This is a genomic window from Pseudomonas sp. UTLPPB19802, from assembly GCF_059730225.1.
Genome location: NZ_AP048545.1, coordinates 5,643,049 through 5,700,131, shown reverse-complemented (window position 1 = coordinate 5,700,131; position 57,083 = coordinate 5,643,049). Strand labels below are relative to the sequence as shown.

Genomic DNA, 57,083 nt, shown 5'->3' with positions numbered 1-57,083 from the left:
TTATCCAGGCCCCAGAATTTGTCACAAGCAGGCAGCACAGGTCTCCAAGCGGGACCTGCAGCCAACTGCCACATTGACCGCAAGGCGCTGCGGCGCAGGTCAGGCAAGCAATAGAGAGAGGGTGGGCGTAACGGTTATCGCTTACCCATTGGCGACATACAGGAAGATGGAATCAGCCATGAATATCGAATTGTCCGACGGCGTGGTCACGCTGCTGGTGCGTCACCGAATCAGGAAGGGGTGGGATCAGGCGTATGAGGCGTGGTTGCGCCAGATCATCGCCAAGGCGCGCAGTTATCCTGGGCACCTGGGGATTGACGTGGTCCGTGGGCACAGTGGCGGCCTGGCGTTGTTCACCTGTGTGTTGCGCTTTGCCAGCACCGAACAGTTGCAGGTCTGGCTGGATTCCGATGACCGTCGCGACCTGGTCGATCAGGCCCGTCCGTTGCTGGCTGATGGTGACCAGACGGAAATCAATGCAGATCGCGAATTCTGGTTCACGCCCCCGCCGGTGGACGCACCGACGCCGCCACCGCGCTGGAAGCAGGCCTGCGTGACATTCCTGGTGATCCTTCCGTTGACGTTCCTGGTCCCCATTCTGTGGAAACCGCTGTTCGCGTTGTGGCCCTGGCTGGGAGGGTATGTGCCGGCCAACGTGGTGATTACCCTGACCATCGTGTTGCTGGTGGTCTACGTGTTCATGCCACGGGTGACGCGTCTGTTCAGCCGGTGGCTGCAACCCCGGGCGGAGGCCGCCCCGGTTGCCGCTCATCTTGAAACCCGGCGATAGGAAAATCCGGCCCATAAAAAACCCGACACATGTGTCGGGTTTTTTCGTATCGGGGGGTATTACTTGCGACCGCCCAGTGCGCCGCCGGCTGCGCCACCCAGGCCTGCGCCGATCGCTGCGCCGGTGCTGCCGCCGAGCTTGTTGCCCAGCAGCGAGCCGCCTGCGGCCCCCAGGCCGCCACCGAGGGCTGCCTTGGTCTTCTTGCCTTTCTTGGCCGCTACGGCGCCACCTGCGGCACCGCCCAGGCCTGCACCGATCGCAGCGCCAGTGCTGCCACCCATCTGCTGGCCGACCACGTTACCCAGGACGCCACCCAAGCCACCTCCGACTGCTGCCTGGGTGCCGCCGGCAGCCATGGCGCCTTGGGCAAACAGGGCGCTGAGCGCCAGGACGGTAAGTGCTTTACGCATGTTGCGAACCTCGAAATGAATGGAGCGCCAATTGTCGCCGGGCAGCGACGCAGACGCAAACGCTGTCGAGGGGACGGACGGTTTATATTTTTTTGCCCTCGTGGAACTTTCCTGTTTCGCGAGGCGGGCCGAGTGGTTCGAAAATACCCTGATGAACTGTGGGTTAAATAGGCCGTTCATCGGGTTTTATATCGGCCGAAGGGTTACCTTCATATATCCGCCGAATAATTCCCAGATAACAAGTATGGTCTTGATGCAGGTTTTGACATTTATCGTGAACTACTTTGGTGCAAACTCCCTAACAGTCCCTCGGACGAGCGGCCACGGCGCCCCGCCTTACGTCGGAAAATGCCTATGTCCTGGAAAAAACTGTGGTTATTGAAGGGGTTAGGAATAAAATTATAATCAAAATATCTTGTTACGAATTTCCATCATCAGTTATTATTGCCCTGCGTTCACCTACCACGGTTTATGCATTCTTTAAGGCCCAAGCGTCCATCAGCCGCTTGGGCTTTTTTTTGCCTTGAATTTTTTCGAAAGCACGCGATATAAACCTTTTTGGAAGTAAGGTTTATATCGCGGTGACAAGTCTGCGGTAGGGTTTCGCTGTTTGGCGATACTCGGGCTGCAGTCCAGCACTATCGGTCAGGTAGTACTGATCACTTCGCGCACGCGATTGGCAAGATCATCCAGGGCAAACGGCTTGGTCATCACATGCATGCCGGCTGCCAGGTTGCCATCACCGATCACCGAGTGTTCGGCATAGCCGGTAACGAACAGGATCTTCAGTCCGGGCCGGGTTTGCCGGGCCAGTTCCGCCAGTTGCCGGCCGTTCATGCCGCCTGGCAGGCCGACATCGCTGACCAGCAGGTCAACCCGTATCGGCGACTGCAGTATCTTCAGGCCCCGGGACCCGTCGCTGGCCTCCAGCACCTTGTATCCATGCTCCTCGAGCAGATCGACCATGAGCATCCGCACCTGTGGCTCATCGTCGACCACCAACACTGTTTCGCCTGTCATGGCGGCCAGGGTTGGCGTGGCCGCCTGGATGCTCTCGCGCTCCTCTGCTTCGGCAAAGTGACGGGGCAGGTAGAGACGTACCTGGGTGCCGCTGCCCGGTTGTGAGCCGATGCGAACCTGTCCACCGGACTGCAGGGCGAAACCATAGACCATCGACAGGCCGAGGCCGGTCCCTGAGCCCAGTGGCTTGGTGGTGAAGAAGGGATCGAAGACCTTGCCGAGGATATCGGCCGACATGCCGCAACCGCTGTCGGCCACGCCCAGGTACACATAGCCGCCCGGAGGCAGTTCCAGGGCCAGGGCCGACGCCGAGTTGAGTGTGATGTTCGCGGTCTCGATGGCCAGGCTACCGCCGTCGGGCATCGCATCACGGGCGTTGATACACAGGTTGAGCAGCGAGTTCTCCAGCTGGTTCGGGTCCACCAGGGTGGTCCACAGGCGCTCGGACAGCTTCGACTCCAGCTTTATCGAGGGGCCGACCGTTCGCCGGATCAGGTCTTGCATTTCCTGGATCAGCAGGTTGACATTGGTTGCCCGCGAATCGAGGGTCTGCCGGCGGGAAAAGGCCAACAGCCGATGCGTCAAGGCGGTGGCTCGGCGCGATGCGATCAATGCGGCATTGATATAGCGCTCAAGGCTCTCCACGCGGCCCTGGTCGATACGGCTCTTGAGCATTTCCAGGCTGCCGCTGATGCCGGTCAGCAGATTGTTGAAGTCGTGGGCCAGGCCCCCGGTCAACTGCCCGACGGCTTCCATCTTCTGGCTCTGGCGCAGTTGTGACTCGGCCTTGGCCAGGGCCTGGGCCTGCTCCTTGTCGAGGGTGCAATCGCGGCCCACGGCGTTGATCACTTCATCGGACGGGCTGGAGGACCAGTTGATCCAGCGGTAGCCGCCCTGCTTGCAGCGGTAGCGGTTTTCGAAACGGCGAATGCTCTGGCCGGTCGCGGAATAGCGGGCGCGTTCGAGGGTCTGCTCGAGGTCTTCCGGATGAATCAGGTCGTAGAGGCTGGTGCCGAGCAGGTCGGCTTCGCACCAGCCCAGGGTCGTTTCCCATGCCGGGTTGATGGCAATGATCTGGCCATCGAAAGTACAGCGCAGCATGATGTCCGACGACAGTGTCCACAGTTGGTTGCGGTCGTCGGTACGGGACGCAACTTCCTGTTCCAGCGAGGCGTTCAGTTGCTTGAGGGCGATTTCGGCCTGGCGCCGTTCGGTAATGTCGTTGAAGAACACCGCGACCTTGTACGCCCCCGGGCTGCCGACACGAACCGCATGCACGGCATACCAGCGGCCGAGGGCCTGGGCCTGGTTTTCAAAACGTTGTTCGACCCCATTCAGGACCACGTTGCCGTAGATATCGAACCAGTGTTGTTCGTGGGCTGGAAGCATGTCCCGTACCCATCGGCCCCTGGCGTCGACGAGCCCGGTTTCGCGCTCGAACGCCGCATTCATGTCGAGAAAACGGTAGTCCACCGGCTTGCCGGCCGTATCGAACTTCATCTCGATGATGCAGAAGCCGGTATCGACAGCCTCGAACATGGTTCGGTAGTGCATGTCTTGCTCGACTGATGACTCGAGCGGTCCGGTTTCTGGTGCTTCCATGATTGCCCCGTGCATGAAAAAACTACCTGAATGGTATCAGGGTGCTGCCTTCTTTTTAGTATGGCTGTGCAGATGGGAAGAAGTTCGGGGGAGTTGGTTTTTGTCGGTTGATGACCGTCGCCCCGACGGTATGGACGCGGCCTGCAAGAGGAGGCCGCGCGTACCGCATAGTCTTCGCGTCAGTCGCCTTTCGAGTTCAGCTTGCGCAGCTCTTCGTAGGTGGCCGACTGGACGAACCAGAAGCCGGAGATGATGCACCACAGCAGCGTTCCACCGATCAGGCCGCCCAGGCCGGCGAAAAAGCTGCTGCCGAACATGGTGATCAGGCTCAGCAGCCAGATGAAGCCCAGGGCGATGTACAGAACGATGTTGTTGACACCAATGACGAAGTCTTTCATGGGATTCCTTTTCGGATGAAGTCCTATGGCCGCTCCCGGTGAGCGCCATGTCGGTCATCATATTTCCAATGGCCATTTGTCACCAGCCGTGATCGCTGGAAAATCGCCTGATGCGCTGTCGCCCACCCAGCGAGCGCTCGACGAGGCTGAAAGTGATTCAGGCATTGGCCATGGAAGGTCGTACAATGGCGCCTGTTTTTTATGGCCGTTGAAGTGAGGCAAGCCATCCATGGCTGAAATTCGTGACCTGTCGATTGTGCTGGACCGCATCGACCAGGCAATTATCGAGGTGTTGCGTCATGACGGGCGTATCACCTACCAGAAGCTCTCCGAACGTGTGCACCTGACACCCAGGCCGTGCCTGGAGCGGGTGCGCAAGCTGGAGCAGTTGGGGGTGATCCGCGGCTATGGCGCCATCCTCGACGAGAACAAGCTGTCGCCCGGCCTGTCGCTGTTGGTGCTGGTGGCGCTGTCCGGCCAGAGCGGGCGGGCGGCGCAGAAGGCCTTCGAGGCCAAGATCCGCGCCTGTCCCCAGGTGCTCGAGTGCCATTTGATCAGTGGTGCCTTCGACTACAGCCTGCGCATGCGTTGCCGGGACATGGAACACTATCGGGTGCTGACCGAAACCTGGCTCAACGATGAAGAACTGCATATCGACAAGCTGGTCAGCCACCCTGAGCTGGCGATGGTCAAGACCGCCATGGAGTGATCGTACCGCGGGCGATGGCCTGACGAGCGACAGATTGGCTCGAGGGGCCATTCGTGTGGCTCGCAAAACCACTAAACCTGTCATTTCTGACAGTTGTTTGGGGAAACCTCGATGGATTGAATAGCGGGCAGATCGCAACGGTTGCAAAAGCCGCAGGCGACGTCTCTTTCAAGGAGGATTGCCCTGATGATGCTACAGGCGTTGCGCGGTTGCCGGGTCAACCCGGCGGGGGAGCTCGACCCGGGTTTTGGCTGTCCGGGCAAGGCGCTGGTGGTGTTTCCCGGCAGCCTGTCGAGCCAGGCCAATGACGTACTGTTCTGCCCCGATGGCAAGATCCTCGTGGTCGCCCGGGTGGAGTTTCCCGAGGGCGTTTCCTTCGGCCTGGCCCGACTCAATATCGATGGCTCGATGGACACCTCGTTTGGCCAGGATGGCAGCCTGGTTGGCCGCTTCGAGGCCGGGGGCGAATCGACCGGCATCAGCCTGCGCCGGTTGCATGATGGGCGAATCCTGGTCTTTGGCCTGCATTACCCGGATGACCGGCGCACCTTGCCGGCCGTGGCGCGGTTCCTGGCGGACGGCCGCCCCGATCCGCGCTTTGGCACTCAGGGCGTGCAGTTGCTGCGCCTGCCCGGCGACCTGGCCGAAGGCCCCCGTGACCGCTGGCTGCCACCGGGACTGGCGGGTTTCGAGAGCTGCTTCGGCGCGATACAGCCGGACGGCAGGATCCTGCTGACCCTCAACCACAGTTACTCCTCTACCGATCATGTCGGTCTGCTGGTACGCCTGCTGCCGGACGGCGACCTTGATCACAGCTTCAATGGCCTGGGTTTCGTGATGGTGCGCCGGTTGCTGATGAACACCTGGCTCAACTGCATCCTGCTGCAGCCCGATGGCAAGATCCTGGTGGGCGGTTCGATCGACTTCCCACCCAGCGGTCTGGTGGCCCGCTACTTGCCGGATGGTCGGCTGGACCCGGCCTTTGGTCACGAAGGCTACCTGTCCGTGCGTTTTGCCGATGCCAGCTCGACGGTCACTCGCCTGGCTCGCGGTGCCCAGGGACAACTGTTCTGCGTGGGCAATCGTTTCGAGCCGCTGGGCAGTGCCTTGCAGGGCTTTACCGCCAGCGGTTGCGTCGACCGGCGTTTCAATCATGGCGCCGCGGTGCTGCTGGATATCGACGCTCCCGCCTGCCGGTGGGCTGCGGTTGCCGTCCAGCTGGACGGGGCAATTCTCGCGGCAGGTTCGACGGTGGCCGGGTTCGGCTCGGACCTGGCGCTGGCGCGCTATCTGCCGGATGGCCAGCTCGATCCCGAGTTCGCTGCGGGCAAGGGCTACGTGCGCACCCGTCTGGGCAAGAGCCTGGACACCGTCACCTCGCTGGCGGTGCAGGGGGACGGGCGTATCCTGGTTGCGGGGCATTCACAGCTCGGTGGTTTCCAGGCGGTGGTGATGCGGTATCTGGGTTGAGATGTCATCATCCGGGCAACGGGTGACCGTTCAGCTGCTATTTCATCATGGCTGTGCAGCGATGTCATATTGAATGCAGGTCCATTGCGGAGAGCTGCTCATGTGGCGATTCAGTTTGATGGTCGGAATGCTCTTGCTGGCAGGAGGTTGCTGGGCCGAAGAAGTCCTCTATCGCACGCAACAGGCTGTCGAGTTGGGCAGTGCCCGTACCGATATCCGCCTGCAATCGAAGTCCCCTGCGGCGGTCGATCTCTCCCGCCACAAAAGCGGCGAACCCCTGGTCCTGGTGTTGTCCGGGGTGTGGGCGAGCAAGGCACCTTCGGCAGGTTACCACCTCTATCTCAATGTACCTGCAGGATTACGGCCCCTGGTTTCGGACCCCGGTCATCTCGGCGAGGTGAGTTTCTATGGGGCTCCTGATCACTACAATCACGAGCATCCCAAGGAGGTTGCCTTCTTCCTTGATGACGCACTAGTGCGTTTAGGTGCCGCTGGGCGCCTGGCGGTTGCCCCTTCCCTGACGCTGGTTCCTGTCAGGCCTGACAGGCCAGGCGTGCAGGCCCGTATCGAAGAGGTTTCGATCGTCGCGATTCCTCGCTGACGTAAAAGTTCCACGGCATCTGGAGGAAATTTCACCCGCTGCTACGCTGAGGGTGCTGGCGATTTCGCATCAGCCAACTCGTGCGATTCAGGGAGTGAAGATGACTATCAGTCGAAGGACAGTGCTGCAGGCGGGAGTGATAGGTGGCGGTATGGCGTTGTTGCCGCTAGGAATGGTCAAGAAGGCCTGGGCCGCGCCGGCAAAGACCTTGGTACGCTACAACGTGCTCTCCCCCGAAGGGCAGAAGATGTTGAAAATCTACGCGGGTGCGGTGAAGAAGATGATGGCCAAGCCCGCGACCGATCCGCTGTCGTGGACCTTCCAGTGGTATATCCATGCAATTCCGGATGTCGATGCCGGGGATAAGTCCAAGGCGGTGGACAAGGTCTTCGGTAGTGCGGCTAGCCCGCAGAAGGCCCTGGCCCAGAGTGCCTGGTGGACCTGTGAGCCACATGCCAGCGGTAACAGCGATGCATTCCTGCCCTGGCATCGGATGTATGTGATGTATTTCGAGCAGATCATCCGTGAGGTTTCCGCAGAGCCGGAGTTCACGCTGCCGTTCTGGGATTACACAGGGCCCTCCAGTGCGGCGGGCAACAACTACAGCGTGATGCCCAAGGAGTTCCTGCTCAAGGACGATCCGGTCTTCGGCTCGCTCTACCGTCCTGACCGCAATCCCGGCTCCAACGCCGGCAAACCGGTGGTCGACTTTGGCAGTTCCCTTGACCTCGCTTGCATGAAGTGGCGCGACTACAGCAGCAAAACCGGCTTTTGTAGCAACATCGACAACAATCCGCACGGCAGCCTTCATGACGATGTAGGTAACGAAAAAGGCATGGGAGAGGTGCCTTGGGCTGCTAACGATCCGGTTTTCTGGATTCACCATGCCAACATTGATCGGATCTGGGCCAGTTGGGTCAAGAGTGGTGGCCAGAACCCCAACACCGGGAGCTACCTCAACCAGACCTGGACGTTCGCCGATGCGTCGGGGAAAGCGGTCAAGATCAAGACCGCCGACGTGCTCGACACGACGAAGCTGGCTTCTCCCTACATCTACTCGGAGTACGCCCAGCGGCCCAAGGGTAGCCTGCCATTTGCCACCGGCGAGAAAAAACTCCTGCTGCTGGCCCAGAGTGCGCCGCCTGCAACGGCCAAGGCCATCAGTCTTGGCAGCAAGCCCATCACTGTCACCTTGTCGGGAGGCGGGGCACCCGCGCCCGCAGCCAATGCGAGTAACTCTGCCGCTCATACTTTCAGCGCACAGGTGAAGGCTCTGCCGCCGGTTCAGGAATATGCCCTGTCATTCGAGGCAATTGCTGCCAGCGGAGCGCCAGGAAACGCCTATAACGTCTACCTGGGGCTACCGGAAGGAAAGGCACCGACTTCTGAATACCTTGTGGGTACGATCAGCATGTTTGGTGTTGGCGCGCACAAGGCACACCATGATGCCTCGAAAAGTGCCAGTTTCCTGGTGGGCGAACAGTTGCAGGTCCTGCTCAAGGCCGGGGAGGTCAAAGAAGCGCCTTCGGTGACGCTGGTTCCGGTGGGTGAGCCGGCTCCCGGGTCCGCACCGACCATTGGCAACATTTCCTTGTCGGCGATCTAGCCAGGAGGCCATACAGGCAGGCTTGGGAGGGTTGTACCTCGCGAGCCTGCCGGCGTTGTGGTCACTCCTGCAACTCCTCCCGGTTCCTGAACTGTTCCAGCGCCTCGGCGTTGGCCAGGGCATCGGTGTTCTTTACCGGCAACCCGTGCACCACGTTGCGCACCGCCAGTTCGACGATCTTGCCGCTCAGGGTCCGTGGAATGTCCGTCACCGCGACGATCTTCGCCGGAACATGACGTGGGGTGGTGTTGTCGCGGATCACCTGGCGAATCCGTTGCTGCAGTGCTTCGTCGAGCGCCACGCCTTCCTGCAGCCGCACGAACAGCACCACCCGCACATCGTTCTGCCATTGCTGGCCGATGGCGAGGCTTTCCACTACCGCCTCGACCTTTTCCACCTGCCGATAGATTTCCGCCGTACCGATGCGCACGCCGCCGGGGTTGAGCACGGCGTCGGAGCGACCGTGGATCATCAGGCCGCCGCCCTCAAGCTCCTCGGCATAGTCACCCTGGGCCCAGACACCTGGGAACAGGCTGAAATAGGAGGCCCTGAGTTTCTCCTGGCGGGGATCGTTCCACAGTCCGACCGGTATCGCCGGGAAGTGTCGGGTGCAGACCAACTCGCCTTTTTCGCCATGCACTGGCTGACCGTTGTCATCCCAGACCTCGACGGCCATGCCCAGGCTCTTGCACTGCATCTGGCCGCGGGTGACTGGAAGGGTCGGATTGCCGCTGACGAAGCAGGAGACGATATCGGTGCCGCCGGACATCGACGACAGGCACAGCTCGGCCTTGATCTCCCGGTAGACGTAGTCGTAGCTGTGGGGCGACAGCGGCGAGCCGGTGCAGAGAAGGGTCTTGAGGCGGTCCAGCCGGTGCGTCTGCCGTGGGCTGAGCCCGGCCTGTTCGAGGGCCGCGAGATATTTCGGGCTGGTGCCGAAGACGCTGATGTCCTCGTTGTCGATCAGGTCGAGCAGGCGTTGCGGGCCGGGGTGAAACGGCGAGCCGTCGTACAGCACCACCGTCGCGCCGACCGCCAGCGTCGAGACCAGCCAGTTCCACATCATCCAGCCGCAGGTGGTGTAGTAGAACAGGCAGTCGTCAGGCCCCAGGTCGACGTGCAGGCCATGTTCCTTGAGGTGCTGCAGCAACACGCCGCCGGTGCTGTGGACGATGCACTTGGGCACCCCGGTGGTGCCGCTGGAATAGAGGATGTACAGCGGCTGGGCAAAGGGTACCGGGACGAAATACGGCTCGCCGCCGGGCTGGTAGAAGTCTTGCCACAGGCTCACGTTTGCGCGGGTCCGGAAGTCTTCGGCACCGGCCTGGGGATGGGCGTAGGGCACCACCAGTAGTTGCCGAAGCGAGGGCAGATGTTCGAGGATTTCGTTGAGCTTGGCGCTCTGCTCCAGCTCCTTGCCGGCATAGCGGTAGCCGGCGCAGGCGATCAACACCTTGGGTTCGATCTGGCCGAAACGGTCGATGACGCCTTGGGTGCCGAAGTCCGGCGAGCAGCAGGACCAGATCGCGCCCAGGCTGGTGGTGGCGAGCATGCCTACCAGGGTTTGCCAGGTGTTTGGCATGCAGGCGGCGACCCGGTCGCCAACGCCGACGCCTGCCTCGCGCAGGCGCTGTTGCAGACCGGCGACATGGGCGGCCAGCTCGGCATGGGTAAGGGTTTCCCGTCGCCCGTCCTCGCTGACCGCGACCACGGCAAGGTGGTCGTCACGGCGGCGCAGCAGGTGTTCGGCGAAGTTCAGCGTCGCATCGGGGAACCAGTGGGCGCTGGGCATCTGTTGCTCTTCGACCAGCACACGGCTGGCCGGGGTGTGGAATTCGACATCGAAGAAATCGACGATCGCCTGCCAGAAGTCCTCGCGGCGTTCGATGCTGAAACGGTGCAGGGCCGGGTAGTCGGCGATCTGCAGGTCGTGACGGTGATTGACCAAGCGCCGGAAGGCTTCGATACGGGTTTTGCCGATGCGTTCTGCGCTGGGGCGCCACAGGACTTCTGACATGGGGTTCCCTTTCTTATTTTGTGTTTTTGGTGCGGGCCCTATTCGCGAGCAGGGCCCGCAGGGGCTCGACTATTGCGCCAACCACCCACCATCGATATTCCACGCCGCGCCGCGGACCTGGCTACCGGCCTCGCTACAGAGGAACAATACCAGTTCACCCAACTGCGGCGGGGTGACGAACTCCAGTGAAGGCTGCTTCTCCGCCAGCAGGTCATGCTGCGCCTGCTGCGGGTCGACGCCGCCGGCCGCACGGTCGTCGATCTGTTTCTGTACCAGTGGCGTCAGCACCCAGCCGGGGCAGATGGCGTTGCAGGTGACATTGCCGGTGGCGGTCTCCAGGCCGACCACCTTGGTCAGGCCGATCACGCCGTGCTTGGCTGCGACATAGGCTGCCTTGCCCACCGAACCGACCAGGCCATGCACCGAGGCGATGTTGACGATCCGCCCCCAGCCCTTGGCGCGCATGCCCGGCAGGGCCAGGCGGGTGCTGTGGAACACCGAGGACAGGTTGATCGCGATGATCGAGTCCCAGCGCTCCACCGGGAACTCGTCCACCGACGCCACATGCTGGATGCCGGCGTTGTTGACCAGGATGTCGACGCCGCCGAACTCCCGCTCGGCATAGGCGAACATCTCGGCGATCTGCGCCGGGTCGCTGACATCGGCCGGGTGATGACCGACCTTGCCGCCAAACTGGCGCACTTCGGCGAGCACGGCACTGGCGTCGCCGAAGCCGTTGAGGATCAGGTCGGCACCGGCCTTGGCCAGGCTCAGGGCGATACCCAGGCCGATGCCGCTGGTGGAGCCGGTGACCAGTGCGGTTTTTCCGTTGAGACTCATGTTCGATTCCTCAGACAATGCCGGTGGCGTAGAACGTGGCGATCACTACGAACACCGCCAGGGTCTTGATCAGCGTGATGCAGAAAATATCTTTATAGGCCTCGCGGTGGGTCAGCCCGGTCACGGCCAGAAGGGTGATCACCGCGCCGTTGTGTGGCAGGGTGTCCATGCCGCCACTGGCCATGGCGGCCACCCGGTGCAGCACTTCCAGTGGAATGTTGGCGGCGTGGGCGGCAGCGACGAAACTGTCGGCCATGGCGGCCAGGGCGATGCTCATTCCGCCCGAGGCGGAGCCGGTGATGCCGGCCAGCAGGGTCACGGTAATGGCTTCGTTGACCAGCGGGTTGGGGATGCTCTTGAGCCCTTCAGCCAGCACCAGGAAGCCAGGCAGCGAGGCGATCACCGCACCGAAACCGTATTCCGAGGCGGTGTTCATCGCCGCCAGCAGCGCGCCTGAAACGGCACTCTTGCTGCCTTCGGCGAGCTTGCTGCGAATCGCCCGGAAACCGAACAGCAACACCACCACGATGCCCACCAGCAGCGCCGCCTGGACTGCCCAGATGGCGGTGAGCTTGGCGACTTCGGTCTGTACCGGCGAGACCATGCCGGGCAGGCTGAGGGTGTGGGTCTTGCCGTACCAGAGCGGAATCCAGTGGGTGAACAGCAGGTTCATGCTGCCCACCAGCAGCAGGGGCGAGAGAGCGATCCACGGGTTGGGCAGGCGGATGTCCTCGGCGGTTTCCGGCTCGTTGCGCAGTTCCGTGCCATAGCCTTCGCCAGCGATCTGGGCCTTGTTGCGTTGGCGTTGCAGGAACAGCATGCCGGCGCAGAACACGAACACTGTGCCGATCAGTCCCAGCCATGGCGCGGCCCAGGCGGTGGTGTTGAAGAAGGTGCTGGGAATGATGTTCTGGATCTGTGGCGTGCCGGGCAGGGCGTCCATGGTGAAGGAGAACGCGCCGAGGGCGATGGTCGCCGGGATCAGGCGCTTGGGGATATTGCTCTGGCGGAACATCTCGGCCGCGAACGGATACACCGCGAACACCACCACGAACAGCGAGACGCCGCCGTAGGTCAGCAGCGCGCAGACCAGCACGATCACCAGCATCGCCTGGCGGGTACCGAGCAGGCGGATGGCGGTAGCGACGATGGAACGGGAGAAGCCCGACAGCTCGATCAGCTTGCCGAACACCGCGCCGAGCAGGAACACCGGGAAGTAGAGTTTGATGAAGCCGACCATCTTGTCCATGAACACCCCGGTGAAGGCGGGAGCGACGGCGGCGGGATCGGTGAGTAGGACGGCGCCGAGGGCGGCGATGGGGGCGAACAGGATGACGCTGTAGCCACGGTAGGCCGCAAGCATCAGCAGCGCCAGGGCTGCGAGGGCGATGATCACACTCATGGTGTGTCTCCAATTGTTATTTTTGTAGGTTAGGTCTGAATCTCCAGTGGGAATAGCGAGTTTCGTGCCATTAATTAAGTCATTGAAATATATGAATATTTTATAGGGTCATAAAAAGCCTTCAGATTTTTTCTCTATTTAGAGACAGCGCCGGATGGTTGGCAGCATCGAAAACCCGCTTGTGTGGCGAGCGGGCTTGCCCGCGCTCGGCTGCATGGCAGCCGCAAACCAGTCGCCTCAATAGCGCCTGATACACCGCGGTTACTGATTTTTGGCGCGCTTCGCACCCCAGCGCGGGCAAGCCCGCTCACCACAAGAGGGAATCTTGCTCGCCTTGGCGGGGTTTGTCTCTATTTCGGGATGTCAGTCTCTTTATTGAGACTCGCTGATGCCCAGCGCCACCATCTTTTTGTACAGGGTCGAGCGTCCCAGTCCCAACTGCCTGGCTGCGTCCATGACCTTGCCGCCACATTGCGCCAGGGTCGCTTCGATCAACTGCCGCTCGAATCGCTCGCGGGCGACGCTGAAGGTTTCCGTTCCGACCGCTGCCACGGCAGGAGCAGCCCGGCGCTCCAGTGGGCTGAACGTCCCGATTGCCCCACGAATATCGCTCGCGCCCAGCACCTGCGTATCACCCAGCAGCGCCGCTCGTTCCAGCACGTTGCGCAGCTCGCGGATGTTGCCCGGCCAGGCATGCTGCCCGAGCAGTTCCAGTGCCTCGGCGGCCAGTTCATGGTGACTGTCCAGTTCCTCGAGAATCACCTCGCTCAGCGCCGGCAGATCCTCCAGGCGTTCGCGCAGGGGCGGAACGTGGATCGGCAGGACATTGAGGCGGTAATACAGATCGGCGCGGAACTCGCCGCGCTTGATCGCTGCCTCCAGGTCGGTGGAGGTCGCGGCGATCACCCGAACATCGCTGCGCAATACCTCATTGGAACCGACCGGCTCGAACTCCTTCTCCTGCAGCACCCGCAGCAGCTTGCTTTGCAGGGGCAGCGGCATGTCGCCGATTTCGTCGAGGAACAGCGTGCCGCCCTGGGCGATCTGCAACTTGCCGGGGCGACCCTTGCGGTCGGCGCCGGTGAAGGCGCCCGGGGCGGTGCCGAAGAACTCCGCTTCCAGCAGCGTTTCGGGAATCGCCGCGCTGTTGATGCTGACGAATGCCTTGTGCGCCCGTGGCGAGGCGCTGTGGATGGCGTGGGCCAGCAGTTCCTTGCCGGTGCCGGTTTCGCCCAGCAGCAACACCGGCGACTCGGTGCTTGCGCTACGCCGGGCGCGGCGCTTGACCTCCAGGCTCGCGGCGCTGGTACCGATGAAGTGGGCGAAATTGTACTTGGTCTGCCGGGCCCGCAGCAGCGAGCGGGTCGAGGCCAGTTCCGCCTGCATGCTCTGGTAGCGCTTGAGCAGTGGCGAGAGGCTGTGCAGCTCGCCAAACAGGGCAAAGCCGATGGCGCCGATCACCACGCCGACATCGTCGTGAACCGGCAGGCGCATCACCACCAGCGGTTCCTTGGGCATGTCTTGCAGGTCCAGCAGGATCGGCCGGCCCGTGCGCACCACCTCGCGCAGCAGGCTGCCGGGGATCACGCTCTCGCAGGGTTGGCCGATGGCCTGTTCGGCGCTGCCCAGGCCAAAGCGCTTGGCATAACGCTCGTTCATCCAGACGATCCGCGCGTCGCGGTCGACGATCACCGTGCCTTCGCTGGACTGCTCGATGTTCTCGAACAGCGAACGAATCGCCAGCAGGCGAACCCGCTGGTAGTCCTTGAGGCTCTCACGGTCGTTCATCGGCGTCTGGCTCACGGACAGTTCAGGGGGGAAGTGTGGGTCAGTGTCGCTGCCAGCAGCTCCTGGGTGTACGGGTGTTGCGGGTTATCGAACACTGCGCAGGTACTGCCCTGTTCGACCACCTTGCCGTCCTTGACCACGATCAGGTCGTGGGCAAGGGCGCGGACCACCGACAGGTCGTGGCTGATGAACAGATAGGTCAGGCCGTGCTTGGCCTGCAGGTCACGCAAGAGCGCGACCACCTGCTTCTGCACCGTGCGGTCGAGGGCCGAGGTCGGTTCGTCGAGCAGGATCAGCGCCGGCTTGAGCACCAGGGCCCGGGCGATGGCAATCCGCTGACGCTGGCCGCCGGAGAACTCATGGGGATAACGATGACGGCTTTGCGGGTCGAGGCCGACTTCCTCCAGTGCGCGGATCACCTGGGCCTCATGCTCGGCGGCGGTACCGGGGCAGTGCACCTCGATGCCTTCGCTGATGATCTGCGCCACCGACATGCGGGGGCTCAGGCTGCCGAACGGGTCCTGGAACACCACCTGCATCTGCTTGCGCCATGGCCGCAACTGTTTCTGGTTGAGGCCATCCAGGGGCTGGCCCTGGAAGCGGATGCTGCCCTCGGAGTCGAGCAGCCGCAGGATCGCCTGGCCGAGGGTCGACTTGCCGGAGCCGGACTCGCCGACGATGCCCAGGGTTTTGCCGCGCTGTACGCAGAGACTGATGCCATCCACTGCCTGCAGGTACTCCTTGCGCCGCAGCAGCCCGCCGCCGACCTGGAAGCGCACGCGCAGGTCATCGACGTGCAGCACGCTTTCGTTATCGTCCAGGGCCAGTGCTTCGCCGGCCGGCTCGGCATCCAGCAGCAGGCGGCTATAGGGATGTCGTGGCTGGTTGAACAGGGTTTCGCAGTCGGCCTGCTCGACGCTTTCCCCGGCCTTCATCACACAGACCCGCTGGGCGATGCTGCGCACCAGGTTGAGGTCGTGGCTGATCAGCAGCAGCGACATGCCCAGGCGTTGTTGCAACGACTTGAGCAGCAGCAGGATCTTGCGCTGCACGGTAACGTCGAGGGCGGTGGTCGGCTCGTCGGCGATCAGCAGTTCCGGTTCGCAGGCCAGGGCCATGGCGATCATCACCCGCTGGCGCTGGCCGCCGGAGAGTTGATGCGGGTAGGCCTTGAGCCGTTCCCGGGGTTTCTGGATGCCCACCAGTTCCAGCAGTTCGAGGATTCGCGCCTGGGCCGCCTTGCCGCCCAGGCCCTTGTGCAGCATCAGCGTTTCGCCGATCTGCTTTTCGACCGTGTGCAGCGGATTCAGCGAGGTCATTGGTTCCTGGAAGATCATCGCGATACGGTCGCCGCGAATCTGCCGCAGAGTGCCGTTGTCGGCGCCGAGCAACTCCTGGCCGCGATAACGCACGCTGCCGGTGGAGTGGCAGCCGGTCTGCGGCAGCAGTTGCAGGATCGAGTGGGCCGTCACCGACTTGCCCGAACCGGATTCGCCGACCAGTGCCAGGCACTCGCCGGCACGGATATCCAGGCCCAGGTCGCGGACCACGGGCTGGCCACCGAACGCCACGGTCAGGTGGCGGATTTCAATCAGGTTGTCAGTCATTGCGCGGGCCTGGTTCATGAGCGGGGGTCGAAGGCATCACGCAGCGCCTCGCCGATAAAGACCAGCAGCGAGAGGATCAGCGCCAGGGTGAAGAAGGCGGTGAATCCCAGCCACGGGGCTTGCAGGTTCTGTTTGCCCTGGCCGATCAACTCGCCAAGCGACGCGCTGCCGGCGGGCATGCCGAAGCCGAGGAAGTCCAGGGCGGTGAGGGTCGAGATGGCGCCGGTGAGGATGAACGGCAAGTAGCTCAGGGTCGCGTTCATCGCATTGGGCAGGATGTGTCGCAGGATGATCTTGCGGTCGTTCAGACCCAGGGCGCGGGCGGCCTTGACGTATTCCAGGTTGCGCCCACGGAGGAACTCGGCACGGACCACGTCGACCAGCGCCAGCCAGGAGAACAGCGCCATGATCCCCAACAGCCACCAGAAGTTCGGCTCGACGAAGCCCGACAGGATGATCAGCAGGTACAGCACCGGCAGCCCGGACCAGACTTCCAGCAGGCGTTGGCCGAGCAGGTCGATCCAGCCGCCGTAGTAGCCTTGCAGGGCGCCGGCGGCAATGCCGATCAGCGCACTGATGGCGGTCAGCGCCAGGGCGAACAGAATCGACACCCGTGCGCCGAAGATCACCCGCGCCAGCACGTCGCGGGCCTGGTCGTCGGTGCCCAGCCAGTTCACCGTGGTGGGCGGGCTGGGGGCCGGCTTGTTGAGGTCGTAGTTGGGCGTGTCGGCACTGAACGGAATCGGCGGGAACAGCATCCAGCCGCCATCACGGGTGATCAGCTGGCGCACGTAGTCGCTGCGGTAGTCGGCCTGGAACGGCAGTTGGCCGCCGAATTCCTGCTCGGTGTAGCGCTTGAATACCGGGAAGTACAGTGAACCCTGGTAGCTGAGCACCAGCGGCTTGTCATTGGCGATCAGCTCGCCGCCCAGGCTCAGCACGAACAGCGCGGCGAACAGCCACAACGACCACCAGCCTCGGCGGTTGGCCTTGAATCGGTCGAGCCGGCGACGGCTGACGGGAGAAAGTCGCAGCATCAGGCGTTCCTCGCGGCGAAGTCGATACGCGGGTCGACCAGGGTGTAGCAGAGGTCGCCGATCAGTTTTATCAGCAGCCCGAACAGGGTGAAGATGAACAGCGAACCGAATACCACCGGGTAGTCGCGCGACACCGCCGCTTCATAGCTCATGCGGCCCAGGCCATCGAGGGAGAAGATCACCTCGATCAACAGGGAGCCGGCGAAGAACACGCTGATGAACGCCTGGGGAATGCCCGAGACCACCAGCAGCATGGCGTTGCGAAACACATGGCCGTAGAGCACCCGGCGTTCGCTCAGGCCCTTGGCCCGCGCCGTGACCACGTACTGGCGGGTGATCTCGTTGAGAAACGAGTTCTTGGTCAGGATCGTCAGGGTGGCGAAACCGCCGATCACCAGCGAGGTCACTGGCAGCACCAGGTGCCAGAAGTAGTCGGCGACCTTGCCCAGTGTCGAGAGCTGGTCGAAGTTGTCCGAGACCAGGCCGCGCACCGGGAACCAGTTCAGCGAGGTGCCGCCGGCGAATAGCACGATCAGCAGCATGGCGAACAGGAACGCCGGCATCGCGTAACCGAGGATGATCGCGGTGCTGCTCCAGATATCGAAGCGGCTGCCGTGGCGGACCGCCTTGCGGATCCCCAGGGGGATCGACACCAGGTAGGTGATCAGCGTGGCCCACAGGCCGAGGGAAATGGTCACCGGCATCTTTTCCAGGATCAGGTCGGTGACCTGGGCGCCGCGGAAGAAGCTTTTGCCGAAGTCGAGGTGGGCGTAGCTCTTGAGCATCAGCCAGAAGCGTTCCGGGGCCGGCTTGTCGAAACCGTACTGGCGCTCGATGTCGGCGATCAGCTTGGGATCGAGGCCGCGACTGGCACGGGACGAACCGTGCAGCCCGTCACCACCGCCACCACCGATCGCGCCGCCACCGCCCACGCCTTGCAGGCGGGCGATGGCCTGTTCCACCGGGCCACCGGGAGCGGCCTGGACGATGACGAAGTTGACCAGCAGGATGATCAGCAGCGTCGGGATGATCAGCAGCAGGCGCCGCAGGATATAGGCCGGCATCAGCGGCGCCCTCCATCACGGCCGCGCTTGATCAGCTCGGCGGTCATCTGTTCGTTGGTCAGCGGCGTCGGGCTGACTTCCCACCAGGTTTCGACAGCCGCGTCATTGCTGGCCTGTATCTGCGGAATGCCGAAACGGTTCCACCACACCGTGGAGATGCCTGGCGGGTAGTAGTTGGGGATCCAGTAGTAGTTCCACTGCAGTACCCGGTCCAGGGCATGGGCGTAGCTGAGCATCTGTTTCTGGGTATCGGCCTTGACCAGGCCGTTGATCAGGCTGTCCACGGCCGGGTTCTGCAGGGCCATGAAGTTGTTCGAGCCGGGATCGGTCGCCGTCGACGAGCCGAAGAAATTGTACAGCTCGATGCCCGGCGAGGTGGTCACCGGGTAGCCGCTGACGATCATGTCGTAGTCGCGGTTCTTGAGACGGTTGACGTACTGCGACGGGTCGATGCGGCGGATGTCCATGCGGATGCCGATCTGCGCCAGGTTACGCTTGTACGGCAGCAGCAGGCGCTCCATGCCGTTTTGGGCATTGAGGAAGGTGAAGCTCAGCGGCTCGCCCCGGGCATTGACCAACTGGTCACCTTTCGGTTTCCAGCCGGCCTGTTCCAGCAGGGCCAGGGCTTGCAACTGCTTGTCGCGCAGGTTGCCGCTGGCGTCGGTCTTCGGTGCCTCGAAAACCTGGGTGAAGACCTCGTCGGGGATCTGTCCGCGCAACGGTTCGAGAATCGACAGCTCGTCCTTGTCCGGCAACTCGCGGGCGGCCAGTGGCGTGTTGGAGAAGAAGCTCTGCTGGCGCAGGTACATGTTGCGCATCATCTGCCTGTTGCTCCACTCGAAGTCCCAGAGCATGGCCAGGGCCTGGCGTACCCGGCGATCCTGGAACATCGGCTTCTGCAGGTTGAAGACGTAGCCCTGGGACGGCTGCGGTGATTCCGGTGCCAGGTGTGCCTTCTGCAGGCGACCGTCGCTCAGCGCCGGGCTGTCGTAGCCGATGGAGTAGGCGGTGGCGGAGAACTCGCGGTTGTAGTCGTAGGCGCCGCCACGCAATACCTGGCGTGCGACGTCGGTGTCGCCGAAGTATTCGATGCTGAAGCGGTCGAAGTTGTACAGGCCACGGTTGACCGGCAGGTCCTTGCCCCACCAGTCGGGGTTGCGGGCGAAGGTGATGCTGCGCCCGGAGTCGACCTTGCTGACCCGGTACGGGCCGCTGCCCAGCGGGGCTTCGTAGCCGCCGCCGTCGGCGAAGTCGCGGGTTTTCCACCAGTGTTCCGGCAGGACTGGCAGGGTGGCGATATCCAGCGGCAGCGAGCGGTTTTCGGTGTTCTTGAAATCGAAGCGGACCTGGGTCGGTGACTCGACCACCACGTCCTTGATGCCTTCGAACTGCATGCGGTAGCTCAGGCTGCCTTCGGTCATCAGCAGGTTGAAGGTGTAGCGCACGTCCTCGGCGGTAATCGGCGTGTTATCGGCGAAGCGCGCCTTGGGGTTGAGGAAGAAACGCAGCGACAGGCCGTCATCGGAACGCTGCATCTTCTCGGCGACCAGGCCGTAGACGGTATAGGGCTCGTCGAGGGAGCGTACCGCCAGAGGCGAATAGATATAGCTGTCGATTTGCGAAACGCCTATGCCCTTGTCGATGTAGGGCAGCACATGGTCGAACTGGCCGATTTCGATGGCCGAGCGCTTGAGGCTGCCGCCCTTGGGGGCGTCGGGGTTGGCGTAGTCGAAGTGGCTGAAGTTGGCCGGGTATTTGGGCGGCTCGCCGTACACCGTCAGGGCGTGTTGTGCGGGAGCGGCGTGGGCGACGCTGGCGAACAGGGCCAGGGTGCTGAGTGTCAGGGAAAGAACCAGTCGCATCGTCAGCCTTGAGGACGGTGTGAAAGTTGGTTGCCTCCTGTGGCAAGCAGGTTCCGGTGGCGAGCGGGCTTGCCTGCGCTCGGCTGCGAAGCAGTCGTAAAGCCGGTTTGCTCGGTATTTCTGATAGGCCGAGTGTCCGGTTTCAGGATCGCCTTGCGACCCAGCGGGGCAAGCCCCCTCGCCACAGGGGCTGGCTGCCACAAGGGCGGTGGTTGCCCCGAAGAGCAACCCTCGTTGGGGCGATCAGTCCTGGCGGCTGGTGACTTCCAGCAGGTGGTAGCCGAACTGGGTTTTCACCGGGCCTTGCACGGTATTGACCGGGGCGCTGAATACCACGGTGTCGAATTCCTTGACCATCTGGCCTGGGCCGAAGGAACCCAGGTTGCCGCCGTCACGGCTGGAAGGGCAGGTGGAGTTGGCCTTGGCGATTTCGCCGAAGTCGGCGCCGCCTTCGATCTGGGCCTTGAGTTCGTTGCACTTGTCTTCAGTGGCAACCAGGATGTGGCGGGCAGTGGCTCGGGCCATGGTGGGGTACTCCTTTCAGGAAAATGTTGAGCCTACCGGATTCAGGCGGCTTTTTCCTGGCAAAGTTCCTCGGTGGCGATCCGACTTGCCCGCGAAGGCGTCCTCTCGGCGAACGCGTCCTGTCAGGCTCTCACCGCCGTGCCGGACGCCGCCCGCTCCCGCAACCGCTGCGCCGCACCGCGCAGCAACTGCTCGGTCGCGTCCCAGCCCAGGCAACCGTCGGTGATCGACACACCGTACTTGAGCGATGGGCCCAACGGCTGGCAACCCTCGAACAGATGGCTCTCGAGCATCATGCCGATCAGCGAACGGTCGCCCTGCAGGCGCTGTTCCAGCACTTCGGCGAAGACGGCTGGCTGGCGCAACGGGTCCTTGCCGCTGTTGGCATGGCTGCAATCGACCATCATCCGGCTCGGGATGCCTTGTTTCTCCAAGCCTGCCCGGGCCAGGGCGATGCTGCGGGCATCGTAGTTCGGGCCGCGGTGGCCGCCGCGCAGTACCAGATGGGTGTCCGGGTTGCCCGCCGTCTGGATGATCGCCGGATGTCCCTGGCTATCGACGCCGAAATGCCGGTGAGTATGCGCGGAGGAGCGCATGGCATCGCTGGCAACGCCGACACCGCCGTCGGTGCCGTTCTTGAAGCCTACTGGCATCGGCAGGCCGCTGGCCATTTCCCGGTGGATCTGCGACTCGGTGGTCCGTGCGCCAATCGCGACCCAGCTCAGCAGGTCGTCGAAGTAGCTGGCCGCCATCGGCTGCAGCAGTTCGGTGGCGATCGGCAGGCCCATGCGCAACATCTCGCGCATCAGTTCACGGGACAGCGCCAGGCCGCCGGCCATGTCGTCGCTGCCATCCAGGTGCGGGTCGTAGGCCAGGCCTTTCCATCCGACCGTGGTGCGCGGCTTTTCAACGTAGGCACGCATCACCAGCAGCATCTGGTCGCTGACGTCATTCGCCAGGCTGGCCAGGTGTCCGGCGTATTCAAGGGCCGATTGCGGGTCGTGGATCGAGCAGGGGCCGACGATCATCAGCAGGCGCTGATCTTCACCGTCGAGAATGGCGCGTACCGCCTCGCGGTGGCGGGCGACCTGGTCGCTGAGCGTCGTGTTGAGAGGCAGGTGCTGCTTGAGTTGCAGGGCCGTCGGCAGGCGCTGGGTCAGCGGCTCGTTGGCGGACGACAGGGCGGACAGTGGCAAGGCAGAGAGAGACGAGTTCATGTTCGGGGTTCCTTGGGCAGGCGGCGGGTCTTCCCGCGCGCGGCCCTATTGCGGTGTTCGACAATCAGCCGGATGGGCTGCGAGTACGTGCTTGCCACCTGTGAGTGACCGTTCGGAGGCGGCGTGCTGTCCCGAGCGGAGGTTGGTAAATCGCCAGGCGGTGGTGAGTTCGTAGCGGTAATAGGTGGCGTAGTTCATGTCGGTATTCCTCGATTCGAAATGTCAGTTGAAGCGGTTTGCTAAAAGTGAAGCCCTGGAAAAACAAAACCCCCGGTCGGGAGGCCGACCGGGGGTTGTAGATTCTCTGGTAGGCGACCCCTTGAGTAGTGGGCGCCGGTTGGGTATCAGGCGCGCCAGTGGCTAAACCAATACCCAAAATAAAAGCCTGCGGATGCGCCAGCGGTTTTCACCCAGGCAGCCACTGGCGAGCGCAGGGCGCTGGCAGTCTGGCAAGGCATGGAATGAAGGGTGTGCATGGTACGTCTCCGAGGGAATGGATCGAGCTTACAAGAGGCATGGCTGGCTGATCAATTGGAAATTTCTATGGCGTGTTCGAGGGGCGCCGCTATGGTTTAAACAAACTAAACGTTTTGTGACACACTCCTCGGAAATTTCCGACTCGATCATCAGGCACGCCCATGACCGCCTTCACCATTGCCGCAGCCCAGTCCTGTTCCATCGCCGGTGATCTGGAAGGCAATCTTCAGCGGCACCTGCGGTTCATGCGGCAGGCGGCCGGGCAGGGCGTGGAGCTGCTGGTGTTTCCGGAACTGTCGCTGACCGGCTATGAGCCCGGCCTTGCCGCTGGACTGGCGATCACGGCGGACGCCGAGGTACTGCAACCCCTGTCCGACCTGGCGCGGGAGTTGCGATTGGTGACCGTGGTCGGTCTGCCGATCCGCCAGTCTGCCGGTGGCCCGGTGCTGATCGGGGCGCTGACCTTCAATAGCGACGGTTCCCGGCAGCTCTACAGCAAACAGCACCTGCACGCTGGCGAAGACCAGGTGTTTACGCCGGGGTCGGGAGGCACTGCCTTGGCCTTCGGTGCCTACACTGTCGCGCTGTCTGTGTGTGCTGACTTTTCCCACGCCAGCCATGCCCTCCAGGCCGCTCGATCTGGCGCTAACCTATATGCATCGGGCGTCCTGGTCAGTGAGAACGGCTATGCCGCCGATAGTGCGTTGCTCCAGGGCTATGCCCGCGAACACAACATGGCAGTGCTGATGGTCAACCATGGTGGCGTTACCGGCGGTTGGGTGTCGGCCGGGCGCAGTGCGATCTGGGCCGCGGGCGGGCAGTTGGTAGCAACTGCCGCGGGAACGGGTGATGTGCTGGTGATTGGTCGACGTGTCGCCGGCCAGTGGCAGGGCGAAGTGGTGGAAATGGAGGGGCTGTGACGCGGGATTGGCGTTTTTGCCCGGCTACCGGGGCGGACCTGGAGTTCGCCCGGGCGCTGACGCGTAGGAACATGATGGCTTATTACTGCGAGTACGACTTGCTCTGGCAGGAAGAAGCCTTCGATGTCGCCTGGTCTGGAAGGCAGAACGCCTTGTTGTGCGAAGGAGAAGAGGTCCTGGGTTTCGTCAGTTTCAGTCGGGATGCCAGGGCGCTGTATATACGCGAGCTGCAGTTGGTTGAAGCGGGGCGCGGGCAGGGCTTGGGCAGTTGGTTGATCGTGCAGGCGCGCGACATCGCCTTCAGGGAGGGGCGGCCTGAGGTGCGCTTGACCGTGTTCAAGAGCAATCCCGCCAGGCGGCTGTACGAGCGTATGGGGCTGGAGGTCGTAGGGGAGGACGAGTGCTTCTTCCGCATGAGTGCCAGGGCGCTGAAATCGGGCAATGGAATCGGCTGACAGTATTTTCGGATGGAGCTTACTCCTCGGCATTTCGAGGCGCATATTGCCCCCAAACGCCTGGGCTTATTCCTCACTCAGCTTGTTGTCGTCGAGGATGATTCCGTCCTTCATGCCCAGTAGAACCGCCACCTTATGGGCTTCCCCGCGGCGTCCCTTTTTTCGCCCGGCGAGCACCTGATAGGTGGTTGCCGGGTCGACGCCATGCTCGCGTGCAAACTCCTGAACCGATTTTCCTTGATGTTCCAGCCAAGCCTTGGCTTGTGCGGCGGTGCGAATACCGGGCATAGTTCAAAACCGTTCAATTTTGTTTAATTGTGTTGAATTAAACCCCCGTTAGGGGTTCTAGACTTGGGATATTACATCCAAATGAGTGGAATTGGTTCCCGGTTGCGACAAGAGAGAGAGCGACTCGGACTGTCGCAGAAGGCTTTTGGCGAAATCGGCGGCGTTGAGGCCAACGCCCAGGGCAAATATGAAAGTGGCGACCGTGCTCCGAAGGCCGACTACCTGTCCCGGGTGGCCGAGCGTGGCGTCGACGTGTTGTACGTCCTGACCGGCAACCGGATGCCGACGCTGGTCGACAACCTCAGTTCCAATGAAGAAAAGGTGCTGGGCAACTACCGCACCCTGCGCAAGGCCGACCAGGAGGCGATCAGCCAACTGACTACAACCCTGGCCGAAGCGATCGCCTCCTACGGCGGCAAGGCCCGCCGAGACCCGCAAGACCGCGGATAAGTGGCCTCCCCATCGACTTCACAGGCGCCCATAGCGCCCTGACACTCTTATGTGACGCTTGCAGCTAGGTCTGGCCGCCGGTTTTTTGCTAAGGTGGTCAATAATCTGATAAGACCAATTTCGCGAGGTGTCTGCTTGATTAGGGTGCTAGTTGTCGATGACCATGATCTTGTGCGTACAGGCATTACGCGAATGCTTGCCGACATCGATGGCCTGCAGGTGGTGGGCCAGGCCGAGTCGGGCGAGCAGGCCCTGCTGAAAACGCGGGAGCTCAAGCCGGATGTCGTGCTGATGGACGTCAAGATGCCGGGTATCGGCGGCCTTGAAGCAACGCGCAAACTGCTGCGTAGCCACCCTGATATCAAGGTCGTGGCCGTTACCGTGTGCGAGGAGGATCCGTTCCCGACGCGCCTGATGCAGGCCGGCGCTTCGGGCTACCTGACCAAGGGCGCGGGCTTGGCGGAAATGGTCCAGGCGATTCGCCTGGTGTTCGCCGGGCAGCGCTACATCAGTCCTCAGATCGCCCAGCAGATGGCGCTCAAGTCCTTCCAGCCGGCCAGCGAATCGCCGTTCGATGCCCTGTCCGAGCGGGAAATCCAGATCGCGCTGATGATCGTCGGTTGCCAGAAGGTGCAGATCATCTCCGACAAGCTGTGCCTGTCGCCCAAAACCGTCAATACCTACCGCTACCGGATCTTCGAGAAGCTGTCGGTGAGCAGTGATGTCGAGCTGACGCTTCTGGCGGTTCGCCATGGCATGGTCGATGCCGGCTGACAATGACTGAAACATTCGATTCAAGCGCTTTTCTTTCTACCTGCAGTGGCCGCCCCGGTGTGTATCGCATGTTCGACAGCGATGCGCGCCTGCTCTACGTGGGCAAGGCCAAGAACCTGAAGAATCGCCTCGCCAGCTATTTCCGCAAGACCGGTCTCGCACCGAAGACCGCCGCCCTGGTGGTGCGGATCGCCCAGGTCGAAACCACCATCACCGCTAACGAAACCGAGGCGTTGCTGCTCGAGCAGACGCTGATCAAGGAGTGGCGGCCGCCTTACAACATCCTGCTGCGCGACGACAAGTCGTACCCCTATGTGTTTCTTTCGGACGGCGACTATCCCCGCCTGAGCATCCACCGCGGGGCGAAGAAGCTCAAGGGCAAGTATTTCGGGCCTTATCCGAGTGCCGGCGCGATTCGCGAGAGCCTGGCGCTGTTGCAGAAGACTTTCCACGTGCGCCAGTGCGAGGACAGTTACTACAAGAACCGCACCCGGCCGTGCCTGCAGTACCAGATCAAACGCTGCAAGGCGCCCTGTGTCGGCCTGGTCGAGCCCCGTGAATACGCCGAGGATGTGCGTCATTCGGTGATGTTCCTCGAAGGGCGCAGCAATGCCCTGAGTGATGAACTCAACGCTGGCATGGAGCAGGCCGCCAGCACCCTCGACTTCGAGAAGGCCGCCGAACTGCGCGACCAGATCGCGCTGCTGCGCCGCGTGCAGGACCAGCAGAGCATGGAGGGCGGCAATGGCGACGTCGATGTCATCGCCGCGTTCGTCAACCCGGGCGGTGCCTGCGTGCACCTGATCAGCGTGCGGGGCGGGCGAGTCCTGGGCAGCAAGAATTTCTTTCCGCAGGTGGGCATCGACGAGGACGTTTCCGAGGTCATGGCGGCGTTTCTCGGCCAGTATTTCGTCAGTAGTCCCGAGCGGGACCTGCCCAATGAGCTGATCGTCAACGTGGTTCACGATGACTTCCCGACCCTGATCGCCGCCATCGAGGAGCTGCGCGGTCGGGAGTTGAGCATCAGCCATCGGGTGCGAGGCACCCGTGCGCGCTGGCAGCAACTGGCGGTGACCAACGCCGAGCAGGCCCTGAGCGCTCGCCTTGCCAATCGCCAGCATGTGGCGGCGCGTTTCGATGCGCTGGCCGAGGTGCTGGACCTGGATGAGCCGCCGCAGCGCCTGGAGTGCTACGACATCAGTCATTCCAGCGGCGAGTCGACCGTGGCGTCCTGCGTGGTGTTCGGCCCGGAAGGACCGATCAAGTCCGACTACCGCCGCTATAATATCGAGGGGGTCACGGCCGGTGACGACTACGCGGCGATGCACCAGGCCCTGACTCGCCGTTTCAGCCGGTTGAAGGAGGGCGAGGGCAAGTTGCCGGATATCCTCTTGGTGGACGGTGGCAAGGGGCAGTTGTCCATGGCCCGCGACGTGCTCAATGAGCTGGCGGTACCGGACCTGATCCTGCTCGGCGTGGCCAAGGGCGCGACGCGCAAGGCCGGCTTCGAAACCCTGTACCTCAACGATGCGGCGCATGAGTTCACGCTCAAGGGCGATTCGCCAGCGCTGCACCTGATCCAGCAGATTCGTGACGAGGCCCACCGCTTCGCCATTACCGGTCATCGTGCGCGCCGCGGCAAGACCCGTCGTACCTCGACCCTGGAAGGGGTGGCGGGCGTTGGGCCGAAACGTCGGCGCGAGTTGTTGAAGCATTTCGGTGGATTGCAGGAACTGTCCCGGGCCAGCATCGATGAGATCGCCAAGGCGCCGGGGATCAGCAAAAAGCTCGCAGAGTTGATTTATGCCAGTCTGCACAGCGAGTAGAATGCCCTTTCACTTCGTAGCCAGTTGTGCCGATGAATATCCCTAATCTGATCACCGTTCTGCGCGTTGTACTCATTCCGATCTTCATTTTGCTGTTTTACCTGCCGTACCAGTGGAGCTACCTGGCGGCCAGTTCGGTTTTCGCGTTTGCCGCGGCGACTGACTGGCTCGATGGCTACCTAGCGCGACGCTTGGAACAGAGCACGCCGTTCGGCGCGTTCCTGGACCCGGTGGCCGACAAGCTGATGGTGGCAGTGGCCCTGGTCCTGCTGGTGCAGGAACATGGCAACTTCTGGCTGACCTTTCCGGCGGTGGTGATCATCGGGCGTGAGATCGTGGTGTCGGCCTTGCGCGAGTGGATGGCCGAGATCGGTGCGCGCGCGCAGGTCGCCGTGTCCAGGCTGGGCAAGTGGAAAACCGCAGCGCAGATGCTGGCGTTGGTGATCCTGTTGGGCAACCCGTCGGCTATCAGCTTCTGGGTCGTGCTCGGCTACGCCCTGTTGATGGTCGCCGCTGGCCTGACCTTGTGGTCGATGGTGCAGTATCTGCGGGCTGCCTGGCCGCATCTGCGGATCAATGGCGAAAGTAAATAAAACTTTTTTGAATCAAGGGGTTGACGTGGTGTGCAGAATCTATAGAATGCGTATCACCAAGACGACGCGGGAATAGCTCAGTTGGTAGAGCACGACCTTGCCAAGGTCGGGGTCGCGAGTTCGAGTCTCGTTTCCCGCTCCAAATCAAGCTTCAGAGTTCAACAGGGCTCTGTAAGCGAAAGAAAAAAGGCCCTTCGGGGCCTTTTTTCGTTTTAGTGCCTTCCACTGGAATCCACCGCTAGCCACGCCCAACAAGTACAGAAATAAGTACATCGAATTTGGGCGTTGGCCAAGGCGAATTGTCGCTAGAGCCTACGAGTCCTTCAAGCCCATATCTCCTCCCTTGTATTGGAGGATATTTCCATGGCTTTGACCGATACGGCGGTGCGTCACGCCAAACCTTCCGCCATGAATTACACGCTCAGCGATAGCGGTGGCCTCGCGCTGCTCGTGCGCGCCAGCGGCACCAAGCAGTGGCACTGGCGGTTCTACTGGCAGGGCAAGCAGGCGCGGATTTCCTTGGGCAGCTACCCGGCGATCAGCCTCAAGGACGCCCGCGTGCAGCGCGATCAGGCGCGCGCCTGGCTCGCCCAGGGCCTTGACCCCCGACAGCAGCGCCGCGAGGCGTTCCAGGCCCTGGCGACCCAGGCCGACCATACCTTTGCGGCCGTGTTCGCCGAGTGGCGGGCGTTCAAGGCACAGAGCCTGAATGTCGGACGGCAGAGCACGCTCTCGCAAATCGACCGAATCTTCGACAAGGACGTGCTACCTGCCTTGAAGGCACTGCCGATGGCCGAGGTGTCCCGACTGCACCTGCTGGGGGTGTTGGGCCTCCTCGAGCGCCGTCGGGCCTTTACCGTCGCGGAGAAATGCCGGACCTGGTTCAACCAGCTGTTTCGCTATGCGATGGTGAAGAAAGGACTGGAGCAGAACCCGGCGGCGGACCTGGACATCGTCGCGGCCCCCAAGCCGGCGGTCAGCCATCAGCCGTTCCTGCTCATGGGCGATCTCTCCGTGCTGCTGCAGAAGATCAACCGGTATGGTGGGCAGCTCTCGACTCGGCTTGGGATTCGCCTGCTGTTGCTGACCGGTGTGCGCACGGGTGAGTTGCGGGCGGCGGTCCCTGAGCAATTCGACCTGGCGCGGGGGCTCTGGATTATCCCGCCGAAGCTGGTGAAGCAGTTGCAGGTTCGGCTGCGCAAGGAGGGCCGGGACATCCCGTCCTACATCGTGCCACTGTCCCGGCAGGCGCTGGAAATCGTACACCAGTTGCTGGCCGCGAAGACACCGGGGCAGCGGTATCTCTTGCCCGGGCGCAACGATCCCCAAAAGCCGATTAGTGAGAACACCCTGAACGCCGCGCTGAGGCGGATGGGCTACGTCGACAAGCTCACCGGACACGGCATTCGCGCCACCTTGTCCACGGCGCTGAATGAGTTGGGGTATGAGGAAAACTGGGTGGACGCGCAGTTGTCCCATGCCGATCCGAACCTGGCGCGCAGGTCCTATAACCATGCGCAGTACATTGAGCCGCGGCGGCGGATGATGCAGGAGTGGGCGGACTGTCTGGATCGGTGGGAGCGCGGTGAGCCTCAGCCGCAACTGGCGGCGCCGCAGGTGCCGGACAGCCTGCAACTGATTGCGGAGTACCTGCAGACCTTGGCGGAAGGGCGGGCGCTGGATCCAGTGGCGGAACGTCAGGCGGGGCGTCGGCAGGCCGCTGCTTCGGGACGGTCGTCTTTGGTCAACGAGACGGCTTCGCGCAACGCCTGGCGCAAGTTGGAGAGTGTGCTGCCGACGATCAAGCCACCCGAACGCCAACGGTGATCGGGCGTGAAGAAAGGGCTGGTGTGGCCGATACACTTCAGTCCCGATGACCCGAGCCCGTTCCTCATGAAACTGTCCGATGCTGTGTTGATTCTGCTGCTGGCCGCTCGTATCCATGGCACGGATGACGCGGTGCGGGCGTCGGCCAAGAGCTGCGTGAAGAAGCTGCCGCGGAGTAAGCGGGATCCGATCTATACGGTGATCAACAGTCGTCGCCCGATGGAGTTGGTGGCCTTGATGCTTGAGAACTTGGATTTCGAGGAGTAGTTTAATAGCTGAGGCTTTGGCAGCTAATGACAAGGGGCTCCAGGTCGAAACTCTGAATTACCGCCTACTTAGTCGTGCGGACTTATCATAATCTCTTACTCTATGCTGTTCAGGGCACCGTCAGATTCAGTGCCCTTTGTTCAGCAAGCGCAATTTGAGATTAGCTGCTCGCTGTGTAAACAATCGTCGGTAGCTCTTGAGCGTGCGAAGGGATGCTTGCTCCCCAAGGATAGGCCGGAGTGTTGGAGCGCTCGTACTGATAGATGATTGCTGCCGGTAACAGTCTTCTGTCGTAGATGCGACCCAGAGTGAAGGTCACACTGTTTGGTGCAGCTATCACTAGATGAATGGTTTTCACCTGCTGAGCCGATAGTGCTTTGAGTGCCTGCAGAAACTGTTCTGCCAGGGCGCTTTGTTTCTCACTGGACCAGTGTGCATTCGACGACAGTTCGTCCATCTTCATATGCGTTATCGGTATACCTGGGAAAGTGTTGGAAATACCGGCCTCATCGACCGGATACGATATGGATAGTGCGAGCACCATTTGGTCGGTGTTTTCGGATGGTGCCGCTGCGGAGCGCAATCGGTCCCCGTCATCACGGCTGCTTTGAATCAGGCGCCACTCACCGCCCCCTAAACGATCCCAATCGAAGACCTTTAGGGCGCCACCTTCGTCGTCCACCATGCAGCCCGTGACAAAAGTGAATGGTACCGGCATCAGGCCGCCATACACGATTTCAATGTCGTTCTTGTTTTGTCCAGCGAGGCGTCGCACCAGGTCCCCTCGACCATCCACGACCTTTTTCAAGGCGGCCTCTGGGTGAGTAATGCGACCTTCAATAATGTTTTCGCGAATGTCCACCAGAATAGTTTCGACATTGCCTCCTATGATTTTCCGCACTACCGAATCTAGTGGGCTGTCGATACCGTGTAACCCTTTGTGCTCTAAGACTAATACGCGCTTGCGCGCAAACTGCCTCCGTTCGTGCACGTTTATGCAAATGCCGGTGACGATCATCAGTACACCGACCGTGAAGCCTGCTTGCGTCATCCATGCAGGCGTCCCTCCAGAAGTGTCGACGTTTGCTAGCATGCGGGTCGAATCGCTGGTGTAGTTAATGCCCACGACCACCCCTCCAGCCAGGGTCGTCAATACAACCAGTGCTCCGTAGCTGACTAGGAATACTCCGAAGCTCTTCGGGCGAACATACCACTCAACTAGCTTCCGGCCCCAACTAAGTATCTCTTTTAGTATCATTCTGATAATCCCTTCACGATAGCCTTCGGTATGTGGCACTGGGTCCGTGCTGTAATGATCGCAGGCTAGGCTGTTGATAGGCTAGAGGTTTTGAAATTTTTATTTTTGGCAAGGCAAGCAGCTACGTGATATCCAGAGGCTAATTTAAACATTTGTAATAGCGCTGAGAGAATTGCATTCTCGCTTCGCAGGTATAGCTGATGTGGGATTGACTTTTCAATAAACTGGTTGTTGAGTTTTGATGGTTGTTTGGGCAGGGTGGATTTTGCTTGAGGATTTTCGTACGCTTGAGTGGTAGATTGCAGTCCAGTTGGCAGGGCTGGAATACTTTAAGAATGAAAGGTAGCTTAAAAGGAGAAATTGAATTCGAGCAAAAGCTGCGCGGCTTCCTCGGCTAGTATGGTGTTAGCCCGCGTGATATTTTGCAGTATTGGGCCCTAGGGGCCGTACACAGCTTTCGTCTCGCGTAGTCAATGCTTCTGGCAAGTCGCTTCAAATCTAGGTCTTGAAGAGCCCGCACACGGTGGAGCCTATTGAGACCAAGGATAGAAACCACAAGGTGTTGGCGGAGTGGAAAGCGACGCACGGTGTCGAAGCTGTAGATGGCTAGCTGGATCGGTACACCCCTACCAAGTCACTTCAGGAGAAGGCTTTTATGAATAAAGAAATCTACGTTTCAATTGATATTGAGGCATCTGGTCCGATCCCGGGTGAGTTCAGCATGCTTTCTTTGGGGGCGTGTGTCGTCGGGTACCCTGAGAAAGCTATTTATCTTGAAATTAAACCTGATAGCCCAAAACATGATCCTGAAGCTTTGGAGGTCACAGGATTTGATTTGGAACAACTGGCTCAAGTGGGTCTTGAACCGCGGGAGGCGATGCAGCAACTTGCAGTCTGGGTGGGGGAGATTGCATCTGGTATAGGAAAGCCTGTTTTTGTTGGGCTAAATGCTCCTTTTGATTGGTCGTTTGTGAACTATTATTTTCATAGATATCTAGGTCAGAATCCGTTCGGGTTTGCAGCGCTCGATATCAAAGCTTACTACATGGGGGCTTTTAACCTCGCGTGGAAGGAGACTAAGTCTTCGCACATGATTGCGAGCCTGTGCCCTCAGCGGGCTGCGACTCACAACGCACTGGATGATGCACGCCATCAGGCCGAGCTCTTCGAGTTGATGTTGCAGCACAGGGCGCAGTTGGAGTGATTCAGCTGGCCCGTTTCGCCTCTTTATAACCTCCATTATGGAAGCGCCAAGCTTTGATGCCATCAGGTGTTTGCGACAGGCCGACAATTACTGCGATAGGATGTGGCAGTTCCTGCGCATAGCGGGCAGCAAACCTAGAGAAACTCGCTGCGTCCGTTGGAGAGATCGCCGGGATGGTTTGGGGGTGTGTATGCCAGTAACCCACCAGCCTAAGCCCTCGGGCGTTAGCTACATCAATTTCTTGCCGACAACGGCTAGCATCGAGCTCGAGCCATGCCCATCCGGCACGATCTCGTGGGTGGGGTAGTGTGGCAAGTGTCATGACTAGTCCACTGGGGTTGGCTAGGTCGACAAACAGCTGACCACCGCGCTCGGTTTTCCAGGAATACTGCCGGTATTGATCAAAGACCTCGGCAACGGTTTGCGATACGGACAGCGTGCATTCGATTTCAGGCCAGGTCCAACTCCAGGCTATGCCGCTCATCCGGCCTGGTCCTCATTGGCCGGCCAGGCACGTTCAAGAACCATGTGTTGGACACCCTCCTCTACTGCCGGTCCGCGGTAAGTGCCGCCATGTTTAGTAATGTCTTTCGGTCGGTAGATGCTGGTGGTCCATGCCTGCAATTCGAGTTGGCCGGTCAAGGCCCTCAGGGCAACTTGAGTCACCATCCCCGCCACGTTGCTCATACCTGAGGCTCCTCCAGGAATGAAGGTTTGGCCGCACGCCGGAAGCGGAATAACACCGCCTCCATCGGGCCATTCAGTCTGTTTGTATTTAAAGTTGCCCGCGTCGTCGAACAGTGTGCGGCCATCAAAGGTACCACGTGGAGCCAGCAGAGCGTGTCCGACAAAGGAGTGTGGCTCGCTCCAGGCTTGTAGGAGTGCCCAGGGGGCACCTTCCGATTTCTTTTGCCAAAGTGCAACTTCAGATGACCAGTCTGCGGTGGTAACGATGACAAGATGAGCGTCGTCGAGAAGTGTTGGCTTTCGTAGAAGTAGTAATTCCACGAAGTCACGGTAAGGAGTCACTTTTACGGTAGGCAGGTCGCGTGAGAGTTTGTCTGCCAAAGCCGTTGATTTTGGCCGACCGAGATCGTCTGCTCCTAGGGCATGGCGGCCGAGATTGGCTGACTCAAGGAGCTCAGGATCAATCAGTATGATTTCGCCAATTCCTGATCTGGCGAGTTGCAAGGCAACAGCACTACCAAGTGAGCCTGCACCGACCATTACCACCCTGGCTCTTTCCAGGTGCTCAGCCGTTTGGCTCAGGTCACGTGAGAGAATGTCCGTTCGGTCAAGTATGTTGATTACAGCGTCACGAACCAGTGTTGGTGTGTGCGAGGGCTGCTTCTTGCCTGACCAGCGGCGAGCGGAGCGAAATCCATACCATCGCCCTCGGTCCGGTTGTTTGCTGTAAGAGCGAACGTCCAGGCAAAACGTTGGCGCCCCTTCAGGGCCTGGGAGTTCCAGAACAACCCAGCGGTCTGCCAATGATCCTTTTCCAGAGAACCAGGTCAGAAATTTCTTGCGGTCATCCTCAGTGAGGTGTGGTGTCAACCAATCCAGCAGCTTTCCGGGAGCAGGCATCCGCAGATCGGGATATGTCCGTAGTTTCACATAGAAACCCGGAACTGCAGGCGAGCGAATTTTTCCGCCATAACCAACTACGCGACGCAGGTGGATCCTGAGTGATTCCAGATTGGGCGCGAGCCATGCTGTGCGTGAACGCCGCTCTGGGCGTGGGTCACTTATGGCAAATAGTTCCGAGCCCGATTGAGGTCGTTCCAGAAGCAGTATGTCCTGTGGGGAGGTGGCGAGCTGTAGGCTCCAGTATGTGGTGAACTCGTTCCGGAACTCTGTATTCCGAAGCTCTGAATCTGAGCCCTCAAGAACGAGTTGCAGGATAGAGCTAAGGCGTGAAAGGCTGTCTTCCACTACTCTTTCAGGTGTTCCAGTAATAGGTCTTTCACGGAATCCATGAAGGCAAAGGCCAGACCTAGTGGCATGCGGCCACATTAACCACGGTGAGGGCTCTATCTGGAGAGTCGGTGCAAATCGGGGGAAGTGATGTGGGAAGGCGATAATTAAACGTCGTTCTACGCCGGTGTAGTCACGCGGCAGCGGGAGTAAAAACCTTGCTACTTCATATTTTTCGGGAGGAAGGGATTGAAGAAGCGAAGAAGCGGCTTCTTCGCCAATAAATTCGTGGAGTGCGGCTATGCCGCGCTCCACGGCTGGGGTAAATTCCATCTCAACCGAGGCGTTCAACTGGCTTCACATTGCTTTGAGTGGAGGCGTGGCTCGCGCTGCCAGACAGCGCGCCCAAGTTTACAGCATTCCGAGTCATGCCTTCTTTTCGACCTGGCATGGTCCAGTTTCCTGGAATCTCCCTGTTGACGTCGTTGATGATCTTCTTGCCGATACCAAAGCTTGCCTCCATAGCCCGGGCGAAAGTATCCGCACTTTCGTGGCTCTGTAGACCGAGCTGGAAGGAGACCACGGCACTTGCATGCCAGTCGTAGAAAGCCTTCCGGTACTTTTGTCCTTCCTGGGGTCTGTTCCACTTTTCCGAAAAATTTTCTCCAGCATCTTTCGGGTTGAGCACTCGGTACTCCCCGTTGGCGTAAGAGACGTAGTCACGCATCTTCTCGACTATCTTGAGGATGGCATCAATCGGTGTCAGCGGAACTGACTGCGACTCCTCGACGACTTTAAGGTAGGCATGGGTCGCAAGAGTTGTAATAACTGCTGAGATGGGCCGATGACTTTCGTTGCGGGTCTCAATAGCCCATTCGTCACGATGCCGCTTCAACAGTTTTACGGTGGCGCGCAACGGGTCTAGATCGTCGTAATCCTGATAGGTGGGTAGGGGCTCCTGAGTTGCCGAGTCCATCGATTCGGTGCCGCTGCGATTGATCGCGTAAGCTTTTTGGAGGTGCTCCAGTGAAATCTGCCTCTTTGAAGCGTTATCTAGCCAATCTGCGTAGGAGATCGGGCTGCTGGCTTTCCAGCCAATCTCTCGATCGGGTACTTCCAGATTACCGTGGCCATCAACTTTACTGTTCCCTCGTACAGCACGGGCGGGTGTTACGTCGATGTGAAAGCCAGGGTTCTCGTCGGCATACTCGATCCGGATTCCGCGGCGGAGCTGGACGATATCCGATTTCACCCGGCTACCATCGCAGAATCGCTCCTCAATGGCATTCAGCACGGTCATTGCGTCGGAATCACCCGCGTGAGGAAGCCAGATAATGGCGTCCGCATCGATAGTCCCAAGGTCCTTGGGTGCACCGTTGACTGGATTGATCGTAGTTTTTAGGCGCATCGAGCCCTGCGGGAAAATGTGAGCCCCGGACAGCAGTGGGTTTGTAGACGCGTCGAGGATTTTTTGCAGTTGGGAATAGCGGTCCTCTATTGTCTTGTATTGGCTGGGTGTCAGAGAAATGTCGTTCGCAGCCCGGAGTAGAAGGTGTTCCCAACTGCGGCGCCTGGTTAGTTCGTCTTGCGAGGTCATGGTTGATTCTCGTGAGAGGTGAGGTCCGAATTTACTAAGCCCTGGACTTGGGGCTGCCTTCTCGATTAGGCCGATTAACGTCGCATGGACGAAGTACTTCGGGCCAAACATAAGACGGTGCTGCAACAGGTATCTGGACTCCACTACTCAAAAAGCTCGACTGTTTAAGGTTGAACTATCCATTTGAGTTTGCCGCTAGCAAGAATGCAGCCACTATTTATTGACGGCGATTTTTTGACTTTCGCTGATGTCAAAAATGAAGATGACAATCTATGAAAGCTTCAGCTTATTTGTGATTAAAGAGAACTTGGTGTGCGTTTTTTAAATTCAATCATGAAATTTTTGCAGTGTCAAAAGCTTGCGATGCGGAGTTGCTTAATCGATTTATCAAATGAAGGTTTCTCTTGTTTCCTTGGCTTTTACAGATTTCTCATCCCGCTGCTGGGGTGAGAAAGTTACAATCTGTTACATTCTTTGCTTTGGCATACCTTTGGAGGGAGGTGTCTAGCGCTCTGGTTTTTGGAGCATCTTTAGAAAAATTTTTAACTGAATAAATATTAATGTGAAGGAGAATGTATTTTGCCTCTGCGTCTCAGGTCTCGTGCCAAACGGCTTCGTCGTTGCGAGTGGCTTGGCATTTATATGCGGAATGAACCGCCCCGGGTATCGCGGAGGCTGTTTTGTTTGAGTCAGGCTGCAATTGGGCTTGTTGTCTGACTCTGTTCGTATAGTGCCTCAAACTCAGCCGGCGGCCTATTTCCAATCGGCTCCAGCAGGCGCTGATGGTTGAACCAAGTCACCCATTTCAGCGTTTCCCATTCCAAGCTTTCAACACTTTTCCATGGCCCTCGTTTGTGAATCAGCTCGGTCTTGTAAAGGCCATTGATGGTCTCTGCCAGTGCGTTGTCGCAGCTGTCACCGGTATTGCCAACTGACGGCTCAATACCCGCTTCTCCCAGCCGTTCGCTGTAACGAATCGACAGATATTGCGAGCCTCTGTCGCTGTGGTGAACCAGTCGATGAGGCTCAGGCCGACGGGCGTGAAGTGCTTGTTCCAGTGCATCCAGAACAAACTCCGTACGCATGTGTCGGCTGACACGCCAGCCAACGATGAACCGTGAATAGACATCCACGATGAACGCGACATAGGCAAACCCCTGCCAGGTTGAAACGAACGTGAAGTCGGCGACCCAGAGCTGATTGGGGCGTTCAGCAGTGAACTGACGCTTTACCAGATCCCTGGGATTGGCACTGTCAGGATCAGCTTGTGTGGTTTTCACCGTTTTGCCCCGGGTCACGCCGCAAAGCCCCCTCTCACGCATCAACCGCTCCACTGTGCAGCGCGCTACTGCCTGATGTTCGCGATGCATCTGCCGCCAGATTTTCCTGGCCCCATAGACCTCGTAGTTTTCCTGCCAGACACGATGAATCTGTACGGCAAGTGCCTCCTCACGAATCGCTCGGGCAGAGCGTCGTGAGCGATCACGTAACCGTACAGCATGCCGCCGGTAAGCCGATGGAGACACTTGCAACACGCGGCACAGTGGCTCGACTCCAAAGCGCTGTCGATGCTCGTCGATCAGACGCCAGATCACTTCAAACGACGGTCGAGCTCCGCCTGGGCGAAAAAAGCGCTGGCGACCTTGAGGATCTCATTGGCTCGCTTGAGCTCACGAACCTCGCGCTCCAGCTCTTTGATCCGGGGATCAGCCGGGGCACTGGACGTTGCGGGGGAAGAGGCCTTGCGGATCCAGTTGCTCAAGGTCTGGGCTGTACATCCGATATTGCTGGAGACAGCCTCGATGGCTGCCCACTGGGAGTCATGCGACTCGCGGACTTCGTAGACCATCCGCACAGCACGCTCACGGACTTCGGGGGAAAATTTAGGTGGCTTTGGCATAGTGGCTCCAGTTTCTCAAAAGGTGGAGCCTCCGCGATACCCGGGGCGGTTCAGCCAGGCCCTGGACGCCGGCTTGATGCAGCAGGGGCCCGCCGTCTTCGGCGCTGTACACGCTGACCAGAGCGGCGAGGAATATCTGTTCGCCATGGCTTATGACGCGGATCGCCTGTTGGATCAGGGGCAGGTTGGGGCAGAGGTCCCATTTGCTTTGAGCGTTATCGAAGCTTGATTGGCTGCCGTCGCCGAAGTAGGGGACCCCAGCCAGTTGGGCGGCCTGTTTCCAGGTTCGGAAGAACAGTTGGGGCGTTGGGTACTGGGCACGAATCAGCTCGGCGAGCTGCGCGGGGAGGGTTTTCTTGGGCATGTTCAGGACTCCAGTCAGGGGCGGCCGGGGCATGGCCGCTTGATGGGACGGCGGGTAGGCCGTTGGATCAACGCGGTGAAGGCCGCGCCGTAGCCTTGAGGATCTTGGCTACCTGGGCAGATGCCAAACGAGTTGGCAGTGCTGGAGATATCATGAGCGGGAGTGGTAATCATTAAGAGAAGAAATGAGCTGCCGGGTTCGATCTTTTTTATTCCAGCGCCTCGGATTGAGTTTATAATTTCAAGAATATATTGCTCGATACATATTTTTTGACATTGGTTGGGGTTGTAGGTTTGGCGATAATTTAATCTGTCGTGAGACGGTGGGTAAATTATCGCCGCTTATCGGTTTTCTATATCTCGTTGCCAAATGATAGGCGCAGTCGCTTCCTGAAAGCTTCGAGGTTTGAGTTTTTTAGGAAGAAATATAAAGTTGAGTCTGAAATGCTAAGGGTTTCTGTGTTTTCATCAAAATACAGTACTGGCGGGGTTATGGATTTTTCCGACTGTATTTTGTGAAGTTGAGTAAGGGCATTTTTGATCATCAGCTTTCCAGGCGCCTTTCTTGAGGTTCTGCTCAGTATCTTTTCAAAAATAGCTTCGTGAGTTATGCCATTTTCAATTGCGGAAAAACCACCTTCTAGGATGATGTCTACTATTGTGTAGTAGTATTTCTCCATTCCTCCGGAGTGCTTGGTGCAAGATGCTATGGATTCAAAGGAGCGCTTGTGTCTATCACCATAGCTCTCGGCTTTCTCTTGAACTATTAACTTTAGTGCGGAGTTTTGATCTATTGTGGATTTCTTAGTCTGCCTCTCTTCTATACCAGCGGCCAGACAAACCCCTTGGAGTAGGTCTTGAAATACGCCCACGCTAGAGAATGAAAGCTCACAACAGTCGCTCGCAATTGTAGGTGAAAACTCGATATTTAGGAGTGATTCGCCTTTTTTCAGTATTTTTTCAAAGTCAGCTTGGCTCCAAGGTTCAACTGGGATCTCTTTAACTCGATCCAGAAGGTCTCCGTTAAACTGAAGCATTCTATTCCGCTCTCTCCACACACCAAGAATGATGAACCTTACGCCGAGCTCTTGGAATGCTCTTAAGTCAAAAGAAAATGCTTTTTGAGTCTCCAGTGTTAGATAGTGGAAGTTGTCAAGTACAATGATTTTCTTGTTTTTGACTTTTCTTAGTAGAGAGGATATTTGTTGAGGTTGTTCGATATTGAATGGTATTTCTTGATGTTTGCTGCTTTGTGAATAGTTTAATGATGCATTGCCATCTAAACCAGCCTCTCCGCTTGCGAATAAAGCAAATGTTGCTTTGATTTTGGCCTTGACGCTAAGAGAGGCGTTTCCACCTTCGCCTTCAGTATATTCTGTACGTATTAAAACGCCAGCTTCTCTAAGAATGTGTTGATAAATGTCAGTCAGTTGAGTTTCGGGAGTCAGTTGATAGGTTATAGTTTCTTCCGGTGGACAATGTTTGTTTACTAGTGCCGTTTTTCCTTGTTTGGAAGCGCCGTATACCAAAATCTGCTTGTCTGTCTTAAGAGCTATTTTGAATAGCGTATCGACATGGTCACGTTCAACGTAAGATAATACATCTCGGCGAAGTCCAAATACATCAGTGACGCGGCAAGGTTCATCCATGGAATGTAAGAGCTCTATGTTTTGTTGGCTTAAATAGTTAAGGAGGCCAGTGAATTTTAGGTGCCTTATTAGGATGGTGTCAAATTGGCATCGTTTGCTTGGGTGAGATAGTCGCTTGTGTGAGTTCGAATTGCGTGCAAAGATGGATTTTTGAGTACAATTCGTATTTTTGTGGCCTGCGCGTCACCATAGTGCTTTGTGCTAGTTAAGCGGTTGCTAGAGTGACGCTCATGGGTGATTTTGCTATGCGAGATTAACTTGATTTTCCATAAGTATTTTTTAGGTGAAGCCGGTATTTCTACCGTGCTTCGCATCGTTCAAGTTGGAGGTGTAAATCAACCTAGTTTTAACGGTATTATCAAGGGATGCTCGCGCTGCTGGGCCTGCCACAGATCATAGGCCGCCTGCTCGGCCAGATACTGACGAGCACTGCCCAGTCCCGCCATTTCCAACCGGTGAGCCAGGTCTGCTGAAATCGCCGCATGACCGTGCAACACGGTCGAGAGTTGCCCACGGGAATAACCCAAGTGCCGGGCCAGGGCCGTGACGCTCAGGCCCACAGCAGGCAGCACATCTTCGCGCAGTGCCTCACCTGGGTGGGGAGGATTGTGCATCGGCATCAGGAACCTCCTTAGTGATAATCAAGGTAATCGACCTGATCGGCGTCCGTACCCTCGAAACGGAAAATTACCCGCCAGTTACCCGACACGTTCACCGACCAGAAACCTGCATAGGCACCTCTGAGCGGGTGCAGGCGGTTCGCGGGGCGATCCATGTCATGGGGTGTTCGTGCGACATCCAGGGAGGCCAGGAGGCGAAGCAGACGAGCCACGTGATCGGCGCGTACGCCGGAGGTGTCGCCACGTTGATGCAATGCCTTCAAGCCCTTGTGCCGGAAGCGCCGGATCATGGTAATAGGAGTGTAAGGCCAGGGCTTACACTCTTCAACGGATATGGATGAGCGGACATGTCGAGGCTCCTGCAATAGGGCGCCGTTGAGCTTCGGAGCGACCAACGACGTGAGAAGACAGGGACGGCCAACGCGTGGGCGTTCGCAGCCTTGAAGGCCTCGGCTGCCTGGGCAGTCGCCGATCAATTCGGCCGATGCGCAGGCAAGCTTGTCTGGGGAAGGCAGGGGCGGCACGTGGGTTTACGCCGTGGGAAGTGCCCGGATTGAGGTGAGCAAAAAAGAGCCTCGACGCGCTTCAGTGTCCGGAGGCGATGCGCAGAGGCTCAACTGTTCACAATAGTGGCGTGGTGAGCTACGTAGGCGAAGTTCAGATAGCTCACCACGGGTGCGTCGGTCTCAGGGGCCGACGTCCGTCCATGCTAAAAAGCCTGGCGACCCGGTATCAAGGGGGGCCTGATAAGCGGGGTAGGAGGAGGATGACACTCTCGTGTTCCACTGTTTGCTGTTTCGGAGGAAAGCACAACGGAGCGCCGGTTTTCACGCGTTCTGATTGCCTGAGCGAATGATCGAGTAGCGATCAATGTCGTCCCGTTTCTGCCATCCACGCCGTGCCCAGTATTCCTGGGCCTCGGTGTTCTCCACCAGCACATCGATGTGGGTTTTGTAGATCCCGATCTTTTCCAGCTCCACGAGGCACCGCTCCACCAGTGTGTTGGCCATTCCTTGACCCCGGTGAGCCTCCGCGACCACGACATGCTGAAGATAGCCTCGGCGTCCATCGTGGCCACACATCGCGCAACCGACGACCTGCCCTTGATCGAGGCACAAGAAGCTCAAATTGGGGTTGCGGCTCAAATAACGCGCTGTCGCCGACTTGGAGTCTGTGTCGCGAACGACGATGCCTGGCGTGCGGCGCATCAGGTCCATCACACCGTCATAGTGATCGAGGGTGTAAGGGATAATGTTCATGGCAGCGTCTCGTTCGCGATTGGGGATATAGCCCAGCATACGCTCAGTGTCTCTGCCAAGGGGGAGTGGTGAGCCCATGCCAAGTTCAGGTAGCCCACCACTCGGTGCGCCGGCCTGCGTGGAACCGACGCCAGACCATGCTAAAGAGCATGGCTTGGAGGCTTCAAGCCTCTTTGGATAAACGGGGTAAGCAAGGGAGGGTTCTACCCCACTAACACGGACACTTTCGAGTAAGCTCACACCGAGCTGAAGGAGTGTTCATGAAGCGCAAGAAATACAGCCCCGAGTTCAAGCGGGAAGCCATCGAGCTGGTTCGTCGTTCAGGAGCGAGCTGTCGACAGGTAGCCCTGGAGATTGGTGTTGCTCCCAACCTGCTCACACGCTGGGTACGGGAGGCACACCCAGATACTGATAAAGCCTTTCCTGGAACGGGAAGCCCGCGAGATGAGGAGCTTGCCCGCCTCAAGCGCGAGTTAGCCCGAGTCACCAAGGAACGTGATTTTTTAAGAGACGCGGCAGCGTACTTTGCCAAGGAGTCATCAAGCGGTACACGGTGATCCAGCGCTGCCGCAAAGACTACCCGGTACGATTGATGTGCCGTTGCCTGAAGGTTTCCGCTAGCGGCTATTACGCCTGGCAGGATCGTGAACCAAGCCCGCGAGCTCAGGAGAATGCGCGCTTGGTGAAGCGCATTCGGGAGATTCACGAGGACAGCCGTGGTGTGATCGGAGCGCCACGTATGCATGAGGATCTGCTCGACGAGGGCGAAGCCGTCAGCCTGAATCGCGTTGCTCGCCTGATGGCGGCTGAGCGAATTCAAGGCTGGCCACGCCGGAAGCGGCGTGGCTTTGGAAGAGCCGTCAGTGGCCGCCCAGCAGGCGTGAAAAACTTGCTGGAGCGCGACTTCACCGTGCAGGAACCAGAGCGCAAGTGGGTCACGGACATCACGGAAATCGCCACCCAGGAAGGCAAACTCTTTCTATGCGTGGTGCTCGACTTGTATAGCAAGTTGGTGATCGGTTGGTCGATGCACCACCGCCAGGATCGGCAGATGGTGATTCGAGCGGTGGAGATGGCGATCTGGCAGCGCCAGGGTGACTGGTCAGTGATCCTGCATTCGGATCGCGGCAGCCAATTCACCAGCGGCGACTACCAGCGTTTTCTGAATCGCAACACGCTGGTTTGCAGGATGAGTGCCGTCGGGCACTGCGGTGACAACGCGGCCTGTGAAGGCTTCTTCGGTCAGCTCAAACGGGAGCGCGTTGTCCATCAGTCGTATCGAACTCGTGATGAGGCTCGGGCGGATCTATTCGACTACATCGAGCGGTTTCATAACCCACGAATGCGTCGTAGAGTTGCCCGGCAAGATTTGAAGTTTTCAGCTCTTTTCAAACCGTCCGTGGAAATGGGGTAGAACCCGTGTCCTTTGTTTAGCGACACGGATTTCACTTGCCAGCTTTCTGATAGCGCGCTCGAAGTCAGAGGGGGCGCTGAGCCGGGCTTCATCGACAGAGTCCAGCAATATCCAACCTTCATCAGCTCCCTCGAGCCATTGAAGCAACTCGTCATAAGTTCCTTCCTCGAAGGCGCCGTCAAGGCCATCGACCACGTACTCCAACCGAATGAAGAAAGCGGCTTTACCGTCGGCTCTCAGCCGGCGTGCGATGTTTCTAATTTCGATGCTCTTGCCCGTACCTGCCTCTGAGAGCAGAACCACCCTGTGATGTGAGATCAGGTCTGCCCAAGTCAGGTTTCCGGTACCGAGTAACGATCGCGGCACCACTTCGTCGTTGTTCGCGATCTGGGAGAGCTCGTGAAACGTACGATTTAACTCGACAAAATCCTGGTCGATCATTCCGCCATCCGATAGTCATCAATGCTGGGATCATGCTAATTGATCTGATGCTGAAATGACTATGTGTGCTATTGAGGGGGCGGACGCCTAGCCAGAACAATTGCTGCGCTCTGTCCATGCTCCTTCCGGTGGTAGCCACTCGGTTCTAGAACAACTCATTGCCGATTTTGGCCGGAGCCATTGCTGACTTAGAGTTGCTACAAACAAAATCGTTATTCTTCATGGTCCGGTTTCTCCGGTTTCTCCGGTTTCTCGCGTCGCACGCTCAGCCAGCCTTCGGCGATGCCTTGGTGGCCATAGTCGAGATTGGCTTTGGCACCATTGATGTCACTTGGAGTCAGGCTGTTCCAGTTTTCTCCGGTGGTGCTGATCCAGTGCCATTCGCCACGGGCTACCCGCGGCAGGACCATCGAAGCGGGGGCTGCAGAGTCGCTACCAGTCAGTACCGGTAGGCAATCGAAGGTCACATCGAGTGAGGCGAGTGTGCTTGCGTAGTGCTTGGGCGGAATGTCGATGGTCTTCGCCGGCAGGATGCCGCAACTGGCGTGTACGCTGCCGCGCGGATCGAGGAGTAGGACCAGGTCCTTTGCTTTGCCATCGGCGGTGACACTCAGAGGATCGTCTATCTGACGGTCGTTGCCTGCCACGGCCTCACGGTAGAGGGCCTTGAAATCCCGGTAGCCCGCAGCGGCCTGCGGATTGATCCAGTAGCCCAGCAGTGTGTCATCCGGCTTGTTCAGGGCACCCAAGCGGACCGGGAAGCGAACCTTGCTCAAGCCTGCCTCATCGAGCGCGTACGGGGTCGCCAGAGAGCTCCAGGCTTGGTTTCGTGCCGGTGGGCCGAGCAGTTCCAGGGCCAGACTCGCGCGGGCCAGAACCAGCGGCTGTCCGCTCAGTACGACGTGCTCTGCGGTCTCGGCAAACTGGTCCGGTAGGCAGTAGCGCAGGGCGAAGTCGACGGAGCCCAGAAAGCCCTCAAGAACGTCCTTTTCGGTGTCGTTGTGCAGGGCCTGGGCGAAGTGCAAGAAATCTGCGGGCTGATCGACGAATACTTCTTTCATGAGCGTGCCATTGGCAAACCCGCTCAGCGGCGCGCAACTCCAGTGCACCTTGTTGTCCGCTAGAACCAGTGTGCCCAGTGGCCGGCCATTGGCGGCATGCAGCATCAGTGAGCGTTCGAGGTGATTGGGGATGACCCAGCCCAGCACCGGACCGCTGTCGAGGCTATCAGCACTCTCCTTACTGGGATTGCTGGCGGAGCGCCAGCGAAACTGCAGGCGCGCAGGCTGGGCAAGGCGGGGAGCGAGCAGGGCACTGCCGTCCTGGCGCAAGCTAGGTGGAGGCTGCAGACCCTTGGCGACCTTCACGCTCGGGGTCGAGTAATCCTTGAAACGACCGAACACATCTACCAGGCGCAAACGGCTGATACGCAGCAGTTCCGCGCGCAATGGGGTGTAACTGGCGTCTGTAACGGGCGTAAAGCGGGTCCGTCCGCCGACAGCGTCGCGTACGGCTCTGATCAGTCCAATTTGGCCAGAGGTTGCCTGCTGATCGTCCACCGTCAGCTGCAGGGCGGCGCGCTGCATGAGCAAGGCGTCGTTGAAGCCTGTGAGGTTTTGCGCGAGCAGGGGCAGGTTCTCGATGGTGTTCAACAAGTCGCGCAGGGGCTGGTTATCGCCTGCGCGCTGCTTTGCGTAACGCTCGATTTCCCGGGTGAGTCCCTGGGTGGCGTCGGCGGCCAGCAGGGTACTGCCCCGCAGAACGCGTTTCGCTCCCAACGCGCTACCAGAACACTCCAGATCGAAGGCATCGAAACCGAAGCGGAAATGCTTCTGGATGAAATCCTCTGGGTAACCGGTGGATGGCTTGTCGCCGCCCAGGGCGCAGAGTTCGATTTCGTAGTGCAGCAGGAAGGGCAGCCAGGGTGTGCTCCATGCCTGGCAGTAGCCGGACCCTGGCTCCAGTCCCTGGTACTCGGTGGTCAGCGGGGGCGAGTGGACCGGCAGCCGAGGTACGAACGTGTTGTCCAGCAGTGGCAGCAGGTTCTGGCTGAGAATGAGCGCTTCCGTCACCAGTGCTTTGAGCGCGGGCGTCACCGGCAACGACGCGGGCAGTTGCAGCAATGAAAGGTCATCACTGCTGCGGATGAAAGGACCTTCTGGCCCAACGCCTGCGATGCTGAAACTGCGAATCTGCCGAGCCAGACGGTTTTCGCCAGCATCCCCCTTGATGCGATCCGGTGCGTGCCGCTCCGGTGGTACGGCATCCTCACCCGCGATAAGTAATACAGGCTCGGTTGGCCGGTAGAAACGTGGTGCACCGGTGGTTTCGCGCAACGTGAGAGCATCGATCAGTTGCTCCTGCAGTTGCTGCGCCAGTTGCTTGATGTCCGAGCGCTGGGCGTCCAGCTTGGACAGCCACTGGCTAATGTCGGCACTGCGCGTGAGCAACCACTGGCGCATGTCTTCCAGGCCAAGCGGCTGGCCAGGCGTCACTTTTGACGGAGCATGCAACATGATTTGGTACTTTTGCCAGTCCAGAAACAGTTGCGCCTGCAATGCCCGGCGTCTGCGATCGTCCTTGTTCAGCGTGTCCTGCAGGTTGTTCAGTTGAGCCAGCAGCCGCGCCTGATTGGCCGGCAGTTCCGGTGTATCGCTTCCCAGGCTCTGGTCTTTGCGTTCGACACTCCATGCGTTACCGCCGGAAAGGGTGGCAAAGCCGGCATCATGGAGCTGTTGCTCGAATTCGCGCCCGGAACCTGTATCACTGTCTGCATCGGCCAGCCACCCGAACTGCAGGGCGTTGAACAGGGCCTCGGCCTTGTCGGCCTTCGGCCCCCTGGCCAGCAGCGCCGACAGCGCCTCGCGGGAGGTGCCAGCGATGGCCACGCTCAAGGGTTGCGGTGGCGTATTGAGGTAGCGTGCGCTGGCTTCCCAGGCGATGCCGTCCAGCAGGCCAGCGCAGATCAGCCGTTTTGGCTGGCTACCCGCCGGCACCTGCCAGTCGGCGAAGGTCTTGGCCGTTGCCCGGAGCAGTGGATCTTCTTGATCTCGGGAATACCACCCACTGACCTGATAACTGATTCGTGCGGAGTCCACCTTGCCCTCGACGCTGGTCAGGTCATCGTGGAAACCGAACACCGACACGCAATTGGGGTAGAAGGCGGCAAAGGACGGTTCGCCATAACCGAGTGCGGTGAACGGTCGTGGCGCGCGCTGAGCCCCGCCCGTTTCGAGGATCTCCTGCCAGGTTTCTGCGGGGAACACCTGACCGATCCAGGCCGTCTGTGGTCGCCTCTTCTTGTTCTTGAAGAGGATGGTCGGGGCCTCGGGGTTGCCGGTGTCGCTGAGGCGGTCGCTTTCCACGACCCAGCTTTTCAACTGCACCGTGTTGTTGTCCTGGCGCAGTATGCGGGTCACCAGCCAGCGGTCCGGCACCGGGGGAAACTTCAGGCCTTGGGGCTTACTTCCGCCGCGGGTCAGTTGCCGGGGCAGGCTCCAGTGCAGGTGGATACCGAACTTCAACGGCTTACCGTCGGCAAAGGGTGAACTACCACCGAGCACGGTCTGGCTGATGTAGGGCGCTGGGTCGCCTTTGGGCGGCAAGCGCGAGAAATCAGCCATGGCCGGCAGCGCCAGGGCATGGTCAGCGACATCGCCCCGGCCCACGGCCAGGGCGGAGACATCGATGTTGGCGATCAGGATGTCATCGCTCATGACAGGCTCCAGGTGAAGTCCACGGCATCGGCACCTTCCACCATCTGCAGGGCGAAGCCGGCGGCATCGATGGGCTTTTTCAGCTTTTGGCTCATACTGGCGGCTAGGCGCGCCAAAGGTATGACCCTGCGTCCGTTGGTGCGTGTGATAACGTCGGCGTTCAGTTTGGTGGGGGCGCCTGGATCGTCATCGAGCGCGCGCAGGGCCTTGTCGAAGCCCTTGTTTGCGGCGTCGCGAACACCGAAATGACTGGCCTCGGCCGGCAGCTTGAAGCGCACCCTGGTCAGTCGATCATTGAACAGGCACAGCAGCAGGCCTGGTGCCAGCAGTTCCATACGCACGATGGACAGCGCCCCGGTATCGGTGAAGCCCTGGACCTCCAGACCCGGCCAGGCGCTCAGCAGGTTCGAGCGTAGTAGGAAGCCACTCAACGTACCTGTGGTTGCCACGGGCTGGCACTGGGCGTCAGGTACGGCTTCGGCGTGCAGCGCCTGGCGCACCTCGCAACGTTGCACCGCACTGTCGGCGGCGGCGCGTAGCGCGTCACAGGCTTGCTGCGCGGCAAGCGAATCGATGGTGGTATTGCCGATGCTGAACGCCCCGTCGAGCAGGGCAGAGAGCCAGCCCTTGTCGACCTGGAAAAAGCGCAGGGATTCGTCCGGCAGCATGGCCATGTCGGGTACCAGGTAGTTGAACGGTACGCCCTTGAGCATCTGCAACTCGCTCAACCAGTCGCGGATCAGCCTGGCGTCGGTATCATCGCTGTCCCAAGTGACGACTGGTGCTGGGATAGGTGTCGACAGCAGTGGGGGTAGATCAAGCTCATTGTCGGGGACACTGAGTTCATTGACGGATACAAAAAAATCATCGTCGGCGAAGTCGAACGCATTGTCGGCCACGTCACTTTGCAATGGCGTTGGGCTGGGGGCGATCGGTGCTTCCTGCAAGCGCTGGCCCATGACCTCTAGCGTGATCCGCGTGCCAAATTGACGTGCCATGCTCAGTTTTTCCTCGTGCTAATGGACTTGGCCAGGTCGTCGACAGCTTGATCGAGCAGGTCGAGCAACACCCGTTCGACGCGGCTCCCGGTGGCTTGCTCCGGCGTTGCGCTCAACGGCAAATCGGCCAGTGCTGAATCCAGATCGTTGTTTTCCCAGTCCTGCAACTGTTGTTGGGTGTGGCCGAGTTTCCAGCGGTACAAGGTGCTGGCGAAGCTGCTGTTTTGCAGGGCCAGCAGTCGCCCGAGTTGCCAGGCGGCGCTGTAGCTGACGTCGAACATGCCACTGGCCAGGTCGTAGCGCAGCAGTTCATCGGCATGGCTGGCCGAGGGTTTCGGCATGGCGGTGGTACTGACCGGCAACAACGGGCCACGGTACCAGGACACGCTCTGCTCGCCGTTGCGCAGCGCGTGGTTCATGGCGCTGTAGCCAAGGCCGAAGGCATTTTCCACCCGCTTGTCGCCGTCAGTGTCCGTTGCGCTGGCTGCCTTCCAAGGCATGCATAGTGCGGCGGGTTCAAGGGCGCCAAAGAGCTGGGCAAAGCTCTGCTGGCCATCGCGGCAATTGAACGTCCAGTTAGCCAGACTCACCAGGCGAACGGCACGCGTGTCCGCTGGCAACGCTGTAGACGGCTCACCTTCGTCCCCTGGCAGGTAGGGGGCGAAATTCTCCAGTGACACCAGGTGCGCGACCGAGGAGTGCCCGGCGGCGGGCAGGCGATTGCCCACCACCACCGCGTAGTCGAGTTGCGGCAGGCTGTCGTCGAGGCTGGCCTTGGCTTGCGGGTCGACGCGACGCACATGGGTATTCCAGCGCAAATCGTTGAGCGAAGGGGCGATGGCATTGAACAGGTCGATATCGACATCGATCACCGTGACCGGGTCTGTGTCTTTTTCTCCGGGTTCCTTGCTGCACAGGGGAAAGAACACCTTGTCGCTCCCAAGCATATCGGCCATGGTCATTGGCTGCGGGGTCGGTGCTGGATCGTTTTCATCGAACAGCAACACGGCCAGCCAGCTTGGCGGTGCCTCGCCCGTGGCCGGCGGCTCGACGAAGGGCGAGCGCTGCCAGGGTAGGGTGGCGGCGTTTAGCACCACGTGGGGCAACTGCCGCGAGAAATCGCCGCGAGCGCCATTGCGTGGTGACTGGCTGTTGAGCGATGTTGGGGCGAGACGATAGCGTTCTCCCAGGACCATGAAATCCTGAAACGACTCGAAGGGGGCCTGTTTCGCGCCGCCGATTTTAACGGTCTGGCTGGCACTGATGCGGTATTCGCCGCTGGCCAGTGGCGGCAACAGGTAAGGGATGAAGGTCAGGGACGCATTGGCCGGATCCTGGGTGAACGGGCGCTGGAGGCGTTTCAGCGGCATGCTGGCGGATTCCTTGGAAGACCGCCGGCGGCGGCGTCGAAGCGAGGGATGTGTTGTTTCATGCAGCACCCAGTGGGCACAGGTACGGCGCCGCGCGGAAAAGGTCGGGTGCGTCGCTGGCGGTTTTGCTCAGGTCGAGGCTGCTGGCGGTGGTCTGATGCTGTCGCTGCAGGGCGGCAAGGATGTCGTTGCGCTTTTGGCTCGACTGCTGATCGCCCAGGGATTCGCCTAGCTGTTCCAAAGTATTGCCACGCTTGTAGGACGCCTTGTCGGGTTTGCTGTTCGAACAGGTGACTGTGAGCGGCAACGGCGTTGGTGCCTGAAGGTGCCTGACCAGGACGCTCAGGCTATTTTGCGCGACAGGTGGCACGGGACGCAGATCGAGGCCGATCAGGGCGTTGGCAAGCATCGCCGGATCTTGCAGGCTGGCGCCGCCGTTGCCCCACAGACCGGCGGGTACGTTGCCCAGCAGGGCCTGGCTGCTCCAACGGCCGCCATCCTTCTTGTCGATGCGCTGGATACTCAGGGATAACGTACTGGTCAGCGACCCCTGTGGTTTGTTCATGGGTGCCACGCCCAGGCTGCGATTCCAGTCGCCTTGTGTCGGTGCCAGTGGGCCGCTCACCTCGGTCACCGGCACCGGGTTGCTCAGCACCAGACGCAGATTGGCGGGGTCGACTTTCCACAGCGACTTACCTTTTTGATCGACGGTACCCAGTAGCCCGCTCGGTGCGCTGATACCGATCAGCGGACTTTGCGTGGGAGTCGGCTGGTTGGGTTTGAGCTCGGCGGGGGCCGGAAGGAACGACTCACGAAAGTCCTGCCAGTCCAGGGGCGTATCGCTGGGATGCTTCTGGTCGCCGAAGTCGATGGTGAAAGACACTACCGACAGGTCGACTAGCGCCAAACCGCCGAAGTCCGGCCCCCACAGGTCGAGATTGGCGTTGACCCGAGCATTGAGGGTGTAGGAGCTCAGCCACAGATCGACCTTGACCGAGACCCCAATGCTGACCGTGGCACTGATTCGGTAGGTGAACGGCTTGAAACGGATCAGGAAGTGGGTCTGCACCTGGAACCAGGCCTGCACGCCGCTGCTCTGCCAGGTGGCATCGAGCAAGCCACCGGCCATGATCACCGAGGGCGTCAGGGCGAAGTACAGCTCGCCCTTGATCGTCAGCTTGTCCGAGACCCGCCAGTTCAGGCCCAGGCGCGGGACCTGCGGGTAGTGCGCCGGCACCTTGAACTGTGGGTGATAGCCGCCCAGGGTGACGACGAAGTCACCGGCATAGGGGCTGTTGCCAAACCACAGGTAGAAGGCGAAGCCGCCGGTCAGTCGCGCGTCGCGACTGAACACCCAGGAGGTGGACGACAGCTGCGCGTTAACCGCCAGCAAACCTTCCTCCAGTTGCAGACTGGCCTTGAGCAGCAGTTCGGCGTACACCACCGTCAACGCCCGTTTCTTCGACGTGGAGGGGGGCAGGCTCAGGGTGCTCTGGCCGAGCAGGGCGACTTCGCTGCGGGCCCCAAAGGACAGGGTCAGCAAGGCGAAGCTCTCGATCATTTTGAACGAGCTGAAGCGTACGCCGGCGGCGAACCAATCCTGATCGGCTTCGGGTTTGATGTACTGGCTGAGGCTGTCCTTTGCCTCCTGCTGGGTGAAGTTGCCCATTGCCGCCTGGATCAGTGGGAACTGCCCGACCTTGTCCACCTCGGGCAGGCGCAGCGAGCGATTGAAACCGACCCCGGCGGCCAGGCCCGTGACGAAGAAGCACGGTGGCCCGCCCAACGGCACTTCGATGAAGGTGAAGGCCGTGAAGGACGGTCGCCCCTCGACCTCGGTGTAGCTGCCCAGGGCCGTGGCGCCGAAGCGTCCGGCGCTGACCGTCAGTTGGCCATCGTAGATCGGCTTCTCCCGGGTTCCGACGCTATTCAGTGCGCCGCCGATGGTCAGCGCCGAGCTGCGGTACTGCACGGCCAGCCCGGCCAGCTCGAATGTCGGCGTCTTGTCCTCACCCAGCAGTGGGATATTCGCCTGCAGCCCGCTGAGCATGATGTTCAGTCCGCGGGTATCGAGGCCGGCATCAAGCAACACGGCAATGGCGCCCTTGTCGGTCATGCTGAAACCGATGCGCTGCAGACGCAACGGACCGAGAGCGCGCTGGATCTTGATCCAGGCGACCTTGTCGGCGCTCGGTTCTTCTTCATCCTCCGGGAGTGCCGGTTCGGGCTCTGCTTGCGCGACTGGCTTGGCGGGTTGGACTGGTTGGATTGGCGTGGCTGGCATGATGGGCTTGGTCGGCCCTGCCACCTGCGGCGTTTTCGCCTGGCCGCCGAAGTGGACCATCAGGGTTTTGCTCGGCTCGCTGCCCACTTTCAGGTCCACTGCCAGTGACAGCCCCCCATCGAACGATTGTTCGGACAGAACGGTCAGCTTGCTGCCTGCCGGAATAGGTGGCAAGACCTTGCTCGCCGCGATCAGGCGCACGCGCTCGATACCGAGTTGGTCGCTGCCCTCGGGCACCAACTGACCTGCCAGGGGAATGCTATTGAGGCCCACATTCAGCTTGAGGCCAAGGTCCATGGCATACAGGTATCCCCATGGGTCGTTCTTCGACCGGCGTCCGGCCACCAACAACGCTTCGCTGGTGCAAGTGCCGGTAGGGTCCTGCGCAGTGGTCAACTGCGCCTTGAAATCAAGGGCGAAAGACAGCGCACCGGACTCCTCCTGGAACGTGAAACTGGCCTCGTTCAAGTGCAGTTGCAAGCCACCGGGCAGCTCGCCAATCTGTGGCAGGTGCAGGGCACGAAGCAGATCATTCAACGAGGGTGGACTGCCATGGTTGCTCCAGCCACCGGTGATTTTCTTGGTTTGATCGGCCAGGTCGATGTCAATATCGAACTCGTTATCTTCATTGATGCTGAAGCCGCCCGCCAGGCGACCCGAGGCCCCTTGCAGGTCACGCTGCATGCTCATTTCCAGGCGATGGAAGGCGAGGAAACGTTCACGACCGATGTCGAACCGGCAGTCACCCTCGATGCTCAGCGCCGCGCCGTACCTGGACTCTTTGATCTTGGCCCAGAACTCCAGGCGCTCGATGGTCATCTGCCCTGGAAGATCGTACTTGAAGACCTTATTCACGAAGGTCGTCAGCGACGGTGCTGATCTTGCCGGATCAAGGCCACCGCTGAGGTTCTTGCTGGGCAGATGCCCCTTGATCAGCAAGGGCAACCCACCCAGGGTGAACATACCCTGCACAGCGAAGGACAGGAGACTGTCCCGGCTTGGTGGGCGCAGGGTACTGAAGCGCAGTTGCACATCGCTGAGGTTGATCAGTCCGGGGCAAATATCCCAGCCCTCGTCGCCAAGGGCATGCAGAGACAGGTAGGCCTGGCTCACGCTGTTACTTTCGCGGTTGAAACCGCACCAGGTTTCGTTGCGCCTCAGCAGGCCGGAATCGTTGCGGTACTGTTCCGGCAGGTTGTTGGTCACCAGCGGCGCGTTTTGATCCAGAGGGTTCGCCGGTGTAGAGCCCACCAGCCCCATGGAAATGGCGACTTTCAAGGTGGGTTGTCGCAGCAGCGTCAACAGAGTCTCTACACCAATCAGGTCAGTGGCGTCGCTGTCCCAGCCGAACAGACTGGCGCCTGGGCCTGCGGCGAGCCGCTTGCCATCCGCCGCTGGCACCTCGTCAGCGGGACGCACTTCGCTGACCTGTTGCAACCAACTGATTGGCGCGCTGATGCTGCCGCTGGCAACCAGTAGGCTGCGGCAAGCCAGTGTGTTGAGAATCGGAAAGGTCGCGTCCGGGAAGGCATCGGTGAACTGCCAATTCACTGGCAGGTTGATGCCCAGCAGCACCTGGCACCCTGCACCGTCTGGCTGCACACGCAGAAACACTGAGGGCTTTTTCACGCCCAGCAGCGTCTGCTCGGCGTATCCGCGCAGGACGCAGGCCTGATCACTCTCGTCCCAGCCGCGCTTGCTGTGCAGCGTCAACTTCTCAGGCAGGCCGAGCGTCTTGAAGACCGCGGCGCAGGGCGTACCCGGCAGCTTCGCGGTGTCCAGTACGCCCGATCGTTGCGCTTCGGGAAATCCTTTTCGCAGTTCTGCGAGCAGCTTTGTTGCGTCCATTGCGTATGCCGCCAGTGTGCCGAAGACCGGTTTTTGCGGGGAGGGGGGGAGCAGCCGACGTCAGATCACTTGATTTCGGTGCCACCGGAGGCGCCGCTACCATCGGCACCATCGGCACCATCGGCACCATCGGCACCATCGGCACCATCGGCACCATCGCTATTGCCGATGCCGGGAGTGCTTCCGCCTTTGATCGCGAACTTGTGTTCTTTTGGAAGGAAGTCGCCCTCGGCGACTAGTACCTCAAGGTTCTGTACCACCTTGTCGACGCCGGCGGCGGTGATCAGCGACTTGGGAGGCTTGACGGCAACGTAGAGTTGTTTACTACCGCCAATGGCAACCTGCAGGAGTTGGTCGGCACTGCTCTTGTCTTTCTCTTTGTTGGCATCAAGCTTGAACTGTTCGACCGCGAACAAGAAAGGGGCATCGCCTGTCGGTGTGCTGCCGGGGAGATCCAAGTTGACGTCGTAATTGTCCAAGCCGAGGGTCAGACGTAGGTTGATCGATACCTTCATTGTGCACTCCTTGCGAGGTTGATGTCGGATGGCCAGTATGCGCATTTTCCTGTTCTGGTGAAAGAGCGATATCGAGTGGAATGGTTTGCGTGTGGACGCGTGTCAGGAAATCGCATGGTGGTTGCCAGGCGGCTGCCTGAAGTTTCGTGGCGTCCTCTGTACCGAACTCTCCGCACAGCGTATCCACAACGATGCGCCAACTCGACAGTCTCGCTCGTACAGCGACATGGCTCAGCGGGTCATCATCGTGATCGAACCCATGTTGCTGGCGCATAAGGTCTAGAGTGACGACGGCAGTGTCCGAGTGGGGCAGACCTTCAGACCGGACCGCTGCTCGATTTCTTCAACGGTGACCTGGTAGTTGCAGAAGTTGGCTGTAGTGGTCCAATGAAACCGGACACCCATTTAGGCAAAAATGCTCGCCAGATAGAGGTGTCTGATGACCAAGCAACTTCGTTCCTTTTCCGCTGAATTCAAACGCGAGGCGGCAGGCCTCTCGCTGCGCCTTTGGCTGGGCTGCTGTTGATCCAGAGAGAGGGTAGTGGCTTTTTGATATCGAATTCCGTAGCTTATTCCAGTCGCAACGGTTAACACGTGTCGGTGCAGAACTCGTCGCCGACGCTAGACAGAAAAGTGAGTGCGATTAGCCGTATACGTCTGACCCGTTCACCTTACGAGCCCTGCATTAAGGTCGATGGGTGCCCTGATACTCCCCCAGCAAGCCTCAAGGACGACGCCATGAACTACAGCCCCAAAGATCTCAGCTACATTGCCACTATCATCAAAGCCGCTGCTGCTGCGCGAGACTGGAGCTTAGACCTAGCTTCAGGCAAGGCGGAGAAGGTCGAAGAAGTGCAGTGCATGCAGATTGATGGCGATGACAAGGTCTACATTGCCTGTAACTACAGAGAACATGAGAAGGTGCGCCATTATCTGAGCAGCTTTAACACCGACACCCAGGCGACCTTCGAGGACTGCCTACGGATCAGCCATTGGTTTCTCTCGCTCCCGCACGGCACCCTGACCACCTACAACAATAGTCGCACATCGGATCAGCCCAAGGTCAAATTCGACTCCGAATATATGATCAAATACTCTGATCAGGACCGCGAGGTCATAGATAAGTTTACCAAGCCGACGTTCCTGGCGCCTGAGGATACGCTGGAGTCCAGGATTTACACCTACCTCTACAAAGGTGGGGCACATGGTTGGTTCGTGCGCAAATTTGCTCATGTAAACGATTTAACAAACGCAGCCAAGCCCAAGGGCCAGCCGCGAGCGCTGCTGAGCACATTCTCTAATGCTAAATCGGTCAATGTACTGAGCAACGAACAAGAGGGGCTGCACGCCGAACTGGTGCTGCTATCGTTCCTCGCCAGTGAAATTGTTGCCAACCCCGAACATTACGCCAACAAGGTCGTTCATTTGGGTGGGGCCAAGAAGGCTTGTACGCACTGCTCTGCATGGATAGCGCTCTACAAACGCTGGATGCTCCACACGTATCGGGTCACGGTAAAAACGCCGGGCGATGACGGCATAGATGAGCGCTCCCAGGGGAAAAGTGCACAAAATGCCACACGTCCTACCAACGAGACATTGGAGAAACTCAGCGGAGCACCGGCGTTGCTGTTCACCGGGGTTGAGGGCGGGAACGGGAGCGAACTTATTGCAATGAGTGAGGACAAGGAGCTGTGGCTGCGATAATGCTCATGACTGGCGCATCGCCCTTGACCGGCCAGCGACTGGCAGACTGTAGCCAGCAGATGGAGAGCTTTTAGGGGCCCGGCGTCAGTTGTTGCCACTTGCCCGTCAGTGGGACGGATACATGCCCCTCGCCGGTGCCCACTGAACTGAGCGCATCCAACCCTCAGGTGGTTGGATTGGAGAGGATTACTTCGAAGTCCTCAAGCGCCTGCTGGAAGTCCGAAAGGGCAAATGACACCGGCTGGCAGTCCACCATCCACCGTGTTTGCGCTCCGACTTCAAGCCCATCTGAAACACTGAGCCCAAACCGTACCCAGGTAACGACGTCATTTGCGACGACCTGCTCAACCATGAGCACCGTGCAGTCGAAATCCATGTCATCGGCGCAGACGAGAAGTGGCACCAGTGTCGAGGTGCCGTCCTCACCCGGAGCGAAGCGGCGTTTGGCCAGTTCTTGCTCCTCTTCCTCCAGTAACCAAATTAGCGACAGCCCAAGCATTGCCGCTAGTTCGTAATCCAAGTGCTGGGCAGCCCACTGTTCGATGCCAATGCCATCGACCATCAGCCAGGCGCAGGCACTGCGAGAAAATTTTGCCTGATGACGAGCGGCACTGATGGCGCGACTCACTTCCTGCACGTCGAGGCTTCATGAACACTCAGCTTGCTCGTTTGATTTCTGACTACCAGGCCGGCGTCCGAGCTGCAAAGCAGCTTATACAACGCTACGTTGTCGAATTGCCAGAAACCGGTAACGATTGGCTGGCCTCTTACACTCCTGAGCAAGGAATGCTTGAGGGCGGCATACACTACCTCAAGCATGGCTGCGGCTGCGCTGTTCTGCTGTCCACGGGCGTAGTGGGGTGTAAAGAAAATCATGGAGGGTAGGCCACTGTTACTTCGGCAGGATTTCAGCGCTGATACACCACGTCCCGAACCGACGTAGGCAGGTCGCCGGCCATGCCTTCGTAGGCGGTGTTGGTCAGTAGCAGGACACTCAGGCCACGGGCTGCATCGATGAACCAGGAATGGCCGTACACTCCTCCCCACTTGAGCGTGCCGGCACTCTGCGGTGTGGCCCCTAGCAGCGGGTCTACCAGTACGGCGCCCCCGTAACCAAACCCCCATCCGGGACCGTTGCATTCGGCTTCCTGGCCTGCATGGGCTACGTACATGCTTTCCCGCAG

General features: G+C 59.8%; 51 protein-coding genes, 1 tRNA gene and 1 other annotated feature (1 of these 53 running past the window's edge). Of the genes, 19 read left to right on the top strand and 33 right to left on the bottom strand.

Features of this window, described 5'->3' with window-relative positions; genetic code table 11:
• The first annotated feature begins 178 nt into the window (after positions 1-178).
• Positions 179-790 (top strand): antibiotic biosynthesis monooxygenase, encoded by a 612-nt coding sequence (locus tag AC6I6U_RS24540; RefSeq protein WP_497878596.1) that lies wholly within the window; start codon positions 179-181, stop codon positions 788-790.
• Between the two features lie 59 nt (positions 791-849).
• Here the strand turns inward: AC6I6U_RS24540 and AC6I6U_RS24535 are convergent, their stop codons facing one another.
• From AC6I6U_RS24535 to AC6I6U_RS24525, 3 genes are all read right to left on the bottom strand, one after another.
• Positions 850-1,200 (bottom strand): hypothetical protein, encoded by a 351-nt coding sequence (locus AC6I6U_RS24535; protein WP_017124644.1) that lies wholly within the window; start codon positions 1,198-1,200, stop codon positions 850-852.
• 645 nt (positions 1,201-1,845) lie between these two features.
• On the bottom strand, positions 1,846-3,837 hold the full coding sequence (locus AC6I6U_RS24530; RefSeq protein WP_497878595.1) for a response regulator: 1,992 nt from the start codon (positions 3,835-3,837) through the stop codon (positions 1,846-1,848).
• A gap of 164 nt (positions 3,838-4,001) precedes the next feature.
• Entirely contained in the window at positions 4,002-4,220 is a 219-nt protein-coding gene (locus AC6I6U_RS24525; protein ID WP_497878594.1) for a hypothetical protein, read from the bottom strand.
• A 229-nt stretch (positions 4,221-4,449) separates the two neighbouring features.
• On the opposite strand from AC6I6U_RS24525, the gene AC6I6U_RS24520 reads away from it, so the two are divergent.
• From AC6I6U_RS24520 to AC6I6U_RS24505, 4 genes are all read left to right on the top strand, one after another.
• Positions 4,450-4,929: an Lrp/AsnC family transcriptional regulator gene (locus tag AC6I6U_RS24520; RefSeq protein WP_497878593.1), complete on the top strand. Its 480-nt coding sequence runs from the start codon at positions 4,450-4,452 to the stop codon at positions 4,927-4,929.
• Between the two features lie 186 nt (positions 4,930-5,115).
• On the top strand, positions 5,116-6,399 hold the full coding sequence (locus AC6I6U_RS24515; protein ID WP_497878592.1) for a hypothetical protein: 1,284 nt from the start codon (positions 5,116-5,118) through the stop codon (positions 6,397-6,399).
• Positions 6,400-6,499: 100 nt separating this feature from the next.
• Positions 6,500-7,000: a hypothetical protein gene (locus AC6I6U_RS24510; protein ID WP_497878591.1), complete on the top strand. Its 501-nt coding sequence runs from the start codon at positions 6,500-6,502 to the stop codon at positions 6,998-7,000.
• 151 nt (positions 7,001-7,151) lie between these two features.
• Positions 7,152-8,606, top strand: coding sequence for a tyrosinase family protein (locus tag AC6I6U_RS24505; RefSeq protein WP_497878590.1), 1,455 nt, complete (start codon positions 7,152-7,154; stop codon positions 8,604-8,606).
• Positions 8,607-8,667: 61 nt separating this feature from the next.
• On the opposite strand, the gene AC6I6U_RS24500 is transcribed toward AC6I6U_RS24505, so the two are convergent.
• From AC6I6U_RS24500 to AC6I6U_RS24450, 11 genes are all read right to left on the bottom strand, one after another.
• Positions 8,668-10,623, bottom strand: a complete 1,956-nt coding sequence (locus AC6I6U_RS24500; protein ID WP_497878589.1) for an acetoacetate--CoA ligase — start codon at positions 10,621-10,623, stop codon at positions 8,668-8,670.
• Positions 10,624-10,692: 69 nt separating this feature from the next.
• The gene (hbdH, locus tag AC6I6U_RS24495) at positions 10,693-11,463 is read right to left on the bottom strand and encodes a 3-hydroxybutyrate dehydrogenase (protein ID WP_497878588.1); all 771 of its coding nucleotides are present in this window, start codon (positions 11,461-11,463) and stop codon (positions 10,693-10,695) included.
• A gap of 10 nt (positions 11,464-11,473) precedes the next feature.
• A complete protein-coding gene (locus AC6I6U_RS24490) occupies positions 11,474-12,865 on the bottom strand; it encodes a GntP family permease (RefSeq protein WP_497878587.1) in 1,392 nt (463 codons plus the stop codon).
• 372 nt (positions 12,866-13,237) lie between these two features.
• Complete coding sequence (locus AC6I6U_RS24485; RefSeq protein WP_497878586.1) at positions 13,238-14,653, bottom strand: sigma-54 interaction domain-containing protein; 1,416 nt, start codon at positions 14,651-14,653, stop codon at positions 13,238-13,240.
• A gap of 11 nt (positions 14,654-14,664) precedes the next feature.
• Positions 14,665-16,260: an ABC transporter ATP-binding protein gene (locus AC6I6U_RS24480; RefSeq protein WP_497878585.1), complete on the bottom strand. Its 1,596-nt coding sequence runs from the start codon at positions 16,258-16,260 to the stop codon at positions 14,665-14,667.
• Positions 16,261-16,274: 14 nt separating this feature from the next.
• On the bottom strand, positions 16,275-17,297 hold the full coding sequence (locus AC6I6U_RS24475; protein WP_497878584.1) for an ABC transporter permease: 1,023 nt from the start codon (positions 17,295-17,297) through the stop codon (positions 16,275-16,277).
• Entirely contained in the window at positions 17,297-18,361 is a 1,065-nt protein-coding gene (locus AC6I6U_RS24470; protein ID WP_497878583.1) for a microcin C ABC transporter permease YejB, read from the bottom strand. The genes AC6I6U_RS24475 and AC6I6U_RS24470 overlap by 1 nt, the downstream gene beginning before the upstream one ends.
• The gene (locus AC6I6U_RS24465) at positions 18,361-20,223 is read right to left on the bottom strand and encodes an extracellular solute-binding protein (protein ID WP_497878582.1); all 1,863 of its coding nucleotides are present in this window, start codon (positions 20,221-20,223) and stop codon (positions 18,361-18,363) included. The genes AC6I6U_RS24470 and AC6I6U_RS24465 overlap by 1 nt, the downstream gene beginning before the upstream one ends.
• Before the next feature lie 243 nt (positions 20,224-20,466).
• Positions 20,467-20,748, bottom strand: a complete 282-nt coding sequence (locus AC6I6U_RS24460) for a peptidylprolyl isomerase (protein ID WP_497878581.1) — start codon at positions 20,746-20,748, stop codon at positions 20,467-20,469.
• Positions 20,749-20,870: 122 nt separating this feature from the next.
• On the bottom strand, positions 20,871-21,965 hold the full coding sequence (locus tag AC6I6U_RS24455; RefSeq protein WP_497878580.1) for a 3-deoxy-7-phosphoheptulonate synthase: 1,095 nt from the start codon (positions 21,963-21,965) through the stop codon (positions 20,871-20,873).
• Positions 21,966-22,010: 45 nt separating this feature from the next.
• Positions 22,011-22,163: a hypothetical protein gene (locus AC6I6U_RS24450; RefSeq protein ID WP_497878579.1), complete on the bottom strand. Its 153-nt coding sequence runs from the start codon at positions 22,161-22,163 to the stop codon at positions 22,011-22,013.
• Positions 22,164-22,603: 440 nt separating this feature from the next.
• Here AC6I6U_RS24450 and AC6I6U_RS24445 point away from each other — a divergent pair, with 440 nt between their 5' ends.
• Complete coding sequence (locus AC6I6U_RS24445; RefSeq protein WP_497878578.1) at positions 22,604-23,362, top strand: carbon-nitrogen hydrolase family protein; 759 nt, start codon at positions 22,604-22,606, stop codon at positions 23,360-23,362.
• Positions 23,359-23,817, top strand: coding sequence for a GNAT family N-acetyltransferase (locus AC6I6U_RS24440; protein ID WP_497878577.1), 459 nt, complete (start codon positions 23,359-23,361; stop codon positions 23,815-23,817). The genes AC6I6U_RS24445 and AC6I6U_RS24440 overlap by 4 nt, the downstream gene beginning before the upstream one ends.
• A 66-nt stretch (positions 23,818-23,883) precedes the next feature.
• Here the strand turns inward: AC6I6U_RS24440 and AC6I6U_RS24435 are convergent, their stop codons facing one another.
• Positions 23,884-24,105: a DNA-binding protein gene (locus AC6I6U_RS24435; RefSeq protein ID WP_497878576.1), complete on the bottom strand. Its 222-nt coding sequence runs from the start codon at positions 24,103-24,105 to the stop codon at positions 23,884-23,886.
• 81 nt (positions 24,106-24,186) lie between these two features.
• On the opposite strand from AC6I6U_RS24435, the gene AC6I6U_RS24430 reads away from it, so the two are divergent.
• The 7 genes from AC6I6U_RS24430 (at position 24,187) to AC6I6U_RS24400 (ending at position 29,842) form a co-directional block, all read left to right on the top strand.
• Positions 24,187-24,555: a helix-turn-helix domain-containing protein gene (locus AC6I6U_RS24430; RefSeq protein ID WP_497878575.1), complete on the top strand. Its 369-nt coding sequence runs from the start codon at positions 24,187-24,189 to the stop codon at positions 24,553-24,555.
• 135 nt (positions 24,556-24,690) lie between these two features.
• Entirely contained in the window at positions 24,691-25,329 is a 639-nt protein-coding gene (gene gacA, locus AC6I6U_RS24425; RefSeq protein WP_010446530.1) for a response regulator transcription factor GacA, read from the top strand.
• 2 nt (positions 25,330-25,331) lie between these two features.
• Positions 25,332-27,155 (top strand): excinuclease ABC subunit UvrC, encoded by a 1,824-nt coding sequence (uvrC, locus tag AC6I6U_RS24420; protein ID WP_497878574.1) that lies wholly within the window; start codon positions 25,332-25,334, stop codon positions 27,153-27,155.
• A 32-nt stretch (positions 27,156-27,187) separates the two neighbouring features.
• Positions 27,188-27,748, top strand: a complete 561-nt coding sequence (pgsA, locus tag AC6I6U_RS24415; RefSeq protein WP_497878573.1) for a CDP-diacylglycerol--glycerol-3-phosphate 3-phosphatidyltransferase — start codon at positions 27,188-27,190, stop codon at positions 27,746-27,748.
• A 66-nt stretch (positions 27,749-27,814) separates the two neighbouring features.
• Positions 27,815-27,890: transfer RNA gene (locus AC6I6U_RS24410), tRNA-Gly, on the top strand.
• Positions 27,891-28,111: 221 nt separating this feature from the next.
• A complete protein-coding gene (locus tag AC6I6U_RS24405; RefSeq protein ID WP_497878572.1) occupies positions 28,112-29,575 on the top strand; it encodes a tyrosine-type recombinase/integrase in 1,464 nt (487 codons plus the stop codon).
• A 66-nt stretch (positions 29,576-29,641) separates the two neighbouring features.
• Complete coding sequence (locus AC6I6U_RS24400) at positions 29,642-29,842, top strand: DUF7740 domain-containing protein (protein ID WP_497878571.1); 201 nt, start codon at positions 29,642-29,644, stop codon at positions 29,840-29,842.
• Between the two features lie 160 nt (positions 29,843-30,002).
• On the opposite strand, the gene AC6I6U_RS24395 is transcribed toward AC6I6U_RS24400, so the two are convergent.
• Complete coding sequence (locus AC6I6U_RS24395) at positions 30,003-31,100, bottom strand: SAVED domain-containing protein (protein ID WP_497878570.1); 1,098 nt, start codon at positions 31,098-31,100, stop codon at positions 30,003-30,005.
• A 505-nt stretch (positions 31,101-31,605) separates the two neighbouring features.
• On the opposite strand from AC6I6U_RS24395, the gene AC6I6U_RS24390 reads away from it, so the two are divergent.
• Positions 31,606-31,710: a hypothetical protein gene (locus AC6I6U_RS24390; protein ID WP_497878569.1), complete on the top strand. Its 105-nt coding sequence runs from the start codon at positions 31,606-31,608 to the stop codon at positions 31,708-31,710.
• Between the two features lie 45 nt (positions 31,711-31,755).
• Positions 31,756-32,304: a 3'-5' exonuclease gene (locus AC6I6U_RS24385; RefSeq protein ID WP_497878568.1), complete on the top strand. Its 549-nt coding sequence runs from the start codon at positions 31,756-31,758 to the stop codon at positions 32,302-32,304.
• Between the two features lies 1 nt (position 32,305).
• Here AC6I6U_RS24385 and AC6I6U_RS24380 read toward each other — a convergent pair whose 3' ends face one another.
• The 9 genes from AC6I6U_RS24380 to AC6I6U_RS24340 all read right to left on the bottom strand — a co-directional run bounded on the left by AC6I6U_RS24380 (position 32,306) and on the right by AC6I6U_RS24340 (position 41,609).
• Positions 32,306-32,788, bottom strand: a complete 483-nt coding sequence (locus AC6I6U_RS24380; RefSeq protein WP_497878567.1) for a Mov34/MPN/PAD-1 family protein — start codon at positions 32,786-32,788, stop codon at positions 32,306-32,308.
• Positions 32,785-34,572 (bottom strand): ThiF family adenylyltransferase, encoded by a 1,788-nt coding sequence (locus tag AC6I6U_RS24375; RefSeq protein WP_497878566.1) that lies wholly within the window; start codon positions 34,570-34,572, stop codon positions 32,785-32,787. Before AC6I6U_RS24375 ends, AC6I6U_RS24380 begins: the two co-directional genes overlap by 4 nt.
• The gene (locus AC6I6U_RS24370; RefSeq protein ID WP_497878565.1) at positions 34,556-35,818 is read right to left on the bottom strand and encodes a nucleotidyltransferase domain-containing protein; all 1,263 of its coding nucleotides are present in this window, start codon (positions 35,816-35,818) and stop codon (positions 34,556-34,558) included. Before AC6I6U_RS24370 ends, AC6I6U_RS24375 begins: the two co-directional genes overlap by 17 nt.
• A gap of 689 nt (positions 35,819-36,507) precedes the next feature.
• A protein-coding gene (locus AC6I6U_RS24365) for an IS3 family transposase (protein WP_497878564.1) occupies positions 36,508-37,718 on the bottom strand; the annotation gives its coding sequence in 2 pieces (ribosomal slippage) (positions 36,508-37,451 and positions 37,451-37,718; 1,212 coding nt in all).
• Positions 37,336-37,452 (bottom strand) — a sequence feature (AL1L pseudoknot). Its footprint overlaps the gene before it by 117 nt.
• On the bottom strand, positions 37,702-38,082 hold the full coding sequence (locus tag AC6I6U_RS24360) for a hypothetical protein (protein WP_497878563.1): 381 nt from the start codon (positions 38,080-38,082) through the stop codon (positions 37,702-37,704). Before AC6I6U_RS24360 ends, AC6I6U_RS24365 begins: the two co-directional genes overlap by 17 nt.
• 352 nt (positions 38,083-38,434) lie before the next feature.
• Entirely contained in the window at positions 38,435-39,730 is a 1,296-nt protein-coding gene (locus tag AC6I6U_RS24355) for a hypothetical protein (RefSeq protein ID WP_497878562.1), read from the bottom strand.
• 335 nt (positions 39,731-40,065) lie between these two features.
• Complete coding sequence (locus AC6I6U_RS24350; RefSeq protein ID WP_497878561.1) at positions 40,066-40,350, bottom strand: HigA family addiction module antitoxin; 285 nt, start codon at positions 40,348-40,350, stop codon at positions 40,066-40,068.
• Positions 40,351-40,361: 11 nt separating this feature from the next.
• The gene (locus AC6I6U_RS24345) at positions 40,362-40,640 is read right to left on the bottom strand and encodes a type II toxin-antitoxin system RelE/ParE family toxin (RefSeq protein WP_497878560.1); all 279 of its coding nucleotides are present in this window, start codon (positions 40,638-40,640) and stop codon (positions 40,362-40,364) included.
• A gap of 537 nt (positions 40,641-41,177) precedes the next feature.
• Positions 41,178-41,609, bottom strand: a complete 432-nt coding sequence (locus tag AC6I6U_RS24340) for a GNAT family N-acetyltransferase (RefSeq protein WP_497878559.1) — start codon at positions 41,607-41,609, stop codon at positions 41,178-41,180.
• A 260-nt stretch (positions 41,610-41,869) separates the two neighbouring features.
• Between AC6I6U_RS24340 and AC6I6U_RS24335 the strand changes: the two genes are divergently transcribed.
• Positions 41,870-43,023 (top strand): IS3 family transposase gene (locus AC6I6U_RS24335; protein WP_497878558.1). Its coding sequence is split into 2 segments (ribosomal slippage): positions 41,870-42,116 and positions 42,116-43,023, totalling 1,155 coding nucleotides; the frame shifts between segments, so codons are not numbered across the junction.
• On the opposite strand, the gene AC6I6U_RS24330 is transcribed toward AC6I6U_RS24335, so the two are convergent.
• The 6 genes from AC6I6U_RS24330 to AC6I6U_RS24305 all read right to left on the bottom strand — a co-directional run bounded on the left by AC6I6U_RS24330 (position 42,988) and on the right by AC6I6U_RS24305 (position 54,195).
• Entirely contained in the window at positions 42,988-43,464 is a 477-nt protein-coding gene (locus AC6I6U_RS24330; RefSeq protein WP_497878557.1) for a hypothetical protein, read from the bottom strand. The two genes, AC6I6U_RS24335 and AC6I6U_RS24330, sit on opposite strands and share 36 nt — an antisense overlap.
• A gap of 212 nt (positions 43,465-43,676) precedes the next feature.
• Entirely contained in the window at positions 43,677-47,180 is a 3,504-nt protein-coding gene (locus AC6I6U_RS24325; protein ID WP_497878556.1) for a hypothetical protein, read from the bottom strand.
• Positions 47,177-48,178 (bottom strand): hypothetical protein, encoded by a 1,002-nt coding sequence (locus tag AC6I6U_RS24320; protein ID WP_497878555.1) that lies wholly within the window; start codon positions 48,176-48,178, stop codon positions 47,177-47,179. The genes AC6I6U_RS24325 and AC6I6U_RS24320 overlap by 4 nt, the downstream gene beginning before the upstream one ends.
• Before the next feature lie 2 nt (positions 48,179-48,180).
• Positions 48,181-49,548 (bottom strand): hypothetical protein, encoded by a 1,368-nt coding sequence (locus tag AC6I6U_RS24315; RefSeq protein ID WP_497878554.1) that lies wholly within the window; start codon positions 49,546-49,548, stop codon positions 48,181-48,183.
• Between the two features lie 58 nt (positions 49,549-49,606).
• A complete protein-coding gene (locus AC6I6U_RS24310; protein ID WP_497878553.1) occupies positions 49,607-53,680 on the bottom strand; it encodes a DUF6603 domain-containing protein in 4,074 nt (1,357 codons plus the stop codon).
• A gap of 65 nt (positions 53,681-53,745) precedes the next feature.
• The gene (locus AC6I6U_RS24305; RefSeq protein ID WP_497878552.1) at positions 53,746-54,195 is read right to left on the bottom strand and encodes a hypothetical protein; all 450 of its coding nucleotides are present in this window, start codon (positions 54,193-54,195) and stop codon (positions 53,746-53,748) included.
• Between the two features lie 738 nt (positions 54,196-54,933).
• Between AC6I6U_RS24305 and AC6I6U_RS24300 the strand changes: the two genes are divergently transcribed.
• Complete coding sequence (locus AC6I6U_RS24300) at positions 54,934-55,899, top strand: hypothetical protein (RefSeq protein WP_497878551.1); 966 nt, start codon at positions 54,934-54,936, stop codon at positions 55,897-55,899.
• Positions 55,900-56,062: 163 nt separating this feature from the next.
• Here AC6I6U_RS24300 and AC6I6U_RS24295 read toward each other — a convergent pair whose 3' ends face one another.
• A complete protein-coding gene (locus tag AC6I6U_RS24295; protein ID WP_497878550.1) occupies positions 56,063-56,536 on the bottom strand; it encodes a hypothetical protein in 474 nt (157 codons plus the stop codon).
• An 11-nt stretch (positions 56,537-56,547) separates the two neighbouring features.
• On the opposite strand from AC6I6U_RS24295, the gene AC6I6U_RS24290 reads away from it, so the two are divergent.
• Complete coding sequence (locus tag AC6I6U_RS24290) at positions 56,548-56,784, top strand: DUF6896 domain-containing protein (RefSeq protein WP_497878549.1); 237 nt, start codon at positions 56,548-56,550, stop codon at positions 56,782-56,784.
• Positions 56,785-56,807: 23 nt separating this feature from the next.
• Here AC6I6U_RS24290 and AC6I6U_RS24285 read toward each other — a convergent pair whose 3' ends face one another.
• A protein-coding gene (locus AC6I6U_RS24285; RefSeq protein WP_497878548.1) for a serine hydrolase domain-containing protein crosses the window boundary here: on the bottom strand, positions 56,808-57,083 show its final stretch. The gene runs 894 nt beyond the window's last position; only the last 276 of its 1,170 coding nucleotides appear in the window; the start codon falls outside the window, past its right edge — the gene reads right to left on this strand; the stop codon is at positions 56,808-56,810.

Bases quoted from the DNA above. Each gene is read 5' to 3' on its own strand.
- AC6I6U_RS24370 (WP_497878565.1), bottom strand. From the start codon at position 35,818: ATGACCTCGCAAGACGAACTAACCAGGCGCCGCAGTTGGGAACACCTT.
- AC6I6U_RS24385 (WP_497878568.1), top strand. From the start codon at position 31,756: ATGAATAAAGAAATCTACGTTTCAATTGATATTGAGGCATCTGGTCCG.
- AC6I6U_RS24345 (WP_497878560.1), bottom strand. From the start codon at position 40,640: ATGATCCGGCGCTTCCGGCACAAGGGCTTGAAGGCATTGCATCAACGT.
- AC6I6U_RS24300 (WP_497878551.1), top strand. From the start codon at position 54,934: ATGAACTACAGCCCCAAAGATCTCAGCTACATTGCCACTATCATCAAA.
- AC6I6U_RS24355 (WP_497878562.1), bottom strand. From the start codon at position 39,730: ATGGATGAACCTTGCCGCGTCACTGATGTATTTGGACTTCGCCGAGAT.
- AC6I6U_RS24340 (WP_497878559.1), bottom strand. From the start codon at position 41,609: ATGAACATTATCCCTTACACCCTCGATCACTATGACGGTGTGATGGAC.
- AC6I6U_RS24310 (WP_497878553.1), bottom strand. From the start codon at position 53,680: ATGGACGCAACAAAGCTGCTCGCAGAACTGCGAAAAGGATTTCCCGAA.
- AC6I6U_RS24395 (WP_497878570.1), bottom strand. From the start codon at position 31,100: ATGATACTAAAAGAGATACTTAGTTGGGGCCGGAAGCTAGTTGAGTGG.
- AC6I6U_RS24400 (WP_497878571.1), top strand. From the start codon at position 29,642: ATGAAACTGTCCGATGCTGTGTTGATTCTGCTGCTGGCCGCTCGTATC.
- AC6I6U_RS24480 (WP_497878585.1), bottom strand. From the start codon at position 16,260: ATGACTGACAACCTGATTGAAATCCGCCACCTGACCGTGGCGTTCGGT.
- AC6I6U_RS24485 (WP_497878586.1), bottom strand. From the start codon at position 14,653: ATGAACGACCGTGAGAGCCTCAAGGACTACCAGCGGGTTCGCCTGCTG.
- AC6I6U_RS24490 (WP_497878587.1), bottom strand. From the start codon at position 12,865: ATGAGTGTGATCATCGCCCTCGCAGCCCTGGCGCTGCTGATGCTTGCG.
- AC6I6U_RS24520 (WP_497878593.1), top strand. From the start codon at position 4,450: ATGGCTGAAATTCGTGACCTGTCGATTGTGCTGGACCGCATCGACCAG.
- AC6I6U_RS24430 (WP_497878575.1), top strand. From the start codon at position 24,187: ATGAGTGGAATTGGTTCCCGGTTGCGACAAGAGAGAGAGCGACTCGGA.
- AC6I6U_RS24360 (WP_497878563.1), bottom strand. From the start codon at position 38,082: ATGCCCAAGAAAACCCTCCCCGCGCAGCTCGCCGAGCTGATTCGTGCC.
- AC6I6U_RS24475 (WP_497878584.1), bottom strand. From the start codon at position 17,297: ATGCTGCGACTTTCTCCCGTCAGCCGTCGCCGGCTCGACCGATTCAAG.
- AC6I6U_RS24470 (WP_497878583.1), bottom strand. From the start codon at position 18,361: ATGCCGGCCTATATCCTGCGGCGCCTGCTGCTGATCATCCCGACGCTG.
- AC6I6U_RS24320 (WP_497878555.1), bottom strand. From the start codon at position 48,178: ATGGCACGTCAATTTGGCACGCGGATCACGCTAGAGGTCATGGGCCAG.
- AC6I6U_RS24455 (WP_497878580.1), bottom strand. From the start codon at position 21,965: ATGAACTCGTCTCTCTCTGCCTTGCCACTGTCCGCCCTGTCGTCCGCC.
- AC6I6U_RS24530 (WP_497878595.1), bottom strand. From the start codon at position 3,837: ATGCACGGGGCAATCATGGAAGCACCAGAAACCGGACCGCTCGAGTCA.
- AC6I6U_RS24500 (WP_497878589.1), bottom strand. From the start codon at position 10,623: ATGTCAGAAGTCCTGTGGCGCCCCAGCGCAGAACGCATCGGCAAAACC.
- AC6I6U_RS24445 (WP_497878578.1), top strand. From the start codon at position 22,604: ATGACCGCCTTCACCATTGCCGCAGCCCAGTCCTGTTCCATCGCCGGT.
- AC6I6U_RS24505 (WP_497878590.1), top strand. From the start codon at position 7,152: ATGGCGTTGTTGCCGCTAGGAATGGTCAAGAAGGCCTGGGCCGCGCCG.
- AC6I6U_RS24510 (WP_497878591.1), top strand. From the start codon at position 6,500: ATGTGGCGATTCAGTTTGATGGTCGGAATGCTCTTGCTGGCAGGAGGT.
- uvrC (WP_497878574.1), top strand. From the start codon at position 25,332: ATGACTGAAACATTCGATTCAAGCGCTTTTCTTTCTACCTGCAGTGGC.
- AC6I6U_RS24460 (WP_497878581.1), bottom strand. From the start codon at position 20,748: ATGGCCCGAGCCACTGCCCGCCACATCCTGGTTGCCACTGAAGACAAG.
- AC6I6U_RS24435 (WP_497878576.1), bottom strand. From the start codon at position 24,105: ATGCCCGGTATTCGCACCGCCGCACAAGCCAAGGCTTGGCTGGAACAT.
- AC6I6U_RS24515 (WP_497878592.1), top strand. From the start codon at position 5,116: ATGATGCTACAGGCGTTGCGCGGTTGCCGGGTCAACCCGGCGGGGGAG.
- AC6I6U_RS24305 (WP_497878552.1), bottom strand. From the start codon at position 54,195: ATGAAGGTATCGATCAACCTACGTCTGACCCTCGGCTTGGACAATTAC.
- AC6I6U_RS24330 (WP_497878557.1), bottom strand. From the start codon at position 43,464: ATGATCGACCAGGATTTTGTCGAGTTAAATCGTACGTTTCACGAGCTC.
- AC6I6U_RS24465 (WP_497878582.1), bottom strand. From the start codon at position 20,223: ATGCGACTGGTTCTTTCCCTGACACTCAGCACCCTGGCCCTGTTCGCC.
- hbdH (WP_497878588.1), bottom strand. From the start codon at position 11,463: ATGAGTCTCAACGGAAAAACCGCACTGGTCACCGGCTCCACCAGCGGC.
- AC6I6U_RS24540 (WP_497878596.1), top strand. From the start codon at position 179: ATGAATATCGAATTGTCCGACGGCGTGGTCACGCTGCTGGTGCGTCAC.
- AC6I6U_RS24325 (WP_497878556.1), bottom strand. From the start codon at position 47,180: ATGAGCGATGACATCCTGATCGCCAACATCGATGTCTCCGCCCTGGCC.
- AC6I6U_RS24450 (WP_497878579.1), bottom strand. From the start codon at position 22,163: ATGAACTACGCCACCTATTACCGCTACGAACTCACCACCGCCTGGCGA.
- AC6I6U_RS24380 (WP_497878567.1), bottom strand. From the start codon at position 32,788: ATGAGCGGCATAGCCTGGAGTTGGACCTGGCCTGAAATCGAATGCACG.
- AC6I6U_RS24535 (WP_017124644.1), bottom strand. From the start codon at position 1,200: ATGCGTAAAGCACTTACCGTCCTGGCGCTCAGCGCCCTGTTTGCCCAA.
- AC6I6U_RS24350 (WP_497878561.1), bottom strand. From the start codon at position 40,350: ATGCCGATGCACAATCCTCCCCACCCAGGTGAGGCACTGCGCGAAGAT.
- pgsA (WP_497878573.1), top strand. From the start codon at position 27,188: ATGAATATCCCTAATCTGATCACCGTTCTGCGCGTTGTACTCATTCCG.
- AC6I6U_RS24405 (WP_497878572.1), top strand. From the start codon at position 28,112: ATGGCTTTGACCGATACGGCGGTGCGTCACGCCAAACCTTCCGCCATG.
- AC6I6U_RS24525 (WP_497878594.1), bottom strand. From the start codon at position 4,220: ATGAAAGACTTCGTCATTGGTGTCAACAACATCGTTCTGTACATCGCC.
- AC6I6U_RS24315 (WP_497878554.1), bottom strand. From the start codon at position 49,548: ATGCCGCTGAAACGCCTCCAGCGCCCGTTCACCCAGGATCCGGCCAAT.
- AC6I6U_RS24290 (WP_497878549.1), top strand. From the start codon at position 56,548: ATGAACACTCAGCTTGCTCGTTTGATTTCTGACTACCAGGCCGGCGTC.